The sequence below is a fragment of the Pseudomonas sp. GD04019 genome (genome assembly GCF_029837695.1).
Lineage (GTDB): Bacteria > Pseudomonadota > Gammaproteobacteria > Pseudomonadales > Pseudomonadaceae > Aquipseudomonas.
The window spans coordinates 505128-560123 of sequence record NZ_JAOEEA010000001.1; the positions used below are offsets into that span (position 1 = coordinate 505128).

A 54996-nucleotide genomic window follows, 5' to 3' on the forward strand; every position below is an offset into this window, starting at 1 on the left:
GCTCGCCGAGCAGCCAGTCGCGGAAGCCGCCGACAGTGAGATGGGCGACCGGGGCGAAGGCCGCCGCGTCATGCGTGTCGATGATCAGCCGGGTGATCTCGTCGTCTTCGTAGGGAATCAGTGCCTCGCTCAGGAAGTGCTTGAGCGGGATATTGGCCAGGGCCATCTGTGCGGCGACACGCTCGGCATCGCTGCTGGCGGCCACGCCGGCCAGGTAGTCGCCGGAGCGCGCCGGGCTGGCCTTGGCCATGACCTCGCGCAGGCTGTCGAAGCGCCAGGTGTGATGGCCGACGGTGTGGCTGAAACTGGCCATGGGTATCTCCTACGAACCTGCTCAAAGTCTGCTGCGCGTCGGGCCTGCTGCGTTAAAAGCCGGCCGGGACTCGGCGTCTCAGAATGCTCATTTACCACTCGTAAACTGCGCTTCCTCGCCGACTTTTGCCTTGCATGCCTCTAGCTCGCGAGCCTTTGAACAGGTTCTGAAAATGTCCCGCCGTTGCCGGCGGGCGTGGATCTATTACGGTTGCAGCAGAGCGTCGGCCGGCACGGCGTCGCGCTGGGCGCCGGTCAGCAGGAAGTACACCATGCCGATGCTCATCAGGCCGAGGAACAGCAGCGCGATGGTGCCGTTGAACCAGATCATCGCGGCCAGGCACACCAGCGCCAGGACCAGGGCGATGCCCGGCACCACCGGGTAGCCCGGTGCCTTGAAGGTGCGCTCCAGGTGCGGCTCGCTCTTCCGCAGCTTGAACAGGCTGAGCATGCTCATGATGTACATGACGATGGCGCCGAACACGCTCATGGTGATCATCGCGGCGGTCAGGCTCATGCCCTGCAGGGCGATCAGGCCGTCGCTGTAGATCGCCGCGATACCGACCAGGCCACCGGCGATGATGGCGCGGTGCGGGGTGTGGAAGCGCGACAGCTTGGCCAGGGCCGGCGGCAGGTAGCCTGCGCGAGCCAGGGCGAAGAACTGCCGCGAGTAGCCGAGGATGATGCCGTGGAAGCTGGCCACCAGGCCGAACAGGCCGATCCACACCAGCATGTGCAGCCAGCCGGAGTTCTCGCCGACCACGGTTTTCATCGCCTGCGGCAGCGGGTCGTTGATACCGGACAGGGCCTTCCAGTCGCCCACGCCACCGGCCATCACCATCACGCCCATGGCCAGGAACACCAGGGTCAGGATGCCGGCGATATAGGCGCGCGGGATGGTGCGTTTCGGGTCCTTGGCTTCCTCCGCGGCCATGGCTGCCCCCTCGATGGCGAGGAAGAACCAGATGGCGAACGGAATCGCGGCGAAGATGCCGGCGATGGCAGGCATGCCGAACACGTCGCTACCGGCCCAACCGTTGAGCACGAAGTTGCTGAAGCTGAAGCCCGGTGCGACCACGCCCATGAATACCAGCAGCTCGACTACCGCCAGCACGGTGACCACCAGTTCGAAGGTGGCGGCGATGCTGACGCCGAGGATGTTGAGGGTCATGAAGATGAGGTAGGCACCGACCGCCGCCAGCTTCGGGTCGAGCCCGGGGAACTGCACGTTGAGGTAGGCGCCGATGGCCATGGCGATGGCCGGCGGCGCGAAGACGAATTCGATCAGGGTGGCCATGCCGGCGATCATCCCGCCGGTGGGGCCGAAGGCACGGCGGCTGTAGGCGAAGGGTCCGCCGGCGTGCGGTATTGCAGTGGTCAGTTCGGTGAAGCTGAAGATGAAGCAGCTGTACATCGCCGCCACCATCAGCGTGGTGACCAGGAAGCCCAGCGTGCCCGCCACGCCCCAGCCATAGCTCCAGCCAAAATATTCCCCGGAAATCACCAGACCCACGGCGATGCCCCACAGATGCAGGGTGCCGAGCGTCGGTTTCAGTGTCGTTGTTGTCATTGCCCATTCCTCGATGTGAGAGCCACGTCAGACGTCGATCGCTTGGCGAGGATATCCAGCCGACCCCGGCCGAGACTTGACCTTGCAAAGTCCGCGCACGGCTGCAGAGTCAAGTCGCCAGATGGGCTACAAGCCGCTCTGCGCCGGGCCTTTGCGCCACATGAGTGCATTTCGCCGAACGCCCGCCCCAAGGCAATGCACAACCATTCTGATCAGGCGATCAACTTGCTCATCTAGAGCCTTCGCCGAGGGGGCATGAGTATTGCTAAACGTTACCTATCTCTCTGATGCGCACCGCCCATGTCGCTGAACATTCCTCATCCGCTGGCCATGACCGATGCCCCAAGCAATCTCGGCGTGCTGTCGGCCGCCGCCAGCGGACTGGATCGTTTCATCGGCCTGCAGGGCGGCGACGCCGAGCGGGTCTTCGGCGTCGCCGGCATCGATCCCGACCTGCTGCTGCACCCGACGCTGAGCCTGAGCCTGAGCAACTACTGCAAGGTGCTGGAGGAAGCGGCCACGCAATCGGGCTGCGACAACTTCGGCCTGCGCTACGGCCAGCAGTTCCAGCCCCGCGCCCTCGGCCTGCTCGGCTACGTCGGGCTGTGCTCGGACAGTCTGGAACAGGCGCTGCAGAACTTCGCCCGCGCCTTCCCCTATCACCAGCACGACACGCTGATCCGCCTGGTGGATATCGGCGAGTGCTACCGCTTCGACTATCAGGTGCGCCACCCGGCGATCCTCGACAAGCGCCAGGACGCCGAGCTGACCATGGGCATGGCGCTGAACCTGGTGCGCCATGTGCTGGGCCCGACGTGGGCACCGCGCGCGGTACTGTTCGAACACGGCAAACCGGAGGGCTGGCGCGAGCATCAGGCGGTGTTCGATGCGCCGATACTGTTCGACCAGCCGTGCAACGCCCTGCTGATCCCCAAGCGCGACCTGGCCGGCCAGTTGATGCCCGAGCGCGACCCGGTGCTGCTGATGCTGGTGCAGGACGCCATCGCCCGCCTCGGCGGCCAGCAGCACCAGCAGTGCCTGGTCGACCAGGCCCGCGGCCTGGTGCGCGATGCGCTGCCGCTGGGCGCGCCGGCGCTGGAACAGATTGCCGCGCACCTCGGCCTGACGCCCGCGGCGTTGCAGCGGCGCCTGCGCGAACGGAACCTGTGCTTTTCTGCGCTGATCGACCAGGTGCGCCGCGAACTGGCCCTGCACTACCTGCGCCGGCGCCTGCCGGTCAGCGAACTGGCGCCGCTGCTCGGCTATTCCGAGACCAGCGCCTTCTCCCGAGCCTTCCGCCGCTGGTTCGACACCAGCCCGCGGCAATGGCTGCAGGCATCCACGGCCTGAGCCTATGCAGCCACTCGTCAGCGCGCTATACACTGGCGCACCGCCCTCCCCGGCTGGATGCCTTCGATGAACGCCCCCGTTAGCCCGATCCTGTTTACCCCCGCCTGGCACGCCGAGCTGGAGCTGGCCTATGCCCGCCAACAGGACTGGACGCGCCCGGTGCTGCGCCGCCACCTGGGCCCGCTGCGCGTGCAAAAACACCTGCACGCCGAGGGCCCGCAGGTCTGCCAGCACATCATCGTGCACCCGCCCGGCGGCATCGCCGGCGGCGATACCCTGGACATATCGGTCGAGGTTGGCGAACGGGCCTGGGCCCAGCTGACCAGCCCCGGCGCGGCCAAGTGGTACCGCGCGGCCAGCAGCGCGAAGCAATCGCTGGCCCTGCGCGTGCGCCCCGGCGCGACCCTGGAGTGGCTGCCACAGGAAACCATCGTCTACGCCGGCGCCCGCGCCGAGCTGAGCACCCGCATCGAGCTGGAAGGCGACGCCCGCCTGTTCTACTGGGACATCGTCGCCCTCGGCCGTCCTGCCGCAGCCGAGCGCTTCGACGACGGCCACTTCCAGGCGCGCCTGGACGTGCTGCGTGACGGCCGCCCGCTGTGGCACGAGCGCCAGCGTATCGACGGCGATGACGGTCTGCTCGACTCGCCCATCGGCCTGGCCGGCCAACCGGTGTTCGCCACCCTGCTGGTCAGTGGCGAGATCGATGCCGAGCTGCTGGAGCGCTGCCGCGAGCTGGGCTGCCCGGCCGGCAACACCGTGCGCGGCGACCTGACTCAACTGCCGGGCCTGCTGGTGGCCCGCTGCCTGGCCAGCGAGGCGCTGCACGCGCGCGCCTGGCTGATCGAACTCTGGCGCCTGTTGCGCCCTGCCCTGCTCGACCGCGAGGCCGTGCCCCCGAGAATCTGGAGTACCTGATGGCTTTCACATCGTAGGGTGGAAAACCGCGCAGCGTTTTCCACCAACAACCGGCGGATGTAAAAAGCGACATCCACCCTACGCCGCACCTCAACGACTAGCGGCGTTGTCACGCATGACTGGAGCAATACGATGGATCTTTCGCCCCGCGAAAAGGACAAGCTGCTGATCTTCACTGCCGGCCTGGTCGCCGAGCGCCGCCTGGCGCGTGGCGTGAAGCTCAACTACCCGGAAGCCATGGCACTGATCTCCGCCGCCCTCTTGGAAGGCGCCCGCGACGGCCAGACCGTGGCCGAGCTGATGCACTTCGGCACCACCCTGCTGACCCGCGAGCAGGTGATGGAGGGCGTGCCGGAAATGATTCCGGAGATCCAGATCGAGGCCACCTTCCCCGATGGCACCAAGCTGGTCACCGTCCACCAACCTATTGCCTAAATAGCGTAGGGCGGGTGAACCCGCGTCACAGGTATGCGGGCTTACCCGCCCTACGTCAGGAAGCCACATGATCATTCGCGACGCCCTGGCAACCGATCTGCCGACCCTGCGCGACATCTTCAACGACGCGGTGCTCAACACCACGGCGATCTGGATGGACAACACCGTCGACCTGACCAACCGCCAGGCCTGGTTCAGCGCCCGCGCGCAGCAGGGCTACCCGATCCTGGTGGCCGAGAACGCCGCCGACGAGGTGGTCGGCTACGCCTCGTTCGGCGACTGGCGCCCCTTCGACGGCTTCTGCAACACGGTCGAACACTCGGTCTACGTGCGCGCCGACCAGCGCGGCAACGGCCTCGGCCCGCTGCTGATGACCGCACTGATCGCGCGCGCCAAGGTCTGCGGGAAGCACGTGATGGTCGCCGCCATCGAGAGCGGCAACGCCGCCTCGGTGCGCCTGCACGAACGCCTCGGCTTCGTCACCACCGGGCAGATGCCGCAGGTGGGCCGCAAGTTCGGCCGCTGGCTGGATCTGACCTTCATGCAACTGATCCTCACCCCGGAGCGCAGCGCACCATGACGCTGGCCATTCAGCGTCTCGCCGCGGCGGACTTCGAGCGTTACCGCGCGGGGCTGATCCGGCTATTGCTCGACGCCGTGGCGCATGACGCCTCGGTGGGCTTTCTCGCCGACCTCGATGCGGCCGAGGCTTCTGCCTATTTCGACCAGGTGCTGGTCGGCCTGCGCGATGGCTCGCAGCTGCTCTGGGTCGCCCAGGACAACTCACAGGTGCTGGGCAGCGTGCAGCTGGCCCTGTGCCAGAAACGCAACGGCCTCAACCGCGGCGAAGTGCAGAAGCTGCTGGTACACAGCAGTGCCCGCCGTCGCGGTATCGCCCGCGCGCTGATGCTGCATCTGGAGCGTGAGGCCGCGGCACTCAAGCGCGGCCTGCTCTACCTCGACACCGAGGCCGGCAGCGAAGCCGAACCCTTCTATCAGGCGCTGGGCTACACCGGCATCGGCGGCCTGCCCGACTACGCCTGCGGCCCGGACGGTACCTACCGGGCCAACGCCATCTACTACAAAACCCTGTCGAGACCCCAGCCATGATTCCCGGCGAATACCAGATTCAGGACGGCGAAATCGAACTCAATGTCGGCCGCCGCACCCTCAGCGTCACCGTGGCCAACAGCGGCGACCGGCCGATCCAGGTCGGCTCGCACTTCCACTTCTTCGAGACCAATGACGCACTGACCTTTGATCGCGGCCCCACGCGAGGTATGCGCCTGAACATTCCGGCCGGCACCGCAGTGCGCTTCGAGCCGGGCCAGTCGCGCGAGGTCGAGCTGGTCGAGCTGGCCGGCGGCCGCAGCGTCTACGGCTTCGCCGGGCGGGTGATGGGCAAGCTCTGAAACCTGATTTTCGTAGGGTGGAAAACGCCACTGGCTTTTCCACCATGGACTGATCGGTGGATGGCTGCGGCCATCCACCCTACGCGAGACGGAACGCATGAAGATTTCCCGCCAAGCCTACGCCGACATGTTCGGCCCCACCGTCGGCGACAAGGTGCGCCTGGCCGATACCAACCTGTGGGTCGAGGTGGAGCAGGACTTCACCACCTACGGCGACGAGGTGAAGTTCGGCGGCGGCAAGGTGATTCGCGACGGCATGGGCCAGAGCCAGCTGTGTGCCAAGGACGTGGTCGACACGGTGATCACCAACGCGCTGATCATCGACCACTGGGGCATCGTCAAGGCTGACGTCGGTTTGAAGGGCGGACGCATCGCCGCCATCGGCAAGGCCGGCAACCCGGACATCCAGCCCGACGTGACCATCGCCATCGGCGGCGCCACCGAAGTCATCGCCGGCGAGGGCATGATCCTCACCGCCGGCGGCATCGACACCCACATCCACTTCATCTGCCCGCAGCAGATCGAAGAGGCCCTGATGAGCGGCACTACCACCATGATCGGCGGCGGCACCGGGCCGGCCACCGGCACCTTTGCCACCACGGTCACGCCCGGCCCGTGGCACATGGCGATGATGCTCAAGGCCGCCGACGCCTTCCCGATGAACATCGGCTTCACCGGCAAGGGCAACGTCTCGCTGCCCGAGCCGCTGATCGAGCAGGTAAAAGCCGGCGCGATTGGTCTGAAGCTGCACGAGGACTGGGGCACCACGCCGGCGGCCATCGACAACTGCCTCGCCGTCGCCGACCAGTACGACATCCAGGTGGCGATCCACACCGACACCCTCAACGAATCCGGCTTCGTCGAGACCACCCTGGGCGCGTTCAAGAACCGCACCATCCACACCTATCACACCGAGGGTGCCGGCGGCGGCCACGCGCCGGACATCATCAAGGCCTGCGGCTTCCCCAACGTGCTGCCCAGCTCGACCAACCCAACGCGGCCGTTCACCCGCAACACCATCGACGAACACCTGGACATGCTGATGGTCTGCCATCACCTCGACCCGAGCATCGCCGAGGACGTGGCCTTTGCCGAAAGCCGCATCCGCCGCGAGACCATCGCCGCCGAAGACATCCTGCATGACCTCGGCGCGTTCTCCATGATCAGCTCCGACAGCCAGGCCATGGGCCGCGTCGGCGAGGTGATCACCCGCACCTGGCAGACTGCCGACAAGATGAAGCAGCAGCGCGGCGCCCTGCCTGGCGACGGCCCGGGCAACGACAACTTCCGGGTCAAGCGCTACATCGCCAAGTACACCATCAACCCGGCGATCACCCACGGCATCAGCCACGAAGTGGGCTCCATCGAAATGGGCAAGTTCGCCGACCTGGTGCTGTGGCGCCCGGCGTTCTTCGGCGTGAAGCCAACGCTGATCCTCAAAGGTGGGGCGATTGCCGCCAGCCTGATGGGCGACGCCAACGCCTCGATCCCGACGCCGCAGCCGGTGCACTACCGACCGATGTTCGGCAGCTACGCCGGCATGCTCCATGCCACCAGCCTGACCTTTATCAGCCAGGCGGCGATGGATGCCGGAGTACCGGAGAAACTCGGCCTGCAGAAGCAGATCGGCGTGGTCAAAGGCTGCCGCACGGTGACCAAGGCCGACCTGATCCACAACGACTACCTGCCAAGCATCGAGGTCGACCCGCAGAACTATCAGGTCAAGGCCGACGGCCAGCTGCTGTGGTGCGAGCCGGCCGAGGTGCTGCCGATGGCGCAGCGCTACTTCCTGTTCTGAGCCCTGCGATTCAGGAGCGCCGCTGGCTCCAGGCCAGCGCCGCGCCGCTGAGGATGATCACGGCCATGCCGAGCACGGCCCAGGCGTCGGGCAGGTGATCGAACACCAGTATGCCGATCAGCGCGGCGATCAGGATCTGCCCATAGGTGAAGGGCGCCAGGCTGGCGGCGCTGGCGAAGCGGTAGGCATGGGTCAGCAGCATGTGCCCGGTCATCGCCAGGCCACCGAGTGCCGCCATCAGCAGCACGTCCATGGGTGCCGGTGTCTGCCAGGTCCAGGGCAGCAGCAGGCCGGTTCCCAGGGTTCCCACCAGCGCGGTGAGGAAGTTGCTGGTGGCCGGGGCATCGGTAGCGCTGAGCCGGCGAGTGAGCAGCTGGTACAGACCGAAGCAGAACGCGGCGGCCAGGGGCAGCAGGCTCGCCGGAGTGAACAGCTCGCCGCCGGGCCGCACGATCAGCAGCACGCCGAGCAGGCCGCCGCCCACCGCCAGCCATACCCCGCGACTGACCGCCTCCTTCAGCCACAGTACCGACAGCACCACGACCACCAGCGGCGCCAGGAAGATCACCGCCGTTGCCTCGCCCAGCGGGATGTAGCGCAATCCGCAGTAGAACAGCAGCGTCACCCCGACCAGGCTCAGGCCACGCGCCAGCTGCAGCAGCGGCCGGCGGGTGCGCACCAGGTCCAGCCCCATGCGCGGGGCGAACACCACCAGCATCAGCAGGTTCTGCGCCAGGTAACGCAGGCACACCACCAGCAACAGCGGATAGGAGGCGGTGAGGGTCTTGGCCAGGGCGTCCTGGCTGGACAGCAGCAGGCCGGCAGCGAGGATCAGCGCAATGCCCAGACCGGGGCGGGAATGCTCGGGCAAGATCGGAACAACCTAATAATGAGCCGGCTAACTATTTTGCCAAAAACCATTTCCACCAACCAGCGCCGACCGTCCAGTGAACCGGCGCCGATAGGGGATGGGGCTAGAGTGAATACACCGCTGCGCTCGAGGAGGCCGCCATGCTCATTCCATCCCGCATAACCCTTTTCGCCGGCGCGCTGCTGCTGACCACGGCGGCCGGCGCCGAAACCCTGATCCCGCTCAATGGCCAGAGCCAGCAGCAGATCCAGAGCGATATCGCCTCGTGCCAGAGCCAATCCTCCAGCGCCCCCAGCAGTTCCAGCAGCAGTGGCGGCGGGCGCCTGCGCGGCGCCGCCGTGGGCGCGGCTGCGGGTGCGACGGCTGCCGAAGTACGCGGACGTCAGCACGACGAGGCCTACGACCGCATTGACGACGATGTGAAACAGGAATATCGGCAGAATCAGGCGCGCCAAGCAGCAGCCGCCGGCGTGGTGGTCGGCGGCTCCCGGCAGCGTCGGGAACGGCGTGAGGAGCGGCGCAACGACCAGGCCGCACAAAGCAGCTCCAGCCAGGCCTATATGAACTGCATGAGCGCCCGTGGTTACTCGATCAGCCCATGATCAGCGCAACTGACTGTCCTTGCTGCCGCGCCTGTTGTAGCCGCTGAACGCCGCCTGCTCCCGATCGTGCTCCGCCTGGCACTTCACGCACAGGCGCACGCCGGGCACCGCCTGGCGGCGGGCCTCGGGGATCGGGGCGTCGCACTCTTCGCAATGACGCAGGCTCTCGCCCCTGGGCAGCTGGCTACGCGCCCGGGCGACGGCGTCCTCGATGCTGCTGTCGATCTGTTCCTGCACCGCGCTATCGTTGGTCCATCCGCCGGCCATGAAGCACCTCCGGGCATCTGTCTTACAGGCAGATATGCGCCCACCACCGGCCGATTGCAAGCGCAGCGCCGGCCCCGCCGGCTGGCTATGCTTGCGGCAATCGAGAGGGAATTCTGCCGATGTCCTGTCTACGCCTGCTGACGACCCTGCTGCTCAGTTGCGCTGCCCTGCTGGCAAGGGCGGAGACGCTGGTGGCCATCGACAACGCCAACCCACCCTTCATGTATCAGCATGAGGAGCAGCCGCAGGGGCTATACCCGCAGCTGCTGCAGGCGATCTTCGCCCGCCTCGGCGAACCGCTGCTGATCCAGCCCATGCCATGGAAACGCGCGTTGCTCAGGGGCGCCGCGGGGGAAGTGGGCATCGCCGGCATCTATCGCAACGCCGAGCGGATCAAGCTGTTCGACTACTCCGAACCGATCTTCGAGGAGCGCCTGCTGCTCTATGTGCAGCGAGACAAGCCGTTCGCCTTCGACCAGATCACCGACCTGCATGGCAAACGCATCGGCGTGATTCGCGGCTGGAGCTATACCGAGGACTTCGACCAGGCGGTACGGGAAGGGCGAATCCTCGCCCAGGAAGGCAGTTCGGATGAATCCAACCTGCGCAAGCTGGCATCCGGCCGGCTGGATGCCGTGGTGGTGATCGAACTGGCGGGGCAGCGACTGCTGCAGCTGCCCGGCATGGAGCACCTGACCGCCCTGCCCCAGCCGCTGAGCATCAACCCCACCTTCCTGGTGTTCGCCAAGCAGGCCGACCAGCGCGAGCTGCTGCAGCGCTTCAACCAGGTACTGCGCGACATGCGCCAGGACGGTTCGCTGCAGCGCCTGGTGCAGCAGGCAACCGCTACTCCTTGACGTTCATGTACTCGCGCGCCCAGACGATGTAGTCCTCGGGCTGGGTGTACTTGTGCGTCAGCTCGGTGGCATTGAGGTCGCTGGCGGCGATGCCGCGCTGCTCGCGCAGGCAGTCGTAGGTGGCCTTGATCGCGGCGAAGTAGGCGGCGTGGCCGTCGACCACGATGCGCACGCCGAGGCTGGCCAGGCGGGCATCGTCGCGCAGCGACGGGTTGCCATAGCTGACCAGCATCAGCGGCACGCTGAGGTTCTCGGCGATTTGCTCCAGGTGTTCGAAATCGCGGATGCCGACCATGCAGATGCCGTCGGCACCGGCCTGCTGGTAGGCCTGGGTGCGGCGGATCACCTCGTCGATTTCGAGCACGCCGGCGTTGGTGCGGGCGATGATCGCCAGGTCCGGATCGACCCGCGCCTCCAGCGCCGCGCGAATCTTGCCAACGCCCTCGTCGACGCCGATCAGGTCGGTGGACTTGCGGCCGAACTGGGCCGGCAGCAGGGTGTCCTCGATGGTCAGTGCGGCAATGCCGGCGCGCTCCAGCTCGACCACCGTGCGCATCACATTGAGTGCGTTGCCGTAGCCGTGGTCGGCGTCGGCGATCACCGGCAGGCGGGCGACACGTCCGATGCGCGAGGCCTGCTCGACGAACTCGCTGAGTGTGATCAGGGCGAAGTCCGGCGCGGCCAGAACTTGTAGTGAAGCTACAGAGCCACCCAGGATGCCCACCTCGAAACCGAGATCGGCGGCGATCCGCGCGGACATGGGATCGAACACCGAAGCCGTGTGATAGCAGGCATTCGATTCGAGTAGTGCGCGGAACTGCGCGCGAAGGTCGTGGTGCGAGGTTCTGTGCATGGGAGGCGCTACTGCCGATTCGTGGTCGTAAGGGTCGGCCAATTATGTAGTAAAACTACAAAACCAGCCAAGTATCCCGCCAGCCGAAGCTGCCAGATCAGTCTTGCGCTCGCCTTTCAGCGGCGCAATCGCAGCCTTCAGATAGACCGAACCTTCCGACAAGGGGTGGATTCCTTCGAATCTATTTTGTTATGTTATTTCATCTATATAAGGAATCAGCATGTCAAACTTGCAGAAAATTGGACTGATAGGAATATCAACCACCCTGCTTAGCAGCGCGGCCTGGGCGAAAGAATCCGTCCAGCTGGAAAGCCTGACCATCACCGACAGCCACTACGAGCGCGCCACCAGCCCGGTCGAGGGTTATCGCGCCACCCGCTCCGCCACGGCCACTCGCAGCGATGTGGATATCCGCGACACGCCGCAGAGCATCGACGTGGTGCCGGCCCAGGTGCTGCAAGACCTCAACAGCACGCGCATCGACCGCGCTCTGGACTTTGCCGGCGGCGTGTCGCGGCAGAACAACTTCGGCGGCCTGACCTTCCTCAACTACAGCGTGCGCGGCTTTACCACCGGCGAGCTGTACCGCAACGGCTTCGCCATCAACCGCGGCAGCTACAGCTCGCCGGATGCTTCCGCCATCGAGCGCGTCGAGGTGCTCAAGGGGCCATCGGCCAGCCTGTATGGCCGTGGCGACCCGGGCGGCCTGGTCAATATCGTCAGCAAGCGCCCGCAGGCCGAGGCATTCAGCACTCTCAATCTGAGTGCCGGCAGTTGGGATCGCTACCGCAGCAGCATGGATGCCAACACGCCGCTGAGCGAGGACGGCAGCCTGCTGTCGCGCATCAACCTGGCGGTGGAGGACAACGGCAGCTTTCGCGATCACGTCGGCAACCGCCGTCAGGTGGTCACGCCTTCGCTGAGCTGGCAGCTGGACGCAGACACCCAGCTGCAGCTCGACGCCGAGTTATCCCGCACCGAGTCGGTGTTCGATCGCGGCATCCCGGCGGTGAATGGCGAGATGGGCTCGGTGCAGCGCTACACCTTCCTCGGCGAGCCCAACGACGGCGATATCCGCAACGACAACCAGACCCTCGACCTGGCGCTGGAGCGCTATCTCAACGAGGACTGGAAGCTGCGCCTGGCCAACCACTACACCCAGGGCACCCTGAACGGCGACAGCTCCGAGCCGCAGAAACTGGTTGGCGACACCATCACCCGCTTCCACCGCCAGCGCGACTTCGAGTGGAACGACAGCATCACCCAGGCCGAGCTGCACGGCAGCTTCGAGCTGGGCGGCTGGCAGCATCAGAGCCTTATCGGCCTGGAGTACGAGAACTACCGCAACAGCCAGAAGTACCCGCAGAGCGACACCCTGGCCAGCTATGGCCTGGATATCTACAACCCGGTGTATGGCAAGCCGAAGCCGCCGATCACCAAACCCAACGATTTCCACGAGCACACCGAGAGTTATGCCCTCAACCTGCAGGACCAGATCGCCTTCACCGAGCGTCTGCGCGGGTTGGTCGGCGTGCGCCTGGAGCGCGTGGAACAGACCTCGCTGAACCGCGCCACGGGCGTCAGCAACCAGCAGGAGAAGGATGTCGCCACCCCGCGCGTCGGCCTGCTCTATCAACTCATCCCGGAGGTGGGTGTATTCGCCAACGCCGGCACCTCGTTCAAGCCCAACGCCATCGGCAGCCAGGGCCAGGTGTACAAGCCGGAGAAGGGCCTGGGCTACGAGAGCGGCCTCAAGTTCGACCTGCTCGACGGCCGCCTGGGCGGCACCATCGCGCTGTTCCAGATCGACAAGGAAAACGTGGTCACCACCGATGCCCTCGGCGACAGCGTGGCCGCCGGCGAGGCGCGCAGCCGCGGGCTGGACCTGCAGTTCAGCGGCCAGCTCAGCGATGCCGTACGCCTGATCGGCGCCTACGCCTATATCGACGCCGAGGTGACCAAGGGCGACGCCGCCATCCCGGCCGGTAGCGACCTGCTCGGCATCCCGCGCCACGCCGGCAGCCTGCTGGCGGCGTACGAATTCCAGGACGGCGCCCTGCGCGGTTCGGATATCGGCGCGGCCCTCAACCATGTCGGTGAACGCTCCGGCCAGGCCGGCAGCGACTTCCGCCTGCCGGCGTACGAAACGCTGGACTTGCTCGCCCATTACAAGGCCAGTGAGGACCTGACCCTGGGCGTGAACCTCAACAACCTCTTCGACCGCAAGTACTACGAGCGCTCCTACAACAGCGTCTGGGTACTGCCCGGCGAGCCCCGCAACCTCAGCTTCAGCCTGAGCCTCACCCTCTGATCACAAGGACTCCACCGATGCGTATTTCTTACCCCCTACTGCTCGCCGGCCTGCTCGTCTGCGGCCAGGCCGCCGCCCACGGCCTGTGGACCGAACAGCGCCGCGGCAACCACGAAGTGATCTACGGCCACGGCGCCGAAGACGATGCCTTCAAGGCGCAGAAGATCAGCGGCGCCTGGGCCTATAACGGCACCGGCAAAATGATTCCGGTCGGCATCCAGCGCCAGGATGACCACGCCCGCCTGCAGCCGCTGCGCGCCCCGGCGGTGCTGGCCGTGGCGCTGGACAATGGCACCTGGTCGCAAACGCCGGACAAGCAGTGGCTCAACCAGGGCCGCAGCCAGGTACCGAACTCGACCCACTCGCTGCACACCTACAAGTACAGCCTGGCCATCTACCAGGCCGGGGCTCGCCTACCGGAGCTGAAACAGCTGCGCCTGGCCATCGTGCCGCAGGTCGATCCGCTCGGCGTCGGCCCGGGCAACCCGCTGCGCGTGCGGGTGCTGGTCGATGGCCAGCCGGCCAAGGACGTGAAGCTGATCGGCGACTACCGCGGCATGCCCCACGAAATCAGCGCCACCACCGATGCCGATGGCTATGCCGAGGTGAAAGTACGCAACGCAGGGCTGAACGTGATCGCCGCGTCGCTGTATCTGCCGGTCAAGGGCGACGCGGACATCGACGAGCTCGGCTTCTTCAGCTCGCTGACCTTCCTCGGCAGCGAGCATCACGAGTAGCACGCCTCAGGGCGTGGCGGCCTGAGGCAGCCAGCGCCGACGAATGGCATCCAGGCTGCCGTCCTGGCGCATGCCGTCGAGCTGGCGCTGCCACTGCATCACCAGCTCCGGCGAGGTGCGCGGCGAGAAGGCGATGTAGTAGTCGGACTTCATGAACGCCAGGTGGCCCTGCACTTCCTCGGGGGTCAGGCCGCCGGTGGCCAGCTCCTCGCGCAGGGTCAGGTCCTCGGTGGCGATCAGCTTGACCCGGCCGTGCTTGAGCATGGTCACCATCTGCTTGGAACTGGGCACGCCGTAGAGATTGGTAAAGCCCATGCGCTCCAGGCTCTCGTAGGTGTACCACTGCTTGGGCAGGGCCAGGGTGCCGGCATGGGCCGCCTGCTCCAGGCTGTCGATCTGCAGCTTGCTCGACTTCAGCGAATAGAAGCGCGTGGAGCCGCGCAAGATCGGGCCGACCCACTGGAACGATGACTCCCGTTCCACCGTGCGCACCACCGAGAACAGGCCGGTGTCCGCCTCGCTCTTGGCCAGGTGATAGGCGCGGGTCCAGGGCAGCAGCTCGACGCTGGCGCTGCTGCCGGTGCGGCGGATCAGCTCGTGCACCACTTCCACCGCATAGCCGTCGGGCTGGCCATCGCGCAGGAAGCTGGTTGGTGGAGCTTCCTCGGTCAGCAGGCGCAGCTCAGCCTCCGCCCAACCAGGCAGCAGGCCGAGAACCAGCCAGGCGAACAGCCACGCACGCATCTACGACTCCCTCCCCACCGCCTTCAGACTAGCCCAAGACGCACGCGTGATCAGGGTTTCAGCAGGCTCTGGACGCTGCTCTCGCTCAGGTTGTGACGATCGACATACACGGCCGCCAGCTTTACCTCGCGCGGTCCGTCACGCTCGCCACGCAGCAGGCGCTGGGCGCGCAGCACGCTCTGGTAGCCGATCTGCCGCGGTTGCTGGACCATCAGCGCGCTGAGCTCGCCCTGGCGCAGCGCCTCCACCAGCAGCGGGCTGGCATCGAAGCCGATATGTACCAGCTTGCCCGCCGACTTGAGCCGACGCAGGGCACCGAGCACTTCCTGGGTGGTGCCCTCGCTGGGCGTGAACAACCCGTCCAGCTCGCGCAGCTCGCGGGAAAGGCGCGCCAGCGCCGGCTCGTCGCCCAGCGGCAGATAGCGCTCCAGCGCAATCTCCAGGCCGCCCTCACGGGCTCCCTTCAGAAAACCACGCTCACGTTCGCTGGTGGACTGCACCTGGGCATTGAAGCGCAACAGCGCGACCCGCCCCTTGCCGCCCAGCAGACGCGCCATCTGTCGGCCGGCCTGCAACCCGGCGCTGAAATTGTCGGTGGCGATGGCGGCGACCACCGCATCGCCACCCAGATCGCGGTCGATGTACAGGCTGTCGATGCCCTTGCGCTTGAGCGCCTGCAGATGCTCGGCGATCTCCGGCCCGCTGGGCGCGACGATCAGCACCCGGCACGGGTTGCTAAGCACCTTGTCGATCAGGCGCAGCTGCACCTCGGCATCGGCGTCGCGGGCCGGCCCGCGAAAATGCAGGCGCACGCCCTGCTCGTCGGCCGCCTGCGCCGCGCCTTCGCGCACCTGCCGCCAGAACGACTGGCCGCCGGCGCTGGTGACCATGCCGATGCAGTCCGCCAGCGCCGGTGGTGACGACAGCAGGAACAGGCACGCCAGCAGGCTAAGACGGAGCACGACAGACATCGATGGCACTTCCACGGCAATTGGGTGCGGCGACGGGGCCGCCTCTGTGCAATCTAGCATCCCGCGGGACCGCCAGCCGACCTGCGGCATGCACGACACGCCGGGCTCGCATAGAATGCGCGGCCGTTTTTTTCCGGAACACCGCGCCATGAACCACGCCTCCCCCGCCAATGCCCTGGGCATCGACTTCGGCACCTCCAACTCCACCGTCGGCTGGTGGCGTCCCGGCGTGGAGCCCTTGCTGGAGCTGGAGGACGGCAAGATCACCCTGCCTTCGGTGATCTTCTTCAACACCGAAGAGCGCCGCCCGGTGTATGGCCGCCAGGCCCTCGACGAATACCTGGAAGGCTACGAAGGCCGCCTGATGCGCGCGCTGAAGAGCCTGCTCGGCTCCAAGCTGCTGAAGAGCGAGACCACCGTGCTCGGCAGCGCCCTACCGTTCCGCGACCTGCTCGGCTTCTTCATCGGCGAGCTGAAAAAGCGTGCCGAGGCCCAGGCCGGTCGCGAATTCGAGCAGGTGGTGCTGGGCCGCCCGGTATTCTTCGTCGACGACGATCCGCAGGCCGACGCCGAGGCCGCCAACACCCTGCTGGCGGTGGCGCACAAGCTCGGTTTCAAGGATGTGTCGTTCCAGTTCGAGCCGATCGCCGCGGCCTTCGACTACGAGCGCACTATTCAGCGCGAGGAGTTGGTGCTGATCGTCGACATCGGCGGCGGTACCTCGGACTTCTCCCTGGTGCGCCTGGCCCCCGAGCGACGCCACCTCGACCAGCGCCAGGACGACATCCTGGCCACTGGCGGCGTGCATATCGGCGGTACCGACTTCGACAAGCAGCTGAGCCTGGACGGCGTCATGCCGCTGTTCGGCTACGGCAGCCGGATGAAGAGCGACGCGCTGATGCCCACCAGCCACCACCTCAACCTGGCGACCTGGCACACCATCAACGCGGCGTACGCACAGAAGGCCCAGCTGGCGCTGAAGAGCATGCGCTACGACATCGTCGACCCGACCGGTATCGACCGCCTGCTGCGCCTCACCGAGCAACGCGCCGGGCACTGGCTGGCGATGCAGGTGGAAGAGGCGAAGATCACCCTGACCGAACAGCCCGAGTACCGCATCGACCTGGCGCGTATCGAGGCCGATCTGCAGGTGCTGCTCGACCGTCCGCTGTTCGACCAGGCCATCGACGGCCTGCTGGTACGCATCCGCGAGGGGGTCGACGAACTGCTGCTGCGCGCCGGCGTCGACCACGCGGCGGTCGACACCATCTTCTTCACCGGCGGTTCCAGCTCGGTGCCGGCCCTGCGCCAGAGCGTCGCCGCCCTGCTACCCAACGCCCGCGCCACCGAGGGCAACAGCTTCGGCAGCATCGGCAGCGGCCTGGCCATCGAGGCCGCGCGTCGCTACGGCTAGACCACTGGTGATAGCGGTCGCTGCAGGGCGACCGGCAAACCGCTAAGGTGGCTCATCTATCCGTCGGAGACCGCCATGCGCCACGCCCTGCTACTGCTCAGCCTGTTCACCCTCGCCGCCTGCGACGGCGGCGCGGCTACCGCCACCACCGCCAAGCTGCAGGCGGACAAGGCGCAACAGGCCCAGCAACAGATGGAACAGCTCAAGCAGCAGATCGATCAGGCCAACGCGCAGAACCAGCAGCGCCTGCAGGAAATGGAACAGGGCCAACAGTGAAAGACCGGGCTCGCCGATATGGGTGATGCCATTCACCTAAGCGAGGAGCCGGCCCTTTTCTATTCGATGGGAAAACTCGGCAGGTAGCCCGGATGCAATCCGGGGACGGAGCTACCCACGTCCCGGATTGCATCCGGCTACGATCAGCTCAACGAAAAAGGCCGGGCAAATGCCCGGCCTTTTCTTTACCGCCGCAAAATCAGGCGGCGCGGCGCAGCAGGAATACCCCGGCCACGGCGCAGATCGCCGCCGGCACCGCCACCGCCAGCAACGGCGAGAAGCCGAACACCAGGCTGGATGGGCCCAGCAGGTCCTGGCCGATGCGGAACACGAAGCCCACCAGCACGCCGGTGAACACACGCTGACCGAGGGTCACCGAACGCAGCGGGCCGAAGATGAAGGAGATCGCCATCAGCACCAGCGCGGCGGTCACCAGCGGCTGCAGCACCTTGGTCCAGAACGCCAGCCAGTAGCTGCCATTGTTCAGGCCTTGCTCGGCCAGGTAATGGATATAGCGCCACAGGCCGCTGACCGACAGGGCCTCGGGCTCCAGCACCACGGTGCCGAGCAGCTGCGGGTTGAGCTCGATGTCCCAGCGCTGGCTGTCGGCCTTCTGCACCTCGGTGCTTTTCTCGTGGAAGAGCGTGGTCTTCACATCCTCCAGCATCCAGTGGTCGCCCTGGTACTGGGCGCGACGGGCGAAGCTGGCGGACTGCAGCTTGCGCTGCTCGTCGAACTGGTAGCGGGTCACGCCGACCAGCTTGCCGTTGGGCTGCACGGCGTTGATGTGCACGTATTCCTGGCCCTGGCGGTGCCACAGGCCGTGCTTGGAGCTCTGCGCCTCGCCGCCACCCTGGGCCAGGGAGCGGTGGGCCTGGGCCAGATTCTCGCTCCAGGGCGCCAGGTACTCGCCGACCAGCACGCCGGCGAGCATCAGCACCAGCATGGGCTTCATCACCGCCCAGACGATGCGCCCGACCGACACGCCGGCGGCGCGCATGATGGTCAGCTCGCTGTTGCTGGCCAGGCTGCCGAGGCCGATCAGGCAGCCGATCAGCGCCGCCATCGGCAGCATCTCGTAGGCCCGGCGCGGCAGGGTCAGCAACACGTAGATCAGCGCTTCGAGAGTGCCGTAGCTGTCGCTGAGGTCGCCCAGCTCGTCGACGAAGGCGAACAGCAGGGCCAGGCCGACGATGATGCCGAGTACCGAAAGGATGGCGAAGAAGACGCTGGTGCCGATGTAGCGGTCGAGCTTATGCATGGGCCATCCCCTTCACTGCGCGGCGACTGGCCAGCTTGAGTTTCATCGGTTGCCAGAGGAACAGCGCCGCGCCGATCAGCAGGAACAGCGCGTGCACCCACCACAGGCCCAGCTCCATCGGAATCTTGCCCTTGTCCAGCTGGCCGCGGGCACCGATCAGCAGGGCCAGGTAGGCCATGTACAGCAGGATCGCCGGCAGCAGCTTGAGGAAGCGGCCCTGGCGCGGGTTGACCCGGGCCAGCGGCACCGCCAGCAGGGTGACGATGAATACCAGCAGCGGAATCGACAGGCGCCACTGCAGCTCGGCCTGGTGGCGCGGCTCGTCGCTGCCGATCAGCTCGCGGGTGGGAATCGCCTCGCGCTCGCCGATCTCGCTGCTGACGCTGGGCTTGGCCAGCAGCACGCCGTGGGTCTCGTACTTGGTGGCGCGGTAATCGGCCTGGCCAGGGTTGCCGTCGTAGCGGTAGCCGTTCTCCAGAATCAGATACCGGCTGCCATCGGCCTGAATCTCTTGGCGGCCCTTTTCGGCGACCAGCACGGTGATACCGCTTTCCTTCGGTTTATCGCCGTTGGCGGGAGCGGTCATGCGCTTCTCGGTAATGAACACGCCACTGAGCTGGCCGCGATCCTCGGACAGGCCCTCGGTGTAGGTCACCCGCGAGCCGTCCTTCATCGCCTGGAAGCGCCCGGGCACCAGGGTGTCGAACTCAGTCAGGGCATCCTGCTGGTTGAAGATGCGCGCCACCTCGCCGACGCCCTGGGGCGCCAGACCCAGGCTCAGCCAGGCGACCATCAGGGCGACCACGGTGGCCGGCGCCATGCTGTAGGCCAGCAGGCGGCGGTTGCTCATGCCGGTGGCCGAGAGCACGGTCATCTCGCTGTCCAGGTACAGGCGCCCGTAGGCCAGCAGAATGCCGAGGAACAGGCCCAGCGGCAGGATCAGCTGCAGGAAGCCGGGCATGCGGTAACCCATGATCAGGAACAGCACCCCGGGGTCCAGCACGCCCTGCGCCGCCTGGGCCAGGTACTTGATGAAGCGGCCGCTCATGATGATCACCAGCAGCACGGCACTCACCGCACCGAGGGTCGTCAGCACTTCACGGGACAGATAACGGAAGACGATCAAACCGGACGCTCCAGGGTTGTCAGGCGCAGGCAGGCACGCTCACACTAGCCGCACTCGGTAGCACGGCCCGCAATGGCGGACCTCGAAAAAATGACCGGCATTATCCGTCAAACCCGCTTCTTTGTCTTGGGGACAGCACATGGAATTCCTCGTCAAAAGCACCCGCCCGGAAACCCTGAAGACCGCGACCCTGGTGGTCGCGCTCGGTGAAGGCCACAAGCTCGGCATCGCGGCCAAGGCCGTGGACGACGCCAGCGGCGGCGCCATCTCCACCCTGCTCAAGCGCGGCGACATCGCCGGCAAGCAGGGCCAGACCCTGCTGCTGCACAGCCTGCCAGGCCTCAAGGCCGAGCGCGTGCTGCTGGTCGGCAGCGGCAAGGGCGAGCTGTCTGACCGCCAGTTCCGCAAATTGGTTGCAGCCGCCCATGGCGTGCTGAAGAACCTCGGCGGCGGCGATGCCGTGCTGGCCCTCGGCGAGCTCAAGGTCAAGGGCCGCGACGCCTACGCCAAGACCCGCCTGCTGGTGGAGACCCTGGCCGACGGCGGCTACGTGTTCGACCAGTTCAAGAGCAAGAAGGCCGAGCCGAAGGCGCTGAAGAAGATCACCCTGATCGCCGACAAGGCCGAGCAGGCCGAGGTCGAGCGCGGCAGCCTGCACGCCCAGGCCATCGCCACCGGTATGGCCTTCACCAAGGACCTCGGCAACCTGCCGCCGAACCTGTGCCACCCGAGCTACCTGGCCGAAGAGGCCAAGGCCCTGGCCAAGGCGCACAAGAACCTCAAGGTCGACATCCTCGACGAGAAGAAGCTCAAGGAGCTCGGCGCCGGCGCCTTCCTCGCCGTGGCCCAGGGCAGCGAGCAGCCGCCGCGGATGATCGTGCTCAACTACCAGGGCGGCAAGAAGGACGAGCAGCCCTTCGCCCTGGTCGGCAAGGGCATCACCTTCGACACCGGTGGCATCAGCATCAAGCCGGCCGCCGGCATGGACGAGATGAAGTACGACATGTGCGGCGCCGCCAGCGTGCTCGGCACCCTGCGCGCCGTACTGGAGCTGCAACTGCCGATCAACCTGGTGTGCCTGCTGGCCTGCGCCGAGAACATGCCCAGCGGCCGTGCCACCCGCCCCGGTGACATCGTCACCACCATGAGCGGGCAGACCGTCGAGATCCTCAACACCGACGCCGAAGGCCGCCTGGTGCTGTGCGACACCCTCACCTATGCCGAGCGCTTCAAGCCGCAGGCGGTGATCGACATCGCCACCCTCACCGGCGCCTGCATCGTCGCCCTGGGCAGCAATGCCTCCGGTCTGATGGGCAACAACGACACCCTGGTGAAGCAGATCCTCAAGGCCGGCGAGCATGCCGACGACCGCGCCTGGCAGCTGCCGCTGTACGACGAATACCAGGAGCAGCTGGACAGCCCGTTCGCCGACATCGCCAACATCGGCGGGCCGAAGGCCGGCACCATCACCGCCGGCTGCTTCCTCTCGCGCTTCGCCAAGAACTACCACTGGGCGCACCTGGATATCGCCGGCACCGCCTGGATAAGTGGCGGCAAGGACAAGGGCGCCACCGGCCGCCCGGTCCCGCTGCTGACCCAGTACCTGCTGGATCGCGCCAAGGCCTAACCTGACGTAGCCCGGATGCAACCCGGGGACTGCACGTCCCGGATTGCATCCGGGCTACCGAACCATTCACCGCGAGCAAGCGAATGCGCGTCGAGTTCTACGTCCTTTCCTCCGCCACTGCCGATGGCCGCCTGCGCGCGGCCTGCCAGCTGGCGAGCAAAGCCTGGAAGGCCGGTCTGCCGGTGTTCCTGCGCGGCGCCGACGAGGCCCAGTGCGCCGCCCTGGACCAGTTGCTGTGGAGCTTCCGCCCGGAGTCCTTCATCCCTCACGGCCTGCATGAGGAAGATCCGCAGGCGCCGGTGGTGATCGGCCTCCACCAGGCCCCGAGCCAGGCCGGCGGCGTATTGCTCAATCTGCATCCGCAGCTGTCGCCGCATCTGGCCCAGTTCAGCCGGGTGATCGAGATCGTCAACCAGGAACCGGCCCTGCTCGCCCAGTGCCGCGACAGCTTCCGCCAGTACCGTCAGCTGGGCCACGACCCGCAGCGCGTGGAACTCTGAAGGCTGCCGAGGTCGAAATAGGCCTAGACTCGGCGTAGAATCTGCCGCCCCGCCCATCTCTCCTTGCTCGCAACGCCCATGGACAGCTCCAAACCGCCCAAGTCCGATCTCCTGCTGGACGATCTGGAAGCCATCCGCCAGTTGCTGGAGAAGGAGCAGCTGGAGCCGCCGCTGCTGACCGAAACCCTGGACGACGACCTGCAGATCCCGCTGCTGTCGGAAATCATCGAGCCCAGCCCGAGCGCTCCCGCGCCGGTCCCTGCATCTGCAATACCTGCCACACCGATTGCCAGCGTGCCGCTGTCCTACCCGGTGCAACCGGCGGTCGCCCCGGCGCCCGCTGCCCCTGCCGCCACTCCCGCCCCCAGACCGGCCACGCCACAGCCCCAGGTCAGCGCCAGCGTGGTGCAGAGCGGCCTGATCCAGAACCGCCTGGACGCCGAGCTGCGCGCCGCCGCCCAGCTGATCCTGCAGGACGTGATCGACGATTTCGTGCCGCAGATCGAGGCCGAGCTCAAGCGCCGCCTGGATGCCCGCCTCGACCGCCTGATCAAGCAGCCCAAGCCCTGACCCCTGAAACCTCCCCGTAGGAGCGAGCTCTGCTCGCGAAATGCGTCGCCTGGTTCGCGAGCAAAGCTCGCTCCTACCGATCCGCCGCACACCAGCCGGCGGCCAGTGGCCCAGGGTGGGTGCCAGCCGTTATACTTCGCGGCTTTCCCGCCCAGTTGCCAATACGGTCCCGCCGCACCCATGGACAAGACCTACCAGCCCCACGCCATCGAAACTTCCTGGTACCAGACCTGGGAGAAGAACAACTATTTCGCCCCGCAAGGTTCCGGCGAGCCCTACACCATCATGATCCCGCCGCCGAACGTCACCGGCAGCCTGCACATGGGTCACGGCTTCAACAACTCGATCATGGACTGCCTGATCCGCTTCCGCCGCATGCAGGGCCGCAACACCCTGTGGCAGCCGGGCACCGACCACGCGGGCATCGCCACGCAGATGGTGGTCGAGCGCCAGCTGGCCGCCGACGGCATCGGCCGTCACGACCTGGGCCGCGAGCAGTTCCTGGAGAAGGTCTGGGAGTGGAAGGAACAGTCCGGCGGCACCATCACCCGGCAGATCCGTCGCCTGGGATCCTCGGTGGACTGGTCGCGCGAGCGCTTCACCATGGACGAAGGCCTGTCCGAGGCCGTTAAAGAAGCCTTCGTGCGCCTGCACAACGACGGCCTGATCTACCGCGGCAAGCGCCTGGTCAACTGGGACACCAAGTTCCACACCGCCATCTCCGACCTCGAAGTGGAAAACCACGACGAGAAAGGCCATCTGTGGAACCTGCGCTATCCGCTGGCCGACGGCAACAAGACCGCCGACGGCAAGGACCACCTGATCGTCGCCACCACCCGCCCGGAAACCATGCTCGGCGACAGCGCCGTGGCCGTGCACCCGGAAGACGAGCGCTATAAAGCCCTGATCGGCACCTTCGTCGAGCTGCCGCTGGTGGGCCGCCGCATCCCGATCATCGCCGACGACTACTGCGACCCCGAGTTCGGCACCGGCTGCGTGAAGATCACCCCGGCCCACGACTTCAACGACTACGAAGTCGGCAAGCGCCACAACCTGCCGCTGATCAACATCTTCGACAAGAACGCCGCCGTGCTGGCCCAGGCCCAGGTGTTCAACATCGACGGCAGCGTCAACGCCGAGATCGACGGCAGCCTGCCGGCCGAATACGCCGGCCTCGACCGCTTCGTCGCCCGTAAGCAGATCGTTGCCGCCTTCGAGGCCGCCGGCCTGCTGCAGAGTATCGACGATCACGCGCTGAAGGTGCCGAAAGGCGACCGCTCCGGCACCGTCATCGAGCCGTGGCTGACCGACCAGTGGTACGTCTCCACCAAGCCGCTGGCCGAGAAAGCCATCGCCGTGGTCGAGAGTGGCGAGATCCAGTTCGTGCCCAAGCAGTACGAGAACATGTACTTCAGCTGGATGCGCGACATCCAGGACTGGTGCATCAGCCGTCAGCTCTGGTGGGGCCACCGCATCCCGGCCTGGTACGACGACGCCGGCAACGTCTACGTCGGCCGTGACGAGGCGGAAGTTCGCGCCAAGCACAACCTCGCAGGCGTCAACCTGCGCCAGGACGAAGACGTGCTGGACACCTGGTTCAGCTCCGGCCTGTGGACCTTCTCTACCCTCGGCTGGCCGCAGCAGACCGACTTCCTCAAGACCTTCCACCCCACCGACGTGCTGGTCACCGGCTTCGACATCATCTTCTTCTGGGTCGCCCGGATGATCATGCTGTCCACCCACCTGACCGGGCAGATCCCGTTCAAGACCGTGTATGTGCACGGCCTGGTGCGCGACGGCCAGGGCCAGAAGATGTCCAAGTCCAAGGGCAACGTGCTCGACCCGCTGGACATCGTCGACGGTATCGAGCTGGACGCCCTGCTGGAAAAACGCACCAGCAGCATGATGCAGCCCAAGCTGGCCGAGAAGATCGCCAAGCAGACCCGCGCCGAGTTCCCCGAAGGCATCGCCGCCTACGGCACCGACGCCCTGCGCTTCACCAACTTGGCGCTGGCTTCCACCGGTCGTGACATCAAGTTCGACATGGGCCGCGTCGAGGGCTACCGCAACTTCTGCAACAAGCTGTGGAACGCCGCCAACTTCGTCATCGAGAACACCGACGACAAGGACACCGGAGTCAATGGCGAAGCCGTCGAGCTGTCGCCGGTGGACCGCTGGATCATCTCCGCCCTGCAGCGCTGCGAGCAGGACGTGACCCGCCATCTCGACGCCTTCCGCTTCGACATGGCTGCCCAGGCCCTCTACGAATTCATCTGGGACGAGTACTGCGCCTGGTATCTGGAGCTGGTGAAACCCGTTCTGTGGGACGAAAACGCGCCAGTAGAACGCCAGCGCGGCACCCGTCGCACCCTGGTGCGCGTGCTGGAAGTGATCCTGCGCCTGGCCCACCCGTTCATGCCCTTCATCACCGAAGAAATCTGGCAGCGCATCAAGGGCCAGGCCGGCATCAGCGGCGAGACCATCATGCTGCAGGCCTGGCCGGTGGCGAACGAGAGCCGTATCGACGCCGCCGCCGAAGGCGACATCGAGTGGGTCAAGCAACTGATGCTCGGCGTACGCCAGATCCGTGGCGAGATGAAGATCTCCATGGCCAAGCGCATCGACATCATCGTGCAGAACGCCAACGCCGAAGACCTGCGCCGCCTGGCCGACTTCGAGCCGCTGCTGAACAAGCTGGCCAAGCTGGAATCGGTCCGCGTGCTGTCCGCCGGCGAGGAAGCGCCGATGTCCGCCACCGCCCTGGTTGGCGAGATGCAGGTGCTGGTGCCGATGGCCGGGCTGATCGACAAGGACGCCGAGCTGGCGCGCCTGGACAAGGAAATCCAGCGCCTGCAAGGCGAAGTCCAGCGTGTTGGTGGCAAGCTCGCCAACGAAGGCTTCGTCGCCAAGGCCCCGGCCGAAGTGCTCGACAAGGAGCGCGCCAAACTGGCCGAAGCCGAACAGGCGCTGGCCAAGCTGGTCGAACAGCGCGAGAAGATCGCCAACCTGTAACGCCAAAAGGCCCGCACATGCGGGCCTTTTTCTGGCCAAGGAAAGCCGATGATCGAATTGCGCTTCGAATCGACCCTGCCGATCACACCGGAGAACGCCTGGCGCTGGATCACCGAGGTGCGCGGCCTGCGCCAGGAAATGCGCCCCTGGCTGTGGATGAGCGTGCCGCGACATATCCACAACCTGCGGGACGTGGCCGTCGAACCGGGCCGACCGCTGTTCACCAGTTGGCTGTGGCTGTTCGGCGTGCTGCCGCTCGGTGTGTCGCGCCTCACCCTGCTCTCGCTCACGCCCAACCAGGGCTTCGTCGAACAATCACCGATGACCGGCATGCGCCTTTGGCGCCATGAGCGCAGCCTGGCGCCGGTCGCGGGTGGCGTTCGGCTGGTTGATCAACTCACGGTCGATCCGCTACTGCCGGCGCCGCTGGTGCGCCTGTTCCTGCACCTGCTGTTCAATAGCCGCCATCGCACCCTGCGCCGCCGCGCCACTCGCTGAGGAGTATTCCCACTATGGAAGTCAGCAAGACCAAGACCAGCTTCTACCGTCGCCTCTACGTGGCCTGGCTGATCGACAGCGGCAGCGCCGCCAGCGTGCCGGCCCTTATGGAAGCCACCGGCATGCCCCGGCGCACCGCACAGGACACCCTGGCCGCGCTCGGCGAGCTGGATATCCTCTGCGACTTCGTCCAGCACGATGGCGAGCGCAACAACGCCGGCCACTACCTGATCCGCGAGTGGGGCCCGATCGACCGCACCTGGGTCGAAGCCCATCTGGCGCAGATCAAGACGCTGCTCGGCTACCCCTGAGACCTACCCGCCGCTAACCAAGAGCCGCGCTACCGCTTCCCTCAGCGCGCCGCTTGATTCGCCGAACCACGCATCCCCCATCTGGTTGGCCAGCGCTCCGCTGCCTTCCCGGCCTTTCTCGCACTCTCGTAAAAACTTGTACAAATCAATTTAATTGTACAACTCCACATTCCGGTGTTTACTTGTACAACAATTTTACCTTGTACAAGTTTATGAATGGGAGGTGCGCATGGGTGATCGTCTCAAGCTCGGCATCAGCGCCTGCCTGCTCGGCGAGCGGGTGCGCTACAACGGCGGCCACAAGCGCTCCGCCTTGTGCACCGAAGTCCTGGCCGAACACTTCGAGCTGCTGCCGGTCTGCCCGGAAACGGCCATCGGCCTGGGCACTCCGCGCCCGGCCATTCGCCTGGTGGACGATGCCGATGCACCGCGCGCGCTGGTCCCCCAGGAACACGACCGCGATTTGACCGCTGCGCTGCGCGCCCAGGGCGACCGCGTCGCCCGCGAGCTGGATGACATCAGCGGCTTCGTGCTGATGCACAAGTCGCCGTCCTGCGGCCTGCACCGGGTCAAGCTGTACCGCGACAACGGCCATCTGGCCGAGGCCTCTACCCGTGGTGTGTTCGCCGCCCGCCTGCACGAGCTGCGCCCGGAGCTGCCGCTGGAAGACGAGGGTCGCCTGCACGACCCGGTGCTGCGCGAGAACTTCCTCAACCGGGTGTTCGTCTACGGTCGCTGGCAGCGTCTGCTCGCCGGCGGTCTGAGCCAGCAGGGTCTGCTCGATTTCCATGCCCGCCACAAGTACCTGCTGATGGCGACTCACCCGCAGCAGCAGAAGGCCCTCGGCCGGCTGCTCAGCAACCTCGCCAACCAGGACCTGGCCGACCTGGCACCGCGCTATTTCCGCCAGTTGATGGCCGCGCTCAGCCGCCCGGCCACCCGCGGCACCCACAGCAATGTGCTGCAGCATCTGAGCGGTCATCTCAAGCAGCACCTCGGCAATGCCGAGCGCACCGAGCTGCAGCGGCTGATCGAGCAGTACCGCACCGGGGTCATCCCGCTGGTGGTGCCGCTGACCCTGCTGCGCCACCACTTCAACCGTCATCCGGATGCCTACGTGGCCAACCAGGACTACCTGCAGCCGTACCCGGACGATCTCAGCCTGAGGAATGCGATTTGAGCGACACACCCGTCGACTACCCCAGCGCCCTGGCCCTGGGCTACCTGCCGATCCGCGACGTGGCGCGCGCCACCGGGGTCAACCCGGTGACCCTGCGCGCCTGGGAGCGGCGCTACGGCCTGGTGGTACCCTTCCGCACGCCCAAGGGTCACCGCCTGTATGCGCCCGAGCAAGTGCAGCGCATCCAGCAGGTGCTGACCTGGCTCAACCGCGGCGTCGCCGTCGGCCAGGTCAAGGAGCTGCTGGAGCAGAGCCCCCCGCCGGAAACCCTCGGCAATGGCGTGTGGGACGAGCTGCGCCAGGCCATGCTGAACAGCGTGGCGCGTCAGGCGGAACGCAGCCTGGACGAGGCCTTCAACCGCGCCCAGTCGCTGTATCCGCCACAGATCCTATGCAGCCAGCTGCTCCTGCCGCTGCTGGCCGAGCTAGACCGGCGCTGGCGCGACCTGCCGTTCGGCGCACAGCTGGAGCAGGTGTTCTTCCACTCCTGGCTGCGCAGCAAGCTCGGCGCGCGCCTGTACCACGACAACCGCCAGTACAACGGCGCGCCGCTGCTGCTGGTCAGCCAGTCCGGCCTGTACCTGGAGCCCGGCCTGTGGCTGTGCGCCTGGCTGATCAACAGCGCCGGCTGCCCGGTACAGGTGCTGGACTGGGCGGTGCCGACCAGCGAACTGGTGCAGGCGGTGGACCATATCGCCCCGCGCGCCCTGCTTTTGTATTCCAGCCAGGCCCTGGCCGCGCCGCTACGGCACCAGCTGCCGCGCCTGCTCGAAGCCTGCGCCATCCCCGTGCTGCTGGCCGGCCCGGCCGCCACCATCCATGCCGAAGAGCTGCACGGCCTGCACCTGGCCGCCGACCCGCTGCTGGCCGAGCAGCGCCTGCGCGAGCTGGACCTGCTTGAGGACCCGTCGTGCGCCAGCTGATGTGGCTGCGCAGCGACCTGCGCGTAGCCGACAACAGCGCGCTGGCCGCCGCCATGGCCGCCGGCGCGACCCTGGCCGTGTACCTGATCAGCCCCGCGCAGTGGCGCGAGCATGACGACGCGCCGTGCAAGGTCGACTTCTGGCTGCGCAACCTGGCCGAACTGCAGCCGCGCCTGGCCGCACTCAACGTGCCGCTGCTGATCCGCGTGGCGCCGTACTGGCGCGATGCCCCACAGGTGCTGGCCGAGCTGTGTCGCGAGCACCACGTCGCCGGGGTGTGGGTCAACGAGGAATACGGCATCCACGAACAGGCCCGTGACCAGGCAGTGGAGCGCGAGCTGCAACGCCACGACGTAGCCTTCCACTCGCGTCTGGACCAGCTGTTCTTCCGTCCCGGCAGCGTGCTGACCAAATCGGGCAGCTATTTCCAGGTGTTCAGCCAGTTCCGCAGGGTCTGCTACCAGCGCCTGCACACCGCCCTGCCGGCACTGGTGCCAATGCCCACGCTGCAGCAACCGCTGGATATCGCCGGCGACACCATCCCGGCCGAGATCGACGGCTTTGCCACACCGGACGCGGCGCTGCGCGAGCACTGGCCGGCCGGCGAGGAAGCCGCCCGCGAGCGCCTGGCCCTGTTCGCCGACGAGCTACTGAGCTGGTACCAGCAGCGCCGCGACATCCCCGGCGTGGACGGCACCAGCCGCATGTCGCCCTACCTGGCCTGCGGCACGATCTCGCCGCGCCAGTGCCTGCATGCCGCCCTGCGCAGCAACCAGGGCGAGTTCGAAACCGGCAACCCCGGCGCCGTCACCTGGATCAACGAGCTGCTCTGGCGCGAGTTCTACAAGCACATCCTGGTCGGCTATCCGCGCGTGTCGCGCCATCGTGCCTTCCGCACGGAAACCGAGGCGCTGCGCTGGCGCCATGCGCCGGACGAGCTGGCCGCCTGGCAACAGGGCCGCACCGGCATCCCGCTGATCGACGCCGCCATGCGTCAGCTGCTGGCCACCGGCTGGATGCACAACCGCCTGCGCATGGTGGTGGCGATGTTCCTGACCAAGAACCTGCTGATCGACTGGAGAGAAGGGGAACGCTGGTTCATGCGCCACCTGATCGACGGCGACCTGGCCGCCAACAACGGCGGCTGGCAGTGGAGCGCCTCCACCGGCACCGACGCGGCGCCCTACTTCCGCCTCTTCAACCCGGTCAGCCAATCGCAGAAGTTCGACCCGGACGGCCGCTTCATCCGCCGCTGGCTGCCAGAGCTGGCGGACCTGGACAAGCGCGACATCCATGATCCGTCCGCCCGCGGCGGGCTGTTCGCCGTGCCCGGCTACCCGGCGCCGCTGATCGATCTCGGCGCCTCCCGCGACCGTGCCCTGGCGGCGTTCCGTGACCTGCCCAAGAAGGGGACCGACGATGAGTGATTTCCTGCGCGACTTCGCCCAGCGCTTCGCTGCCCTGGATGCCGGCAACCTGCAGCGGCTCGGCCAGCTGTACAGCGACGACATCCTGTTCCGCGACCCGCTGCACGAAGTGCGCGGCCTGCCCGCGCTGCGCGCCTACTTCGCCGAGCTGTACGCCAACGTGCAGGAGCTGCACTTCGAGTTCCACGGCTTCGATCAGGTCGCGGACGGCGAGGGCTACCTGCGCTGGACCATGACCTTCCGCCACCCGCGCCTGCGCGGCGGCGCGCCGATCGCCGTGGATGGCTGCTCGCACCTGCTGTGGTGGGACAAGGTCTACCAGCACCGCGACTATTTCGACGCCGGCGCGATGCTCTACGAACATCTGCCGCTCCTGGGCGGGATCATCGCCTGGCTCAAGCGGAGGCTGGCATGAGCCGGCGCATCTGGCTCACCGGCGCCAGCAGCGGCATCGGCGCGGCCCTGGCCGAACTGCTGCTGCAGCGCGGCGAACGCCTGGCCCTGAGCGCGCGCAACGCCGAGGCGCTGGCGGCCATCGCCCTGCGCTACCCGCAGCAGGTGCTGCTGGTGCCCGGCGACCTCGGCGACGCCGACCAGGTGCGCCTGATCGGGGAACGCATCGCCCAGCGCTGGGGTGCCCTGGACCAGGTGATACTCAATGCCGGCACCTGCGAATACATCGATGCCCGCCACTTCGACGCCGCCCTGGTGGAACGGGTAATGCGCGGCAACCTGCTGTCCGCCGCCTACTGCATCGAGGCCGCCCTGCCGCTGCTGCGCCTGGGCCAGGCGCCGCACCTGGTGCTGATGGGCAGCTCGGTGACGCACCTGGCCCTGCCGCGTGCCGGCGCCTACGGCGCGTCCAAGGCCGCGCTGCGCTACCTGGCCGAATCCCTGCGCCTGGACCTGCCGGAGATCGACATCACCCTGGCCAGCCCCGGCTTCGTCGACACCCCGCTGACCCGCCGCAACGACTTCCCCATGCCCATGCTGTGGCCGGTGGAACGGGCCGCCGGACACATCGTCTCGCGCCTCGACCGGCGCCCGCTGGAAATTGCCTTCCCCGGCCCGTTCATCGCCGTCCTGCGTCTGCTCGCCCATCTACCCGCCCGCCTGCGTCTGGCCCTGGGCCGCCGCCTAGCGCGCAAGGAATCCGTATGAAAGTCGCCATCGTCGGCAGTGGTATTTCCGGCCTCACCTGCGCCTACCTGCTGCAGCGCCAGCACCAGATCACCGTGTTCGAAGCGAGCGACTGGATCGGCGGCCACACCCACACGGTCGACGTGCAGCTGGAGGGGCGCAACTACGCCATCGACACCGGCTTCATCGTGTTCAACGACTGGACCTACCCCAACTTCATTCGCCTCATGGACAGGCTGGGGGTTGCCTCGCAACCCACCGAGATGAGCTTCTCGGTGCACGACCCGGTGAGCGGCGACGAGTACAACGGCAACAACCTCAACAGCCTGTTCGCCCGCCGCAGCAACCTGCTCAGCCCGCCGTTCTGGGGCATGTTGCGCGACATCCTGCGCTTCAATCGCGAGGCCCTGGCCGACCTGGCCGCGAGCCGCATCGCCGGCGACACCACGCTGGGCGAGTACCTGCGACAACATGGTTACGGCCAGCGCTTCATCCAGCACTACATCGTGCCGATGGGCGCGGCGATCTGGTCCATGTCGCTGCAGGACATGCTCGGTTTTCCCCTGCAGTTCTTCGTGCGTTTCTGCAAGAACCACGGCCTGCTGTCGGTCAGCCAGCGGCCGCAGTGGCGGGTCATCCAGGGCGGCTCGCGCAGCTACGTGGAGCCACTGACCCAAAGCTTTGCCGAGCACATCCGCCTGCACTGCCCGGTGCAGCGCGTGCAGCGCGACGCCGAGGGCGTCACCGTGCACAGCCCGGCCGGCGTGGAACGCTTCGATCGCATCGTGCTCGCCTGCCACAGCGACCAGGCCCTGGACCTGCTGGCGGCGCCGACCCTGGCCGAGCGCGCCATCCTCGGCGACCTGCGCTACGCCGACAACGAGGTGGTGCTGCACACCGACACCCGCCTGCTGCCGCGCCGCAAACTGGCCTGGGCCAGCTGGAACTACCGCCTGGGCGGCCCCGCCGAACAGCCGGCGGCGGTGACCTACAACATGAACATCCTGCAGGGCATCGAGGCGCCAAAGACCTTCTGCGTCAGCCTCAACCAGACCGCCGCCATCGACCCGGCGCAGATCCTCGGGCGCTACCGTTACGCCCATCCGCAATACAGCCTGGCCGGCCTGCGCGCCCAGGAACGCTGGCGCGAGCTGCACGGCACGCACCACACCTACTTCTGCGGCGCCTACTGGGCCAACGGTTTCCATGAAGACGGCGTGGTCAGCGCGTTGCGCGTGGCCGAAGCATTCGGTGAGCGCCTGTGAACAGCGCGCTCTACCAGGGCTGGGTCAGCCACCGCCGGCACCTGCCGCGCGGCCATGGCTTCCGCTATCGCATGGGCCTGCTCTATCTGGACCTGAGCGAACAGGACGAGGTGCTGGCGTTGTCCCCCCTGGCCGGCCGCTCGCGCTGGGCACCCTTGGCCTTCCGCGAGAGCGATTACCTGCCGCACCTCACCAGCGCCGGCCTGGTGCTGGAGCAGGCGGTCCGCCAGTGCGTCGAACAGGCTCTGGGCCATGCGCCGCAGGGGCGCATCTGCCTGCTCACCCAGCCACGCAGCTGGGGCCTGGCCTTCAACCCGGCCAGCTTCTTCTACTGCTTCGAGGCGGACGGTCGCCTGGCGGCGATCCTCTGCGAGGTCAGCAACACGCCCTGGCGCCAGCGCTATCACTACGTCCTGCCGGCCCATGCCGAGGGCGAGTCGCGGCAACGGGTGGCCAAGGCCTTCCACGTCTCGCCCTTCATGCCCCGCGACGTGGAATACCGCATGCGTTTCGCCCCGCCCGGCGCGCACCTGCGCATCCACATGGAGGACTGGCAAGGCGCGGATCGCCTGTTCGAGGCCGGCCTGGGCCTACGCCGCGTCGAGCTGAGCCGCGCCAGCCTGCACCGCCACCTGCTGAGTTTTCCCTGGATGACGGCCAGGACCCTGCTGGCCATCTATTGGCAGGCCCTGCGCCTGCTGCTCAAGCGCATGCCGCTGTTCGACCATCGCGCCGCGGATGACGAGCGCCCCACCGCCTTACTGGAGCCCCGCCATGAAAAGCCCTGACCTGATATCCGCCAAGAGCAACGTACGCAGCGGCAACGGCCCGGGCGCAGGCCTGCTGCGCCGCCTGGTGCTGCGCCAGCTCGGCCAGCTGCGCCACGGCCGGCTCAGCGTGCTGGAGAACGGCGAACGCCTGGAATTCGGCCAGGGCGGCGCCGGCCTGCACGCGGAGATCGAGGTGCTCGACCCGGCCCTGTGGGCGCTAGTGGCCGGCAATGGCTCGATCGGCTCGGGCGAGGCCTATATCCATGGCTACTGGAGCAGCCCGGACCTGACGGCGGTGATCCGCCTGTTCGTCGCCAACCTCGACGTGCTGGACAGCATGGAGCGTGGCCTGGCGCTGCTCTTCGGCCGCCCGCTGATGCAGGGCCTGCACTGGCTCAACCGCAACACCCGCGCGGGGTCGCGGCGCAACATCGCCGCCCACTACGACCTCGGCAACCAGCTGTTCGAGCAGATGCTCGACCCGACCATGATGTACTCGGCCGCCATGTTCGAGAGCACCGACGACAGCCTGGAACAGGCCCAGCTGAACAAGCTCGAACGCATCTGCCAAAAGCTCGCCCTGCGCCCCACGGATCACCTGCTGGAGATCGGCACCGGCTGGGGCAGCATGGCCATCTACGCCGCCACCCACTACGGCTGTCGGGTGACCACCACCACCCTGTCGCGCGAGCAGTACGACTACACCCGCCAGCGCATCGAGCAGCAGGGCCTGCAGCAGCGCATCACCCTGCTGCTCAAGGACTACCGCGACCTCGACGGCGAATACGACAAGCTGGTCTCCATCGAGATGGTCGAGGCGGTCGGCCACCGCTACCTGCCCGACTACTTCCGCCAGTGCAGCCGGCTGCTCAAGGCCGACGGGCTGATGCTGCTGCAGAGCATCACCATCCGTGACCAGCGCTACGCACAGGCGTGCCGCTCGGTGGACTTCATCCAGCGCTACATCTTCCCCGGCGGCGCCCTGCCCTCGGTGCACAAGCTGCTGCAGGTGGTGACCACCGAGACGGACATGAACCTGCACCACATGGAGGATTTCGGCCTGCATTACGCGCGCACCCTGCGCCTGTGGCACGACAACCTGCGCCGCGCCCGCCACCCGCTGGAGCAGCTGGGCTACGACCAGTACTTCTACCGCCTGTGGGAGTTCTACCTGTGCTACTGCGAGGGCGGTTTCCTCGAACGCAGCATCGGCACCGCCCAGCTGCTGCTGGCCAAGGAGGCCGCGCGCCCGGCGCCGCTGCTCGGTCGCCTGCGCGCTTGAACCGCGCCCTGCTGCTCAATGCCGGGCTGTTCCAGCTCGGCTGGTGGGCCTGCGTGCTCAGCCCACAGCGCCCCTGGCTGCTGGCGTTCGCCCTGCTCATCCTGGCCGCGCACCTGCGCTGGCTGGCGCAGCCCGGTGAATGGCGCGGCCTGCTCAGGGTGACCCTGTTCGGCGCGGCGCTGGACAGCGCACTCGCCGCCCTCGGCCTGTTCGACTTCAGCCTGCCGCCGCTCTGGCTGGTTCTGCTCTGGGCCCTGCTGGCCTGCACCCTGCGCCATAGCCTGGCCTGGAGCGCCCGCCCGCACTGGCGCGCCGCCCTGCTCGGCGCACTGGCCGCACCGCCCGCCTATATCGGCGGCGCCACGCTGGCCGGCGTCGGCCTGCCACTGGGCATTCCGCTTACCTGGCTGCTGCTCGCCCTGCTGTGGGCGGCCGCACTGCCCCTGAGTCATCGCCTGGCCGGCAACTGAACCTCGTTCAGCTGCGGTTCAGCCTGGGTTCAGGCGGCGTTCAGCACCCTCCCCCTAGTCTGTGTCCAGCGAAACTTCACCGAGGTACAGACCATGAAACGCTTCCCGACCTTGCTGCTCAGTGCCGCCCTGAGCTCGTCCCTGCTGCTCACCGGCTGCGCCTCCAACCTCAACGGCAGCACCTACTCGCGGGCCGACGCGCGCGCCGTACAGACAGTGCGCATGGGCATCATCGAGTCCCTGCGCCCAGTCCAGATCGAAGGTACCCGCACCCCGATCGGCGCCCTCGCCGGCACCGTGGTCGGTGGTGTCGCCGGCAGCGGTATCGGTGGCGGCCGTGGCAGCACCATCGCCACGGTACTCGGCGGCGTTGCCGGCGGCATGGCCGGTGCGGCGGTGGAGGAAGGCATCACCCGCAGCCAGGGTGTCGAGATCACCGTGCGCGAGGACGACGGCGGCATGCGTGCCTACGTGCAGGAGGTCGATCCGGCCCAGCAGTTCCGCGTCGGCGACCGCGTACGCATCAGCACGGTCAACGGCAGCAGCCGCGTGGTGCTCTGAGGAGGACAGGCTCATGAAGACCCTATGGCTTGCCGCGGCGCTGCTGGTGTGCGGCGCCGCCCTGGCGGACGACGGCGACTACTGGTACCTGCAGACCAGTGTGTACACCACGCACTGGTCGCATGACCCGATCCACAACAACAACCAGGACCTGATCGGCGTGGAGCGGCACAGGGCCGATGGCGATTTCGCCGGCATCGCCACCTTCCGCAACTCCTATCGCCAGCGTACCCAGTACGCCTATGTCGGCAGGCGCTTCGACGCCGAGCGCCTGCCGGCCTACCTGAAGGTCTCGGCCGGTGCCATCCAGGGCTATCGTGGCGAGTACCGCGACAAGATCCCGCTCAACCGCTACGGCGTGGCTCCGGCGCTCATCCCCTCGCTGGGCCTGCAGATAGGCCCGGTCAGCACCGAGGCAGTGTTCTTCGGCAATGCCGGCGCCATGCTCAACATCGGTACGCGCATCTGAACCCCGGGCGAGACCGCGCCGGCCAGGACGGCTACCGGTCAGCCTGCGCCCCGATCCACCCGCCGCTACCGTACACTGCGCGCCCTATGGCGAACCTCACCCATATCCCCCACGTCCAGATGCCCGTAGAGCCGGCCATCAGCTGCTCCAACTGCGCCGCCTGCTGCTGCCAGCTGGAAGTGATGCTGATCACCGATACCGGCGTGCCGCAGCGCTTCATCGAGACCGATGACTGGGGCGGCGAGGTGATGCGCCGCCTGGACGACGGCTGGTGCGCAGCGCTGGACCGCGACAGCATGCGCTGCACCATCTACGAAGTACGCCCGCTGATCTGCCGCGAGTTCGAAATGGGCTCGCCGGAATGTCGTGACGAGCGCGGCGGCCTGGACGGCATCTACCGCTAGCGAGCGGACATGAAAAAGCCGGGCACTAGGCCCGGCTTTGATGCAACCAATCCGATCAGAAACTGGTGCGGTAGTGCAGGGTGTACGCCTCCACCCCATCGTTCGGCTGCTTGATGCCGGCGTTGGAGTAGTGGAGCGCACGGATGCCGACTTCCTGGCCGGAGAAGCGCAGGCCGAGGCCGATGCGGTCTTCGAACTGGAAGGAGGAGCCCAGGTCGTTGTCTTCCAGCTCGGTATTGGCGAAAGCCGCCACGCCGATGCCGGCCTCGATGTAAGGCTTCACCGTCTCGCCGGCGAATTCGTAGACGAATACCGGAGCGAAGGACAGGCTGTGATTGCTGGAGGTCTCGTCACCTTCCCAGTAGGTGTAGCCGGCATCCCAGTAGCCGGTCAGGTGACCGACGCTGCTCTGCCACCAGCTTTTATCCCAATCCCACTGGGCGCCCAGGCGATAGACCATGGTGGAATCGCCGCTCTGGCCGATGGCGGCAGTGAAGTCGACGGCCTGTGCGGACAGGCTGCTCAGGCCGAGGGCTGCTGCTGCGGCCAGGGAAAGTATCTTCTGCATACACAACATCCTGTTAGCGATGGAGGTGGGAGAGTTCTTATCGTCTCGCAGTATAGGAAAAAATCTTATTAGAGAAAGGTAGAACCCACTCAAAAAGCATTGATCCCTCACACAGGGAGCAACTCTACCGCTGCGAGTTCCAACAATAATTTCGGCAACACCGCCTGCATCGCCGCGGCGTCGCCACTGCACCACAGGCGAATGCCCCGGGCCGGCCCGGAGGCGCGCAGGCCCCGCTGGTCGAGCAGCGATTGCAGGTGGCGCGCCACGGCCGCGCCAGTGTCCACCAGGCTGATCGATTCCGGCACCAGCTCGCGCAGCAGCGGCCTGATGAAAGGATAGTGGGTGCAGCCGAGAATCAGGGTGTCGCAGCCCTCGGCCAGCAACGGTGCGACCCAGCCCTGCAGCAGCTGGCGAGTGCGCGGCGCATCCAGCTCGCCGGTCTCGATCTGCTCGACCAGGCCCGGGCAAGGCTGGGTGATCACCCGCACGTCGCTGGCGAAGCGATCGAGCAGCGCGGCGAACTTGGCGCTCTTCAGGGTGCCTGTGGTGGCCAGCACGCCGACCACCCCGCTGCGGGTGGCGGCAGCCGCTGGCTTCACCGCCGGCTCCATGCCGACGATGGGCAACTCGGGATAGCGCTCACGCAGGTCGGCCACCGCGGCGGCAGTCGCCGTGTTGCAGGCCAGCACCAGCGCCTTGGCGCCCTGCCCCAGGAGGAATTCGGCAATCTTCTGGCTGCGTTCGCGGATAAATTCCGGGGTCTTCTCGCCGTAGGGCACATGGCCGCTGTCGGCCACATACAGCAGCGACTCGTCCGGCAGGCGCGCCTGAATCTCGCGCAGCACCGAGAGGCCGCCAACGCCGGAGTCGAACACGCCGATCGGCGCCTGGCTCACGCGCGCACTCCGCAGACCGAGCACTCGGGATCGCGCTTGACCCGCAGCTCGCGAAAGCGCGAACCGAGGGCGTCGACCAGCAGCAGGCGGCCCACCAGCGGCTCGCCGAAGCCGGCCAGCAACTTGAGCGCTTCCAGCGCCTGCAGGCTGCCGACCAGCCCGACCAGCGGACCGACCACGCCGGCCTCGCTGCAGGTCAGCTCCGCCTCGCTGCCGTGGCCATAAAGGCAGTGGTAGCAGGGGCTGGCCGCGTCGCGTGGGTCGAACACCGCGAGCTGACCTTCCAGGCGAATCGCCGCGCCCGAAACCAGTGGCTTACCGGCGGCCACGCAGGCGGCATTGACCGCCTCGCGGGTGGTGAAGTTGTCGCTGCAGTCCAGCACCAGGTCCACCGCGGCCACGGCGGCGGCCAGGTAATCGGCGTCCAGCGCCACACGATGCGGCACCAGCTTGATCTGCGCATTGATGGCAGCCAGACGGGCCATGGCCGAGTCGACCTTGGCCACGCCGACCTGCATGCTGTCGTGAATGATCTGGCGCTGCAGATTGGTCAGGTCGACCCTGTCGAAGTCGGCCAGGTGCAGCTCGCCGACACCGGCGGCGGCCAGGTACAGGGCCACCGGTGAGCCGAGGCCGCCGAGGCCGACTATCAGCACGCGGCTCTGTTTCAGCTTGAGCTGCCCGGCCACGTCGATCTGCGGCAGCAATATCTGCCGGCTGTAGCGCAGCAGCTCGTCGTCGTTCAGTTCCAGGCTCATGCCGACCATTGCCCCAGGGAAATACGTTCGTGCCCGCCCAGGTCGCGGCGGCTGTCCACGGCGGTGAAGCCCGCGACACTCAGCAGCCCGCGCACCGCCTCGGCCTGATCATAGCCGTGCTCCAGCAGCAGCCAAGCACCGGCCTCGAGGTGCTGTGGCGCCTGGGCGATGATCTGGCGGATATCGTCCAGGCCATCGGCGCCGGCCACCAGCGCGCTCATCGGCTCGAAGCGCACATCGCCCTCGCCCAGATGGCTATCCGTCACCGCAATGTAAGGCGGGTTGCTGAGGATCAGGTCGAAGCGTTCGCCGGCCAGGGCGTCGAACCAGCTGCTCAGGCGAAACTCGGCATTGCCCAGCTTGAGGCGCAGGCGATTGCGCTCGGCCAGCTCGACGGCCTCGGCGATACGGTCCACCCCGGTCACTTTCCAGCCGCCGCGCTCGCTGGCCAGGGCCAGGGCGATGGCGCCAGTGCCGGTGCCCAGGTCGAGCACCCGCAGCGGCGTGGCCGGTGCCAGCTGCAGGGCGGTCTCCACCAGCAGTTCGGTATCGGGGCGGGGAATCAGGGTGTGCGGCGCCACTTCCAGGTCCAGGCTCCAGAAGCCCTGGTGGCCAAGGATATAGGCCACCGGCTCGCCCGCGCGGCGGCGTTCGAGCATGGTGGTAAAGGCACTCCGCTGCTCGGCGCCCGGCTCTTGCTCGGGCCAGGTGCGCAGGTAGCTGCGCGGCTTGCCCAGGGCGGCGGCCAGCAGCAGCTCGGCATCCAGGCGCGCCGTCGGCGAGTCGGGTAGTTCGGCGCTGTCGAGCAGGATTTGGATGCTGTTCATGTTTCTCTCGTAGGGTGGATCGGGGCGCATAGCTCGCGCTTTACCGTTCCACCGAGCGATGCCTGTGGTGGATTAACAGAGCGTCATCCACCCTACACGGCTATGCCTGTAACTCCCTCTCCCTCTGGGAGAGGGCTGGGGTGAGGGAGTTGCAGGCCACTCGGCGTAACCTGAAAGCCCCTCACCCCCGGCCCCTCTCCCGGCGGGAGAGGGGTGAAATCAATCAATCGCCCAGAGCGGCCAGCTGGTCGGCCTGGTATTCCTGCAGCAGCGGCTCGATCACCTGCTCCACCGCGCCGCCGATCACTTCGTTCAGCGAATACAGGGTCAGGTTGATGCGATGGTCGGTCACGCGGCCCTGGGGAAAGTTGTAGGTACGGATGCGCTCGGAGCGATCACCGGAACCCACCAGCAGCTTGCGCGTGTCGGAGATCTCCTTGTGCGCGGCGGCGTCCTGCTGGTCCTGCAGCTTGGCCGCCAGCCAGGCCATGGCCTTGGCGCGGTTCTTGTGCTGCGAGCGCTCTTCCTGGCACTCCACCACCATGCCGGTGGGGATGTGGGTGATGCGGATGGCCGAGTCGGTCTTGTTCACATGCTGACCACCGGCGCCCGAGGCGCGGTAGGTGTCCACGCGCAGATCGGCCGGGTTGATCTCGATGGCCTGCTGTTCATCCGGCTCCGGCAGCACGGCGACGGTGCAGGCGGAGGTGTGAATGCGCCCCTGGGACTCGGTCTCCGGCACGCGCTGCACGCGGTGGGCGCCGGACTCGAACTTGAGCTTGGCGTAGACGTTGTCGCCTTCCACGCGGCTGATGACTTCTTTATAGCCACCGTGCTCGCCGATGTTCTCGGAGAGGATCTCGACTCGCCAGCCCTGGCGCTCGGCGTAGCGCGAGTACATGCGGAACAGGTCGCCGGAGAAGATCGCCGCCTCGTCGCCGCCGGTGCCGGCGCGGATTTCCAGGAACACGTTGCGGCCGTCGTTGGGGTCCTTGGGCAGCAGCATGCGCTGCAGGCGGTCTTCCAGCTCGACCAACGCCTCCTTCGCCTGGACCACTTCCTCCTCGGCCATCTCGCGCATTTCCGGGTCGCCGTCCTTGAGCAGTGCCTGGGCGCCCTCCAGGTCGTCCTGGGTCTTGCGCAGCTCGCGATAGGCGGCGGTCACCGGCTCCACCTCGGCGTACTCCTTGGAGTAAGCACGGAACTTGGTCTGATCGCTGATCACCTCGGCGTCGCCGAGCAGCGCGGTGAGCTCCTCGAAGCGGTCGTGGAGGATGTCGAGTTTCTTCAGCAGGGAGGCTTTCATGTCTTGCTCGGGCCCTCGTCGAGGGCAAACAGTTCCTGGGCCACGGCCAGCGCTTCGAAGCGACCGTCGGCGGAGATTTTCTTCAGCTGCACGCTAGGCGCATGCAGCAGCTTGTTGGTCAGGCCACGGGCCAGTTGAGCCAGCACGTCGTCGGCATTGCTGCCGTTGGCCAGCAGGCGCTGGGCCTTGGCCAGCTCCTCGTCGCGCAGGCGCTCGGCCTGCTGGCGATAGGCGCGCAGCACGTCCACCGCAGCCAGCTCGCGCAGGCGCTGCATGAACTCCTCGGCGCCGCTGGAGACCAGTTCCTCGGCGGCCTGGGCCGCGCCCTGGCGGCTCTTGAGGTTTTCCTCGATGACCTCGTGCAGGTCGTCGACGGTATAGAGGTAGACGTCGTCCAGCTCGCCCACTTCCGGCTCGATATCGCGCGGTACGGCGATGTCGACCATGAACATGGGCTTGTGCTTGCGCTGCTTGAGCGCGCGCTCCACCGCGCCTTTACCCAGGATGGGCAGTTGACTCGCAGTGGAGCTGATAACGATGTCGCTGTTGGCCAACTCCTGGGGAATATCGGCCAGTAGCACGGCATGCGCGCCAAACTGCTCGGCCAGCTGGCTGGCGCGCTCCAGGGTGCGGTTGGCGACCACGATGCGCCGCACGCCCTGGTCATGCAGGTGGCGAGCGACCAGGCTGATGGTCTCGCCGGCGCCGATCAGCAGGGCCTGGCTGCGGTGCAGGTCGGCGAAGATCTGCTTGGCCAGGCTGACGGCGGCGAAGGCCACCGATACCGGGTTCTCGCCGATGGCGGTGTCGGTGCGTACGGTCTTGGCGGTGCTGAAGGTGGCCTGGAACAGGCGGCCGAGCAGCGGGCCGACGGTACCGGCCTCGCGCGCCACGGCGTAGGCCGACTTCATCTGGCCGAGAATCTGCGGCTCACCGAGGACCATGGAGTCCAGCCCGGAGGCCACGCGCATCATGTGCCGCACCGCGTCGTTGTCCTGGTGCACGTAGGCGCAGGCGCGCAGCTCGTCGAGGCTCAGGCGGTGGTATTCGGCCAGCCAGCGCAGCACCTCATCGGCGGACAGCTGGTCCTGCTCCAGATACAGCTCGCTGCGGTTGCAGGTGGAGAGGATTGCCGCCTCGCGACTGGGCGTGACGCGACACAGCTGCTGCAACGCCTCGACCAGCTGCTCGGGAGTGAAGGCCACGCGTTCGCGGACGTCCACCGAGGCGGTCTTGTGGTTGATGCCGAGGGCGAGGAAGGCCATGCAGGGTCGCTAAGGGAATTCTGGATAGCGGGCGATTGTCCTACGTCGCCCATGGGAGAACAACTGGCGCGACAAATTGACCCGATAGGCAAACCCGCGCGGCGCGGTGGGCTTGCCGCCGTCGCTTGTGTCATGATGCAGCCACGCCACGGACCGCAGCTTTATCTATGAACAAATCCCTCGCGTTGCTCACCGCCTCCCTCCTGCTCGCTGGCTGCCAGACCCTGGCACCCACGCCGGACGGCACCCCGTCGGTTGAGGACGCAGCGGCCAGCAAGGCCCCAGCCGAGCCCAAGCAGTACGCCTCGTTCAGCGAGGAGACGCTGTACGCGCTGCTCTCCGCCGAACTGGCTGGCCAGCGCAACCGCTTCGACATCGCCCTCGGCAACTATGTGCAGCAGGCCAACGCTACCCAGGACCCGGGCGTGGCCGAGCGCTCCTTCCGCATCGCCGAATATCTGGGCGCCGAGCAGGCCGCGCTGGACAGCGCGCTGATCTGGTCAAAGTCCGCCCCGAACAGCCTCGACGCCCAGCGCGCCGCCGCCGTGCAACTGGCCCGCGCCGGTCGCTACGACGACGCCATGCAATATATGGAGAAGGTCCTGCAGGGCCAGGGCGACACCCACTTCGACTTCCTCGCCCTGTCCGCCGCCGAGACCGACCCGGACACCCGCGCCGGCCTGCTGCAGAGCTTCGACCGCCTGCTGCAGAAATACCCGGAGAATGGCCAACTGCTGTTCGGCAAGGCCCTTTTGCTGCACCAGGACGGCCGCGCCGAGGAAGCCCTGAAGCTGCTCGAAGGCCATGCCGCCAGCGAGAAAGAAATTCCTCCGCTGCTGCTGCGCGCCCGCCTGCTGCAGGGTCTGGACCGTGGCGAGGAAGCGCTGCCGCTGCTGGAGAACGGCATCGAACGCCACCCGGACGACAAGCGCCTGCGTCTGGCCTATGCCCGCCAACTGGTCGAACTGCAGCGCCTGGACGAAGCCAAGAGCGAGTTCTCCGGCCTGGTCCAGCGCTTCCCCGATGACGACGACCTGCGCTACTCGCTGGCGCTGGTCTGCCTGGAAGCCGAAGCCTGGGACGAGGCCTCCGTCTACCTGGAAGAACTGGTGGCGCGCAACGCTCATGTCGATGCCGCCCACTTCAACCTGGGGCGCATCTACGAACAGCGCGGCGACAAGGAAAGCGCGCTGATCGAATATGGCCTGGTCGGCCCCGGCGACGACTTCCTGCCGGCCCAGGTGCGCCAGACCGAAATCCTCTTCGACAGCCAGCGCGCCGCCGAAGCCAGCAGCCGCCTGGCGCGCAGCCGCGAATCCCAGCCGGACTACGCCATCCAGCTGTACCTGATCGAGTCCGAAGCCCTGGCCAACCGCCAGCGCCTGGAAGAGTCGTGGAAAGTGATCGGCCAGGCCCTGGAGCAGTTCCCCGGCGACACCAACCTGCTCTATACCCGCGCCATGCTCGCCGAGAAACGCGGCGACCTGCCCGGCCTGGAGCGCGACCTGCGCAACATCATCGAGCGCGAGCCGGACAACGCCACGGCACTGAATGCCCTCGGCTACACCCTGGCCGACCGCACCACCCGCTACGACGAGGCCCGCGCCCTGATCGAGCAGGCGCACAAGCTCAACCCGGAAGACCCCGCCACCCTCGACAGTCTGGGCTGGATCAACTACCGCATGGGCAACCTGGAAGAAGCCGAGCGCTACCTGCGCGCCGCCCTGGCCAAGTTCCCCGACCACGAAGTCGCCGCCCACCTGGGCGAAGTGCTGTGGGCCCAAGGCAAGCAGCGCGAGGCCCGCAAGATCTGGGCCGGCGCCCTCGAAGCCCAGCCCGACAGCCCCATCCTGCGCTCCACCATCCAGCGCCTGACCGGTTCCGAGAAGCTCTGACCCATGTTTCGCCACGCCCTCGTTTTCAGCCTGATCACCCTGCTCGCCGGCTGCGCCGGCCTCACCAGCCGCGAGTCCGTCGAGGGCCAGGGCGACCCGCAGCAGTGGCAAGCGCACAAGGCCAAGGTCGCCGCCCTGGATGGCTGGCAGATCAGCGGCAAGGTCGGCATCCGCGCGCCCAAGGATTCCGGCAGCGGCACCCTGTTCTGGCTGCAGCGCCAGGACTACTACGACATTCGCCTGTCCGGCCCGCTCGGCCGCGGCGCCGCGCGCCTGACCGGCCGCGACGGCGACGTGCTGCTGGAAGTGGCCAACCAAGGCCGCTACCAGGCCGAATCGCCCGAGGCCCTGCTGGAAGAACAGCTGGGCTGGCGCCTGCCGGTCTCCCACCTGTTCTGGTGGGTGCGCGGCCTGCCCGCGCCGGACAGCAAAAGCCGCGTCACCCTCGACAGCGATAGCCACCTGGCGCGCCTGGAGCAGGACGGCTGGCAGCTGCAATACCTGAGCTACGTCGAACAGAACGGCTATCGCCTGCCCGAGCGCATCAAACTGCACGGCACCGACCTCGATATCACCCTGGTGATCAAGGACTGGCAGCCGCGCCAGCTCGGCCAGTAAGCGCCAGGCTCGCACCGATTATTCCCTCTCCCCTCGGGGAGAGGGCCAGGGAGAGGGGGCTACCCCAAGAACCCTCTCCCCCACCCCTCTCCCGTAAACGGGAGAGGGGACATACCCACTCGGCATTCCAGCTCTGCATATGACAACCCAAGCTATCCCCGCCCACGCCGAACTGATCCTGCCCGCCCCGGCCAAGCTCAATCTGATGTTGCATATCCTCGGCCGCCGCGCCGACGGCTATCACCTGCTGCAGACCCTGTTCCAGTTCCTCGACCACGGCGACGAGCTGGGCTTCGCCCTGCGCCAGGACGGCGAGATCCGCCTGCATACCGAAGTCGCTGGCGTGCCGCATGACAGCAATCTGATCGTGCGCGCCGCACGCAAGCTGCAAGCCGAGAGCGGCACCACGCTGGGCGCCGATATCTGGCTGGACAAGCGCCTGCCCATGGGCGGCGGTATCGGCGGCGGCAGCTCGGATGCCGCCACCACCCTGCTCGGCCTCGATCACCTGTGGCAGCTGGGCTGGGACGAAGATCGCCTGGCTGCTCTGGGACTGAGCCTGGGCGCCGACGTACCGGTGTTCGTGCGTGGTCGCGCGGCCTTCGCCGAGGGCGTTGGCGAGCAGCTGCAACCGGTGGAGCTGGAAGAGCCGTGGTTCCTGGTCGCCATCCCCCAGGTGAGCATCAGCACGGCCGAGGTTTTTGCCGACTCCGAGTTGACACGTGATACCCCCGCCATTACAGTTCGCAGCCTTCCCGAGGGGGGCGGTCGTAACGACTGCCAACCGGTTGTCGAGAAGCGTTACCCCGAAGTACGTAACGCCCTGAAAAAGCTCAACAAATTTGTTGCTGCGAAGATGACCGGAACCGGAGCTTGCGTGTTTGGGAGCTTCCCAAACCAGGCCGATGCTGATAAAGTCTCGCGCCAACTTCCGGCCACCCTGCCGAGCTTTGTTGCTCGCGGCTGCAATCGGTCTCCGTTGCATCGCAAGCTCGAAACGGCAACTCGGAAGTGAATGCGGGACAGTCGGTTATCCGATACAGGGGCGTCGCCAAGCGGTAAGGCAGCAGGTTTTGATCCTGCCATGCGTTGGTTCGAATCCAGCCGCCCCTGCCATAACCACCCAGCATTCGATAAACACTTTAGGGGCGTCGCCAAGCGGTAAGGCAGCAGGTTTTGATCCTGCCATGCGTTGGTTCGAATCCAGCCGCCCCTGCCATACTCTCGAAAGCTGTTCAGAAAGCCGGTCTTTTTGAACAGCTTTTTTCATCGGAACCACAGGCAGGTACTGCGCGTGTCCAAGATGATGGTCTTCACGGGGAACTCCAACCCCGATCTGGCTCGTCGCATCGTGCGTCAGCTGCATATCCCCCTGGGCGATGCATCCGTAGGCAAGTTCTCTGACGGCGAAATCAGCGCCGAGATCAACGAGAACGTGCGCGGCAAGGATGTCTTCATCATCCAGCCGACTTGCGCGCCGACCAACGACAACCTGATGGAACTGGTAGTGATGGCTGACGCCTTCCGCCGTTCCTCGGCGACTCGTATCACTGCCGTGATCCCCTACTTCGGCTATGCCCGCCAGGACCGCCGTCCGCGCTCCGCCCGCGTGGCAATCAGCGCCAAAGTCGTGGCCGACATGCTGACCGTAGTCGGCATCGACCGCGTTCTGACCGTCGACCTGCACGCCGACCAGATTCAGGGCTTCTTCGACATCCCCGTGGACAACATCTACGGCTCGCCAGTCCTGACCGACGACATCCAGGATCAGCGCTTCGAGAACCTGATGATCGTCTCCCCGGACATCGGCGGCGTCGTCCGCGCTCGCGCCGTGGCCAAGAGCCTGGGCGTCGACCTGGCCATCATCGACAAGCGTCGTGAGAAGGCCAACCAGTCCGAAGTCATGCACATCATCGGCGATGTCGAAGGCCGCACCTGCGTGCTGGTCGACGACATGGTCGACACCGCCGGCACCCTCTGCCACGCCGCCAAGGCGCTGAAAGAGCACGGCGCCTCGAAGGTCTACGCCTACGCCACCCACCCGGTGCTGTCGGGCCGCGCCATCGAGAATCTGGAAAACTCCGTGCTGGACGCACTGGTGGTGACCAACACCATCCCGCTGTCCGCCGCGGCTCAGGCCTGCCCACGCATCCGTCAGCTGGACATGGCCCCGGTTATCGCCGAAGCGGTTCGCCGCATCAGCAACGAAGAATCGATCAGCGCGATGTTCCGCTAAGCGGAACCTCCCTGGCGACAAGTGCCCCGCCGCGTGCGGGGCTTTTTGCCCAACCGTCCGCACGCTGGTCGCAAGCGCTTCGGACGGTTTGGTTTATTTGGAGAACTGCAATGACTGAATTTGCCCTGAATGCCAACGTGCGTTCCGACCTGGGGAAAGGTGCGAGCCGCCGCCTGCGTCGTAACGAAAGCCTGGTTCCTGCCGTGATCTACGGTGGCGAGAAGCCGGCCCAATCCATCAGCATCCTCGCCAAAGAACTGGCCAAGCTGCTGGAAAACGAAGCTGCCTTTAGCCACGTGCTGGCCCTGTCCGTTGACGGCACCGCCGAAAACGTCGTGATCAAGGCCCTGCAGCGTCACCCGGCCAAAGGCTACGTAATGCACGCTGACTTCGTTCGCGTCGTTGCCGGCCAGAAGCTGAGCGCCCACGTTCCCCTGCACTTCGTCAACGAAGCCAGCTCGGTTGGCGTGAAGCAGCAAGGCGGCGAAGTGTCCCACACCATCTCCGAAGTCGAAGTTTCCTGCCAGCCGCAAGACCTGCCGGAATTCATCGAAGTCGACCTGGCTAAAGTGGAAGTCGGTCAGATCGTTCACCTGTCCGACATCAAACTGCCGAAAGGCGTCGAGCTGGTGGCCCTGGCCCACGGCAACGACCTGGCAGTTGCCAACATCCACGCCTCCCGCGTGAAGGACGACAGCGCCGAGTAATCACTCACGCTGCTCCTCCTGTAAAAGGGCCCCTGACGTGACTGCCATTCAACTGATCGTCGGCCTGGGTAATCCAGGCCCCGAATACGACCAGACCCGGCATAACGCAGGGGCCCTTTTCGTTGAGCGCCTGGCCAACAAGCAACGCGTCAGCCTGAGCCTCGACAAGAAGTACTTCGGCCTGGTGGGCAAATTCAGCCATCAGGGTCGCGACGTTCGTCTGCTCATCCCCACCACCTTCATGAACCGCAGCGGCCAGTCCGTGGCGGCGTTGGCGAATTTCTTCCGGATCAGCCCGGACGCCATCCTGGTGGCCCACGACGAACTCGACATGCCTCCCGGCGTCGCCAAACTCAAACTCGGTGGCGGCCACGGTGGGCACAACGGCCTGCGCGACATCATCGCCCAGCTCGGCAATCAGAACGGCTTCTACCGCCTGCGCCTCGGCATCGGCCATCCTGGCCACGCCAGCCTGGTCTCCGGCTTCGTCCTCGGCCGCGCGCCGCGTAGCGAGCAGGAGCTGCTGGACAAGAGCGTCGACTTCGCCCTCGACGTGCTGCCAGAAATGCTCGCCGGCGACTGGACCAAGGCCATGCAGAAACTGCACAGCCAGAAAGCCTGACCCTTTTCACGACTTCATCTCCGCGAGGGATACACCATGGGATTCAACTGCGGCATCGTCGGCCTGCCCAACGTCGGCAAGTCCACCCTGTTCAACGCCCTCACCAAATCCGGTATTGCCGCGGAGAACTTCCCCTTCTGCACCATCGAGCCGAACAGCGGCATCGTGCCCATGCCTGACAGCCGCCTGGACGCCCTGGCCGCCATCGTCAAACCGGAGCGCGTGATCCCCACCACCATGGAGTTCGTCGACATCGCCGGCCTGGTCGCGGGCGCCTCAAAGGGTGAAGGCCTGGGCAACAAGTTCCTCGCCAACATCCGCGAGACCGACGCCATCGCCCACGTGGTGCGCTGCTTCGAGGATGAAAATGTCATCCACGTCGCCAACAGCGTCGATCCCAAGCGCGATATCGAGATCATCGACCTCGAACTGATCTTCGCCGACCTCGACAGCTGCGAGAAACAACTGCAGAAGGTCGCCCGCAACGCCAAGGGCGGCGACAAGGAAGCCCTGGCGCAGAAAGCCATCCTCGAGAAGCTCATCCCCCACTTCAGCGAAGGCAAACCCGCGCGCAGCCTGATGAAGAACATGAGCGCCGACGAGAAGCTGGTCATCCGCGGCTTCCACCTGCTCACCAGCAAGCCGGTGATGTACATCGCCAACGTCGCCGAAGACGGCTTCGACAACAACCCGCACCTCGACGTGGTTCGCGCCATCGCCGAGGAAGAAGGCGCCGTCGTGGTACCGGTGTGCAACAAGATCGAAGCCGAGATCGCCGAGCTGGACGAAGACGAGGAGAAGCAGATGTTCCTCGAGTCCATGGGCATGGAAGAGCCGGGCCTGAACCGCGTGATCCGCGCCGGCTACGACCTGCTCAACCTGCAGACCTACTTCACCGCCGGCGTGAAGGAAGTCCGCGCCTGGACCGTACGCATCGGCGCCACCGCCCCGCAGGCCGCCGCCGTGATCCACACCGACTTCGAGAAAGGCTTCATCCGCGCCGAAGTGGTTGCCTACGACGACTTCATCCAGTTCAAGGGTGAGGGCGGTGCCAAGGAAGCCGGCAAATGGCGCCTGGAAGGCAAGGAATATATCGTCAAGGACGGCGACGTGATGCACTTCCGCTTCAACGTCTAAGCCCCTGCAAAAGCCCCGCAATCGCGGGGCTTTTCATATCCACCAAGCGCCCTCCCCCGCCGAGCCTAAGCGCTTGATAACGAATCAATTTGTCCGCCAAACGGGGTTGACAGCCCAGGCCGACAAGAGAATAATGCGCGCCACTCGGCTACATAGCTCAGTCGGTTAGAGCGCAGCATTCATAATGCTGATGTCCCAGGTTCAAGTCCCGGTGTAGCCACCATATCTCGGAAGGGGTTAGCGCAAGCTAACCCCTTTTCTTTTGCGCCCAATAAACCCCCTCGGCATAAACTGGCAATCTTCATGCGGCCTTTAACGACAAACGCCTAAGCCAATACGCCTAATCGGAGCGCCCCATCTAAGATACGAATACCTTGCCGGACTCCGAGCAAAAGCATTCCGGCGCCGCAACAGAACCGGAGCAGGACATGAAAGACAATTTCGAGAGTATTCGAGCAGAACGCGACGTGCCGAGCTACCGCCAGACTGCTATTCAAAGCAACTACACAGGGTTGTGGAGGCAGATCGCCCTCGGCATTGTGGTCGGCTATTCCGTATTGGGAGTTTTGAGCGCTGTAGGCTGGGTGATTTTTTTGAAGCTTGCGGTGGGAACCCTACAGATTAATATTCCCTAGAAGCAAACCTGATAGACGAACATCCTAGAACCGTTGTATCAATAGCGGCCTATGAAGCGTTGTCTAGGAAAGACAAATGCCTCGATCAAAAGATAAACGCGCCAACTGTAGCGATGGTAAATTAGCAAGCTAATTTGCGCAGAATTTCAGCACATGCAGCGCACATATGCTCCAACTATGCGACCTAGAGACCCATACCCAGCTCAGGTGAAGCACCAGAAGCACAAACGGAATCTTAAAGAAGGGATAGCACCAATGCTAACAAAGCTAGAAGCACATGGATTCAAGAATCTTTTGAATTTCAGCGTTCATCTAGGGCCTTTCAACTGCATTGCCGGCTTAAATGGCGTAGGAAAATCAAATATATTTGATGTAATAAAATTCCTATCCTTGCTAAGCGACAAATCTATTGTCGAAGCCGCCCTCGCAGTTCGAGACTCAGACTCGAGCGACCCTTTAGATATATTCTGGACCAACGGCGAATTCCGAATAGATCGCATCAAACTAGCTGCCGAAATGATCGTCCCCTTTGACATAATCGATGATTTCGGGAGAAAGTCACAAGCGACATCAACCTTCTTACGGTATGAAGTCGAACTAGCTTGGGATAAAAACACAGACTCATCTAGTATGCTAGGGCTGTATCTAGCTAAAGAAACTTTGGTTCATATCAACAAAAGCCAAGCCACAAATCTTCTCAACTTCCCGCTAAGCGCCGCAAAATTCAGAGATAAGATAGTTATAAACAACCGAAAAGGCGCCGGCTTTATTTCAACACAAGTCACAGAAGACAACATTACAGAAATACATCTACACCAAGATGGCAACGGCGGCCAACCACAAAAAATACCAGCAAGACATATTCCAAAGACTGTAATAGCAAACACAAACAGCGCTGTTTGGCCCACAATTCTTGCTGCGCGTAGAGAAATGCAATCTTGGCGCTTCCTATCTCTTGAGCCAAGCGCCATGCGACGCTCAAACAAAATGCATGAAGAGGGCAATGTTGGCTCCGATGGCGGCCGACTGGCGGCCGCACTCTATAAGCTCTACAGAAAAGACCAGAATATCTTCTCTAGAATAGCAAGCCGACTCTCTCAAATAATCCCAACTTCGGATGCCAGGGTCGATCTTGACCAAGTGAGACAATTACTGACTATTGAGGTAAAAGAAAGATCAGGGGCGTTCCTACCTGCGCGCGCCTTATCGGATGGAACTCTACGTTTTCTCTGCCTTTGCATCATTGCAGAAGACCCAGACTTCAAAGGACTTCTCTGTTTTGAGGAGCCCGAGAATGGCATTCATCCAGCCAAAATGGGCGCTATGCTTGAATTATTAAAAGAGCTCGCAGTGGACACCAACGAGCAAGTAGATGACGAAAATCCTATGAGGCAAATCCTGATTGCGACTCACTCACCTGTTCTAGTAAAACTAGAAAACCTCAACGACTTAATTTATGCAGATGTAGTGAAAGTAAAAGGACCGGACGGCAAGCCAGCTTCAACCATAAGATGTAAAAGCTTAAAAGACAGCTGGCGCAGCGGAGACAAAGACGAAAGCATTAATAAGGGATCAATCATCTCATACCTTACACTGCCACCATCTACTCAAATCAGTCTAGGATTAGAAGAAGAACTATAAGGATATAAAATGAAGATAAACTTCATCTTAACGGGCGAGGGCAGCTCCGACCTACGTCTTGTAGAGCACATTGAGAACATTTTGATCCAGAATGGATTCGACGAGGCCAGTGGTGAAGCGCCAGACCTTGGCAGGCTTGTAAATCCTCCGGGTCGTACCGTAAGAGAAAAACTAATTGCCATACTTCAATACTATCCAGATATAGATGCAATATTTGTTCACAGAGATGCTGACGGGACAGGTACAGCGGCAAGAGAGCAGGAGATCGCTCTAGCTTGCGGAGGAATAGCTGGACTTCCCACAGTCATCCCTATCATACCAGTCACTATGCTAGAAACATGGCTATTAGCAGATCAAGACGCTATAAAAAGAGTGTCCGGAAATCAGAACAACCAAGGCCAGATCACCTGCATACCCGGCCTTAATAGGCTTGAATCCACCAGAGATACTAAAACACTGCTTCTTGAGGCTCTTTGTGAGGCGAGTGCAGCGCAAGGGGGGGCGATTGGCAAAATTCAAAAAGCGCTTCTCTGATATGAGAGCGCGCTTAACCTATGACTTAGATCCTGACGGGCCAGTATCCCAGCTACCGTCATACCAAAGCTTCCGTAATCGGCTACAGCAATTCTCGCAAGAGCGAATCGGAAATATTTAGTTGAATCAGAGCGCTATATTGCACTCTCCCAGATATAGAGTGGGTCAATGCCCACTCTTACCAAACTGCCAGCTCAGGGCTCATGCCTAGCACCCCGCCCGGCCAGCAGCAGGCCGCTGACGATCAGCGCGCCGCCTACCCAGTGGTAGGTCTGCAGGCTTTCACCCAGCAATATCCAACCGAGGATGGCGGTGAATACCGGCATCAGGTAGTTGCTCATGGCCGTGCGCGCGGCGCCCAGTTCGCGCAGGCCGATGTTCCATAGCTGGTAGGCCAGTACCGAGGCGAACAGCGCGGTGTAGCCGATGGCGGCGAGGTTGGGCAGGCTGGGTTCGAAGCGCGCGCCCTGCCAGAGTTCCCAGGCGTAGAGCGGCGCCAGCATCAGCAGACCGATCAGCACCAGGGCGCCGAGCAGGGTGAAAGGCGGCAGCTGGAAGTGCGCGCTCCAGCGGCGCAGCAACAGCGAGTACAACGCCCAGTCAAGGGTGGCCAGCACCATCAGCAGGTCGCCCTTGGCGAAGGACAGGCTGGCCAGCACCTGCCAGTTGCCCTGGGCGATCAGCCACAGCAGGCCGATCAGCGCCACCCCCAGGCCGCCCCAAGCGCGCCGCGCCGGCCATTCCCCCAGCAGCAGACCCGCGCCGATAAAGGTGGCCAGCGGCAGGCAGGTGCTGACCAGGCTCAGGTTGATCGCCGCGGTGCTCAGCGCCGCCGTGTAGAGCAGAACATTGTACAGGGTGATGGCCAGCAGCGCGGCGAACCACAGGCGCCAGCCAGCGCTGCGCAACGTGTGGCGATGCTGCCAGAGGGAGGGGCCGACCAGCGGCAGAAGGATCATCAGGGCCACGGCCCAGCGCCAGAACGCCAGGGAGAATGGCGGGATGGCGCCGGTGAAGGCGCGCGCTACCAGCGAGTTGCCGGCCCAGAACAGGCTGGCTAGGGCCAAGCCGAGCCAGGCCAGCAGTTGCGCGCGAGGCACCTCAGGACTGGCCGAACGGGCGCAGGCGGTACTGCGGCGGCAGCTGTTCCAGGCCGCTGACGGTGACATTGAGGTTCTTCCAGCGGCCATCCTTGATGCCGTAGATGCAGCCGTGCACCGACAGCTCCTGGCCGCGATGCCAGGCGTTCTGCACGATGGTGGTGTGGCTGACGTTGGCCACCTGGTGGATGACGTTGAGTTCGCAGAGGCGGTCGACCTTGTCTTCCTCGTTCTCGATCGTGGCGAAGTGCTCGCGCTGCTCGTAGTAGAGGTCGCGGATCGAGCGCAGCCAGCCGTCGATCAGGCCGAACTGGCGGTCCTGCATGGCCGCGCGCACGCCGCCGCAGCCGTAGTGGCCGGTGACCAGGATGTGTTTGACCCGCAGCACGTCGACCGCGTACTGGATCACCGAGAGGCAGTTGAGGTCGGTGTGCAGCACCACGTTGGCCACGTTGCGGTGGACGAAGATATCGCCCGGCAGCAAGCCGACGATCTCGTTGGCCGGCACCCGCGCGTCCGAGCAACCGATCCAGAGGAACTCAGGCGTCTGCTGCTTGGCCAGCTTGGCGAAGAACTCAGGGTCCTTCTCGTTGACCGCTTCGGCCCAGCGCGCGTTGTTGTCGAACAGGTGCTGCAGGTCGCTCATGTGGTGGTCCTTGTCGCCCGCCGCAGCAAGCGCTAGTCGATCAGGGTGCAGGCCATTACCAGCGCGTCTTCGCGGCCACCGGCGGCCGGGTAGTAGTCGCGGCGCCGGCCGACCTCGTTGAAGCCGTAGCGCTCATACAGGCGGTAGGCGCCCTGGTTGCTGGCGCGCACTTCGAGGAAGCATTCGCCGGCCTTGAGCTCCATCGCCCGACGCATCAGGTGTTCCAGCAGCAGCAGGCCGAGGCCCCGGCCCTGGCTTTGCGGGCGCACGGTGATGTTGAGCAGGTGCGCCTCGTCGATGATCACCTGGATGATGCCGTGGCCGACCTGTTCGTCGCCGTCGAACATCACCCAGCAGTCGTAGGACTTCAGGCCGTCGGCGAACAGGTTGCGGTTCCACGGGTGGCTGAAGGCGGCGTTCTCGATCTGCACCACGCGGTCCAGGTCCGCCTCGGTCATCGGGCGGAAACTGATGGCGCCGCTCATGCCTCGGCTTTCCAGCGCGGCATCAGCCGGCGCATGGCGCGCCACAGCTCGGCCTTGCGCTGCGGCTCGTCCATCAGCAGCTCCAGGCTCGGTAGCGCCCAGGCGGCGCCCAGGCCCTCGACCTGCAGCTCGCGGTTGTAGGCCTCCTCGTCCGCCTCACCGGCGAAGCGCACGGCCGGCAGGCCGATCAGCCACAGGCAGCTGCAGGGCTGGCTTTCCAACTGGCCTGCGAGCACGCCCTGGACATAATCGCGAGCGGCCTCGGGGCCCTGGTCGAGGTTGCCGCGCGACAGCAGTGGCCAGCGGATCGGCGAGCCGTCGCCGACCTGCTGCGGGGCGTCCGGCAGGCCGGCGGCGCGCAGCAGGTCCTTGAGCAACAGATAGGAAGGGTCGCGGCTCTGGAAGGACTCGCCAGTGGCCAATTCGACCAGCAGGGCGCAGTCGCCGGCGCGCAGCAGCTGCAGGGCGAAGCGTGGTGGCGGCACCACCGGCTTGACCTCAGTCACCGGCACCTCTTCCGGCTCGGCCTTGGCCTCCGGCTTGGCGAATACCTTGGACGCGGCCGAGGGGCGCGGCACTTCGATGACCGGGCGCTGTGGCTGCTCTACCGGCGCCTTGGCCTC

60 protein-coding genes and 3 tRNA genes (2 of these 63 running past the window's edge) are annotated in these 54996 nt (G+C 65.6%); 44 read left to right on the forward strand and 19 right to left on the reverse strand.

Annotated features, from left to right (window positions below; translation table 11 throughout):
* Together N7607_RS02325 and eat are read right to left on the reverse strand one after the other, a co-directional pair.
* A protein-coding gene (locus tag N7607_RS02325; RefSeq protein WP_279924012.1) for an ethanolamine ammonia-lyase subunit EutB crosses the window boundary here: on the reverse strand, positions 1-313 show its beginning. It extends 1082 nt beyond the left edge of the window; the window shows 313 of its 1395 coding nt (coding positions 1-313); it begins with the start codon at positions 311-313; the stop codon falls past the left edge of the window.
* Between the two features lie 204 nt (positions 314-517).
* Positions 518-1882 carry an ethanolamine permease gene (gene eat / locus N7607_RS02330; protein ID WP_279869029.1) on the reverse strand — a complete coding sequence of 455 codons (1365 nt, stop codon included), beginning with the start codon at positions 1880-1882 and terminating at the stop codon, positions 518-520.
* 300 nt (positions 1883-2182) lie between these two features.
* Here eat and N7607_RS02335 point away from each other — a divergent pair, with 300 nt between their 5' ends.
* The 7 genes from N7607_RS02335 (at position 2183) to ureC (ending at position 7795) form a co-directional block, all read left to right on the forward strand.
* A complete protein-coding gene (locus N7607_RS02335) occupies positions 2183-3232 on the forward strand; it encodes an AraC family transcriptional regulator (RefSeq protein WP_279869027.1) in 1050 nt (349 codons plus the stop codon).
* Positions 3233-3298: 66 nt separating this feature from the next.
* Positions 3299-4150 (forward strand): urease accessory protein UreD, encoded by an 852-nt coding sequence (locus N7607_RS02340; RefSeq protein ID WP_279869026.1) that lies wholly within the window; start codon positions 3299-3301, stop codon positions 4148-4150.
* Between the two features lie 132 nt (positions 4151-4282).
* A complete protein-coding gene (gene ureA / locus N7607_RS02345) occupies positions 4283-4585 on the forward strand; it encodes an urease subunit gamma (RefSeq protein ID WP_279869024.1) in 303 nt (100 codons plus the stop codon).
* A gap of 67 nt (positions 4586-4652) precedes the next feature.
* Positions 4653-5165, forward strand: coding sequence for a GNAT family N-acetyltransferase (locus N7607_RS02350; RefSeq protein WP_279869022.1), 513 nt, complete (start codon positions 4653-4655; stop codon positions 5163-5165).
* Entirely contained in the window at positions 5162-5695 is a 534-nt protein-coding gene (locus N7607_RS02355) for a GNAT family N-acetyltransferase (protein WP_279869020.1), read from the forward strand. The genes N7607_RS02350 and N7607_RS02355 overlap by 4 nt, the downstream gene beginning before the upstream one ends.
* Positions 5692-5997, forward strand: a complete 306-nt coding sequence (locus N7607_RS02360; protein WP_279869018.1) for an urease subunit beta — start codon at positions 5692-5694, stop codon at positions 5995-5997. Before N7607_RS02355 ends, N7607_RS02360 begins: the two co-directional genes overlap by 4 nt.
* 97 nt (positions 5998-6094) lie before the next feature.
* Positions 6095-7795 (forward strand): urease subunit alpha, encoded by a 1701-nt coding sequence (gene ureC, locus N7607_RS02365; protein WP_279869017.1) that lies wholly within the window; start codon positions 6095-6097, stop codon positions 7793-7795.
* 10 nt (positions 7796-7805) lie between these two features.
* Here the strand turns inward: ureC and N7607_RS02370 are convergent, their stop codons facing one another.
* Positions 7806-8666, reverse strand: a complete 861-nt coding sequence (locus tag N7607_RS02370; protein ID WP_279869016.1) for a DMT family transporter — start codon at positions 8664-8666, stop codon at positions 7806-7808.
* Positions 8667-8806: 140 nt separating this feature from the next.
* Between N7607_RS02370 and N7607_RS02375 the strand changes: the two genes are divergently transcribed.
* On the forward strand, positions 8807-9268 hold the full coding sequence (locus N7607_RS02375) for a YMGG-like glycine zipper-containing protein (protein ID WP_279869014.1): 462 nt from the start codon (positions 8807-8809) through the stop codon (positions 9266-9268).
* Here N7607_RS02375 and N7607_RS02380 read toward each other — a convergent pair whose 3' ends face one another.
* On the reverse strand, positions 9269-9535 hold the full coding sequence (locus tag N7607_RS02380) for a DksA/TraR family C4-type zinc finger protein (protein WP_279869013.1): 267 nt from the start codon (positions 9533-9535) through the stop codon (positions 9269-9271).
* A 119-nt stretch (positions 9536-9654) separates the two neighbouring features.
* Here N7607_RS02380 and N7607_RS02385 point away from each other — a divergent pair, with 119 nt between their 5' ends.
* Positions 9655-10392, forward strand: coding sequence for a transporter substrate-binding domain-containing protein (locus N7607_RS02385; RefSeq protein WP_279869012.1), 738 nt, complete (start codon positions 9655-9657; stop codon positions 10390-10392).
* Here N7607_RS02385 and N7607_RS02390 read toward each other — a convergent pair.
* Positions 10382-11245, reverse strand: a complete 864-nt coding sequence (locus N7607_RS02390; protein WP_279869010.1) for an oxaloacetate decarboxylase — start codon at positions 11243-11245, stop codon at positions 10382-10384. The genes N7607_RS02385 and N7607_RS02390 overlap by 11 nt on opposite strands.
* A gap of 220 nt (positions 11246-11465) precedes the next feature.
* On the opposite strand from N7607_RS02390, the gene N7607_RS02395 reads away from it, so the two are divergent.
* The gene (locus tag N7607_RS02395; RefSeq protein ID WP_279869009.1) at positions 11466-13556 is read left to right on the forward strand and encodes a TonB-dependent siderophore receptor; all 2091 of its coding nucleotides are present in this window, start codon (positions 11466-11468) and stop codon (positions 13554-13556) included.
* 17 nt (positions 13557-13573) lie between these two features.
* Positions 13574-14293 carry a DUF4198 domain-containing protein gene (locus tag N7607_RS02400; RefSeq protein WP_279869008.1) on the forward strand — a complete coding sequence of 240 codons (720 nt, stop codon included), beginning with the start codon at positions 13574-13576 and terminating at the stop codon, positions 14291-14293.
* Between the two features lie 6 nt (positions 14294-14299).
* Here the strand turns inward: N7607_RS02400 and N7607_RS02405 are convergent, their stop codons facing one another.
* Positions 14300-15037: a transporter substrate-binding domain-containing protein gene (locus N7607_RS02405; RefSeq protein WP_279869007.1), complete on the reverse strand. Its 738-nt coding sequence runs from the start codon at positions 15035-15037 to the stop codon at positions 14300-14302.
* Positions 15038-15087: 50 nt separating this feature from the next.
* The gene (locus tag N7607_RS02410; protein WP_279869006.1) at positions 15088-16008 is read right to left on the reverse strand and encodes a substrate-binding domain-containing protein; all 921 of its coding nucleotides are present in this window, start codon (positions 16006-16008) and stop codon (positions 15088-15090) included.
* Between the two features lie 148 nt (positions 16009-16156).
* On the opposite strand from N7607_RS02410, the gene N7607_RS02415 reads away from it, so the two are divergent.
* Together N7607_RS02415 and N7607_RS02420 are read left to right on the forward strand one after the other, a co-directional pair.
* On the forward strand, positions 16157-17422 hold the full coding sequence (locus N7607_RS02415) for an Hsp70 family protein (protein WP_279869004.1): 1266 nt from the start codon (positions 16157-16159) through the stop codon (positions 17420-17422).
* Positions 17423-17497: 75 nt separating this feature from the next.
* Positions 17498-17698 (forward strand): hypothetical protein, encoded by a 201-nt coding sequence (locus N7607_RS02420; protein ID WP_279869003.1) that lies wholly within the window; start codon positions 17498-17500, stop codon positions 17696-17698.
* A gap of 199 nt (positions 17699-17897) precedes the next feature.
* On the opposite strand, the gene lptG is transcribed toward N7607_RS02420, so the two are convergent.
* Positions 17898-18959 carry an LPS export ABC transporter permease LptG gene (lptG, locus tag N7607_RS02425; RefSeq protein WP_279869000.1) on the reverse strand — a complete coding sequence of 354 codons (1062 nt, stop codon included), beginning with the start codon at positions 18957-18959 and terminating at the stop codon, positions 17898-17900.
* A complete protein-coding gene (gene lptF / locus N7607_RS02430; RefSeq protein WP_279868999.1) occupies positions 18952-20085 on the reverse strand; it encodes an LPS export ABC transporter permease LptF in 1134 nt (377 codons plus the stop codon). The genes lptG and lptF overlap by 8 nt, the downstream gene beginning before the upstream one ends.
* Positions 20086-20224: 139 nt before the next feature.
* Between lptF and N7607_RS02435 the strand changes: the two genes are divergently transcribed.
* The 18 genes from N7607_RS02435 (at position 20225) to N7607_RS02520 (ending at position 36494) form a co-directional block, all read left to right on the forward strand.
* Complete coding sequence (locus N7607_RS02435; protein WP_279868998.1) at positions 20225-21712, forward strand: leucyl aminopeptidase; 1488 nt, start codon at positions 20225-20227, stop codon at positions 21710-21712.
* 83 nt (positions 21713-21795) lie between these two features.
* Positions 21796-22212 carry a DNA polymerase III subunit chi gene (locus tag N7607_RS02440; RefSeq protein ID WP_279868996.1) on the forward strand — a complete coding sequence of 139 codons (417 nt, stop codon included), beginning with the start codon at positions 21796-21798 and terminating at the stop codon, positions 22210-22212.
* Positions 22213-22290: 78 nt separating this feature from the next.
* Entirely contained in the window at positions 22291-22782 is a 492-nt protein-coding gene (locus tag N7607_RS02445; protein ID WP_279868995.1) for a DNA polymerase III subunit chi, read from the forward strand.
* Between the two features lie 180 nt (positions 22783-22962).
* A complete protein-coding gene (locus N7607_RS02450; RefSeq protein ID WP_279868994.1) occupies positions 22963-25794 on the forward strand; it encodes a valine--tRNA ligase in 2832 nt (943 codons plus the stop codon).
* 48 nt (positions 25795-25842) lie between these two features.
* Positions 25843-26292 (forward strand): hypothetical protein, encoded by a 450-nt coding sequence (locus tag N7607_RS02455; protein ID WP_279868993.1) that lies wholly within the window; start codon positions 25843-25845, stop codon positions 26290-26292.
* A gap of 14 nt (positions 26293-26306) precedes the next feature.
* On the forward strand, positions 26307-26603 hold the full coding sequence (locus N7607_RS02460; RefSeq protein WP_279868992.1) for a winged helix-turn-helix domain-containing protein: 297 nt from the start codon (positions 26307-26309) through the stop codon (positions 26601-26603).
* Between the two features lie 229 nt (positions 26604-26832).
* Positions 26833-27783, forward strand: a complete 951-nt coding sequence (locus N7607_RS02465; protein WP_279868991.1) for a DUF523 and DUF1722 domain-containing protein — start codon at positions 26833-26835, stop codon at positions 27781-27783.
* On the forward strand, positions 27780-28706 hold the full coding sequence (locus tag N7607_RS02470) for a MerR family transcriptional regulator (protein ID WP_279868990.1): 927 nt from the start codon (positions 27780-27782) through the stop codon (positions 28704-28706). The genes N7607_RS02465 and N7607_RS02470 overlap by 4 nt, the downstream gene beginning before the upstream one ends.
* A complete protein-coding gene (gene phrB / locus N7607_RS02475) occupies positions 28694-30133 on the forward strand; it encodes a deoxyribodipyrimidine photo-lyase (protein WP_279868988.1) in 1440 nt (479 codons plus the stop codon). Before N7607_RS02470 ends, phrB begins: the two co-directional genes overlap by 13 nt.
* The gene (locus tag N7607_RS02480) at positions 30126-30548 is read left to right on the forward strand and encodes a nuclear transport factor 2 family protein (protein WP_279868986.1); all 423 of its coding nucleotides are present in this window, start codon (positions 30126-30128) and stop codon (positions 30546-30548) included. The genes phrB and N7607_RS02480 overlap by 8 nt, the downstream gene beginning before the upstream one ends.
* The gene (locus tag N7607_RS02485; RefSeq protein WP_279868985.1) at positions 30545-31294 is read left to right on the forward strand and encodes an SDR family NAD(P)-dependent oxidoreductase; all 750 of its coding nucleotides are present in this window, start codon (positions 30545-30547) and stop codon (positions 31292-31294) included. Before N7607_RS02480 ends, N7607_RS02485 begins: the two co-directional genes overlap by 4 nt.
* Positions 31291-32538 carry an FAD-dependent oxidoreductase gene (locus tag N7607_RS02490; RefSeq protein WP_279868983.1) on the forward strand — a complete coding sequence of 416 codons (1248 nt, stop codon included), beginning with the start codon at positions 31291-31293 and terminating at the stop codon, positions 32536-32538. The genes N7607_RS02485 and N7607_RS02490 overlap by 4 nt, the downstream gene beginning before the upstream one ends.
* Positions 32535-33326: a DUF1365 domain-containing protein gene (locus N7607_RS02495; protein ID WP_279868981.1), complete on the forward strand. Its 792-nt coding sequence runs from the start codon at positions 32535-32537 to the stop codon at positions 33324-33326. Before N7607_RS02490 ends, N7607_RS02495 begins: the two co-directional genes overlap by 4 nt.
* The gene (locus N7607_RS02500; protein ID WP_279868980.1) at positions 33313-34590 is read left to right on the forward strand and encodes a cyclopropane-fatty-acyl-phospholipid synthase; all 1278 of its coding nucleotides are present in this window, start codon (positions 33313-33315) and stop codon (positions 34588-34590) included. The genes N7607_RS02495 and N7607_RS02500 overlap by 14 nt, the downstream gene beginning before the upstream one ends.
* The gene (locus N7607_RS02505; RefSeq protein WP_279868978.1) at positions 34587-35060 is read left to right on the forward strand and encodes a DUF2878 family protein; all 474 of its coding nucleotides are present in this window, start codon (positions 34587-34589) and stop codon (positions 35058-35060) included. Before N7607_RS02500 ends, N7607_RS02505 begins: the two co-directional genes overlap by 4 nt.
* A gap of 93 nt (positions 35061-35153) precedes the next feature.
* Entirely contained in the window at positions 35154-35621 is a 468-nt protein-coding gene (locus tag N7607_RS02510) for a glycine zipper 2TM domain-containing protein (RefSeq protein ID WP_279868976.1), read from the forward strand.
* 13 nt (positions 35622-35634) lie between these two features.
* Positions 35635-36090, forward strand: a complete 456-nt coding sequence (locus N7607_RS02515; RefSeq protein ID WP_279868974.1) for a sn-glycerol-3-phosphate transporter — start codon at positions 35635-35637, stop codon at positions 36088-36090.
* Positions 36091-36176: 86 nt separating this feature from the next.
* Positions 36177-36494 (forward strand): YkgJ family cysteine cluster protein, encoded by a 318-nt coding sequence (locus tag N7607_RS02520; RefSeq protein ID WP_279868973.1) that lies wholly within the window; start codon positions 36177-36179, stop codon positions 36492-36494.
* A 55-nt stretch (positions 36495-36549) separates the two neighbouring features.
* On the opposite strand, the gene N7607_RS02525 is transcribed toward N7607_RS02520, so the two are convergent.
* The 6 genes from N7607_RS02525 to hemA all read right to left on the reverse strand — a co-directional run bounded on the left by N7607_RS02525 (position 36550) and on the right by hemA (position 42117).
* Entirely contained in the window at positions 36550-37062 is a 513-nt protein-coding gene (locus tag N7607_RS02525; RefSeq protein ID WP_279868972.1) for an acyloxyacyl hydrolase, read from the reverse strand.
* A gap of 107 nt (positions 37063-37169) precedes the next feature.
* Positions 37170-37961: a glutamate racemase gene (murI, locus tag N7607_RS02530; protein WP_279868971.1), complete on the reverse strand. Its 792-nt coding sequence runs from the start codon at positions 37959-37961 to the stop codon at positions 37170-37172.
* Positions 37958-38719: a molybdopterin-synthase adenylyltransferase MoeB gene (locus tag N7607_RS02535; RefSeq protein ID WP_279868970.1), complete on the reverse strand. Its 762-nt coding sequence runs from the start codon at positions 38717-38719 to the stop codon at positions 37958-37960. Before N7607_RS02535 ends, murI begins: the two co-directional genes overlap by 4 nt.
* Positions 38716-39546: a peptide chain release factor N(5)-glutamine methyltransferase gene (prmC, locus tag N7607_RS02540; RefSeq protein ID WP_279868969.1), complete on the reverse strand. Its 831-nt coding sequence runs from the start codon at positions 39544-39546 to the stop codon at positions 38716-38718. The genes N7607_RS02535 and prmC overlap by 4 nt, the downstream gene beginning before the upstream one ends.
* Before the next feature lie 223 nt (positions 39547-39769).
* Entirely contained in the window at positions 39770-40852 is a 1083-nt protein-coding gene (gene prfA, locus N7607_RS02545; protein WP_279868968.1) for a peptide chain release factor 1, read from the reverse strand.
* Complete coding sequence (gene hemA, locus N7607_RS02550; RefSeq protein ID WP_279868966.1) at positions 40849-42117, reverse strand: glutamyl-tRNA reductase; 1269 nt, start codon at positions 42115-42117, stop codon at positions 40849-40851. The genes prfA and hemA overlap by 4 nt, the downstream gene beginning before the upstream one ends.
* A gap of 167 nt (positions 42118-42284) precedes the next feature.
* On the opposite strand from hemA, the gene N7607_RS02555 reads away from it, so the two are divergent.
* The 13 genes from N7607_RS02555 to N7607_RS02615 all read left to right on the forward strand — a co-directional run bounded on the left by N7607_RS02555 (position 42285) and on the right by N7607_RS02615 (position 52142).
* The gene (locus N7607_RS02555; RefSeq protein ID WP_279868965.1) at positions 42285-44012 is read left to right on the forward strand and encodes a tetratricopeptide repeat protein; all 1728 of its coding nucleotides are present in this window, start codon (positions 42285-42287) and stop codon (positions 44010-44012) included.
* Positions 44013-44015: 3 nt separating this feature from the next.
* A complete protein-coding gene (gene lolB, locus N7607_RS02560) occupies positions 44016-44630 on the forward strand; it encodes a lipoprotein insertase outer membrane protein LolB (protein ID WP_279868963.1) in 615 nt (204 codons plus the stop codon).
* Between the two features lie 139 nt (positions 44631-44769).
* Positions 44770-45645 (forward strand): 4-(cytidine 5'-diphospho)-2-C-methyl-D-erythritol kinase, encoded by an 876-nt coding sequence (ispE, locus tag N7607_RS02565; RefSeq protein ID WP_279868961.1) that lies wholly within the window; start codon positions 44770-44772, stop codon positions 45643-45645.
* A 26-nt stretch (positions 45646-45671) separates the two neighbouring features.
* Positions 45672-45746: transfer RNA gene (locus N7607_RS02570), tRNA-Gln, on the forward strand.
* Between the two features lie 28 nt (positions 45747-45774).
* A tRNA-Gln gene (locus N7607_RS02575) sits at positions 45775-45849 on the forward strand.
* Between the two features lie 75 nt (positions 45850-45924).
* On the forward strand, positions 45925-46866 hold the full coding sequence (locus N7607_RS02580) for a ribose-phosphate pyrophosphokinase (RefSeq protein WP_110681408.1): 942 nt from the start codon (positions 45925-45927) through the stop codon (positions 46864-46866).
* A 110-nt stretch (positions 46867-46976) separates the two neighbouring features.
* The gene (locus N7607_RS02585; protein ID WP_279868959.1) at positions 46977-47573 is read left to right on the forward strand and encodes a 50S ribosomal protein L25/general stress protein Ctc; all 597 of its coding nucleotides are present in this window, start codon (positions 46977-46979) and stop codon (positions 47571-47573) included.
* A gap of 37 nt (positions 47574-47610) precedes the next feature.
* Complete coding sequence (pth, locus tag N7607_RS02590; protein WP_279868958.1) at positions 47611-48195, forward strand: aminoacyl-tRNA hydrolase; 585 nt, start codon at positions 47611-47613, stop codon at positions 48193-48195.
* A 36-nt stretch (positions 48196-48231) separates the two neighbouring features.
* Positions 48232-49332, forward strand: coding sequence for a redox-regulated ATPase YchF (gene ychF, locus N7607_RS02595; protein WP_192396540.1), 1101 nt, complete (start codon positions 48232-48234; stop codon positions 49330-49332).
* Between the two features lie 146 nt (positions 49333-49478).
* Positions 49479-49555 (forward strand) — tRNA-Met (locus N7607_RS02600).
* Positions 49556-49760: 205 nt separating this feature from the next.
* On the forward strand, positions 49761-49967 hold the full coding sequence (locus N7607_RS02605) for a hypothetical protein (protein ID WP_279868957.1): 207 nt from the start codon (positions 49761-49763) through the stop codon (positions 49965-49967).
* Between the two features lie 207 nt (positions 49968-50174).
* On the forward strand, positions 50175-51608 hold the full coding sequence (locus N7607_RS02610; protein WP_279868956.1) for an AAA family ATPase: 1434 nt from the start codon (positions 50175-50177) through the stop codon (positions 51606-51608).
* A gap of 9 nt (positions 51609-51617) precedes the next feature.
* Positions 51618-52142, forward strand: coding sequence for a hypothetical protein (locus N7607_RS02615; RefSeq protein ID WP_279868955.1), 525 nt, complete (start codon positions 51618-51620; stop codon positions 52140-52142).
* Between the two features lie 194 nt (positions 52143-52336).
* On the opposite strand, the gene N7607_RS02620 is transcribed toward N7607_RS02615, so the two are convergent.
* The 4 genes in view from N7607_RS02620 to N7607_RS02635 are tightly spaced (at most 32 nt apart) and all read right to left on the reverse strand, a layout consistent with a single transcriptional unit that may run on beyond the window.
* Positions 52337-53311, reverse strand: a complete 975-nt coding sequence (locus N7607_RS02620) for a DMT family transporter (RefSeq protein WP_279868954.1) — start codon at positions 53309-53311, stop codon at positions 52337-52339.
* A complete protein-coding gene (gene can / locus N7607_RS02625) occupies positions 53244-53888 on the reverse strand; it encodes a carbonate dehydratase (protein ID WP_192396535.1) in 645 nt (214 codons plus the stop codon). The genes N7607_RS02620 and can overlap by 68 nt, the downstream gene beginning before the upstream one ends.
* Before the next feature lie 32 nt (positions 53889-53920).
* Positions 53921-54373, reverse strand: a complete 453-nt coding sequence (gene rimI, locus N7607_RS02630) for a ribosomal protein S18-alanine N-acetyltransferase (protein WP_279868953.1) — start codon at positions 54371-54373, stop codon at positions 53921-53923.
* Positions 54370-54996 carry the 3' portion of an energy transducer TonB gene (locus N7607_RS02635; protein WP_279868952.1) on the reverse strand. 174 nt of this gene lie beyond the right edge of the window, so only the last 627 of its 801 coding nucleotides appear in the window; its start codon lies beyond the right edge, outside the window — the gene reads right to left on this strand; the stop codon is at positions 54370-54372. Before N7607_RS02635 ends, rimI begins: the two co-directional genes overlap by 4 nt.

Bases quoted from the DNA above. Each gene is read 5' to 3' on its own strand.
- eat (WP_279869029.1), bottom strand. From the start codon at position 1,882: ATGACAACAACGACACTGAAACCGACGCTCGGCACCCTGCATCTGTGG.
- N7607_RS02335 (WP_279869027.1), top strand. From the start codon at position 2,183: ATGTCGCTGAACATTCCTCATCCGCTGGCCATGACCGATGCCCCAAGC.
- N7607_RS02340 (WP_279869026.1), top strand. From the start codon at position 3,299: ATGAACGCCCCCGTTAGCCCGATCCTGTTTACCCCCGCCTGGCACGCC.
- ureA (WP_279869024.1), top strand. From the start codon at position 4,283: ATGGATCTTTCGCCCCGCGAAAAGGACAAGCTGCTGATCTTCACTGCC.
- N7607_RS02350 (WP_279869022.1), top strand. From the start codon at position 4,653: ATGATCATTCGCGACGCCCTGGCAACCGATCTGCCGACCCTGCGCGAC.
- N7607_RS02355 (WP_279869020.1), top strand. From the start codon at position 5,162: ATGACGCTGGCCATTCAGCGTCTCGCCGCGGCGGACTTCGAGCGTTAC.
- N7607_RS02360 (WP_279869018.1), top strand. From the start codon at position 5,692: ATGATTCCCGGCGAATACCAGATTCAGGACGGCGAAATCGAACTCAAT.
- ureC (WP_279869017.1), top strand. From the start codon at position 6,095: ATGAAGATTTCCCGCCAAGCCTACGCCGACATGTTCGGCCCCACCGTC.
- N7607_RS02375 (WP_279869014.1), top strand. From the start codon at position 8,807: ATGCTCATTCCATCCCGCATAACCCTTTTCGCCGGCGCGCTGCTGCTG.
- N7607_RS02380 (WP_279869013.1), bottom strand. From the start codon at position 9,535: ATGGCCGGCGGATGGACCAACGATAGCGCGGTGCAGGAACAGATCGAC.
- N7607_RS02385 (WP_279869012.1), top strand. From the start codon at position 9,655: ATGTCCTGTCTACGCCTGCTGACGACCCTGCTGCTCAGTTGCGCTGCC.
- N7607_RS02390 (WP_279869010.1), bottom strand. From the start codon at position 11,245: ATGCACAGAACCTCGCACCACGACCTTCGCGCGCAGTTCCGCGCACTA.
- N7607_RS02395 (WP_279869009.1), top strand. From the start codon at position 11,466: ATGTCAAACTTGCAGAAAATTGGACTGATAGGAATATCAACCACCCTG.
- N7607_RS02400 (WP_279869008.1), top strand. From the start codon at position 13,574: ATGCGTATTTCTTACCCCCTACTGCTCGCCGGCCTGCTCGTCTGCGGC.
- N7607_RS02405 (WP_279869007.1), bottom strand. From the start codon at position 15,037: ATGCGTGCGTGGCTGTTCGCCTGGCTGGTTCTCGGCCTGCTGCCTGGT.
- N7607_RS02410 (WP_279869006.1), bottom strand. From the start codon at position 16,008: ATGTCTGTCGTGCTCCGTCTTAGCCTGCTGGCGTGCCTGTTCCTGCTG.
- N7607_RS02415 (WP_279869004.1), top strand. From the start codon at position 16,157: ATGAACCACGCCTCCCCCGCCAATGCCCTGGGCATCGACTTCGGCACC.
- N7607_RS02420 (WP_279869003.1), top strand. From the start codon at position 17,498: ATGCGCCACGCCCTGCTACTGCTCAGCCTGTTCACCCTCGCCGCCTGC.
- lptG (WP_279869000.1), bottom strand. From the start codon at position 18,959: ATGCATAAGCTCGACCGCTACATCGGCACCAGCGTCTTCTTCGCCATC.
- N7607_RS02435 (WP_279868998.1), top strand. From the start codon at position 20,225: ATGGAATTCCTCGTCAAAAGCACCCGCCCGGAAACCCTGAAGACCGCG.
- N7607_RS02440 (WP_279868996.1), top strand. From the start codon at position 21,796: ATGCGCGTCGAGTTCTACGTCCTTTCCTCCGCCACTGCCGATGGCCGC.
- N7607_RS02445 (WP_279868995.1), top strand. From the start codon at position 22,291: ATGGACAGCTCCAAACCGCCCAAGTCCGATCTCCTGCTGGACGATCTG.
- N7607_RS02450 (WP_279868994.1), top strand. From the start codon at position 22,963: ATGGACAAGACCTACCAGCCCCACGCCATCGAAACTTCCTGGTACCAG.
- N7607_RS02455 (WP_279868993.1), top strand. From the start codon at position 25,843: ATGATCGAATTGCGCTTCGAATCGACCCTGCCGATCACACCGGAGAAC.
- N7607_RS02460 (WP_279868992.1), top strand. From the start codon at position 26,307: ATGGAAGTCAGCAAGACCAAGACCAGCTTCTACCGTCGCCTCTACGTG.
- N7607_RS02465 (WP_279868991.1), top strand. From the start codon at position 26,833: ATGGGTGATCGTCTCAAGCTCGGCATCAGCGCCTGCCTGCTCGGCGAG.
- N7607_RS02480 (WP_279868986.1), top strand. From the start codon at position 30,126: ATGAGTGATTTCCTGCGCGACTTCGCCCAGCGCTTCGCTGCCCTGGAT.
- N7607_RS02485 (WP_279868985.1), top strand. From the start codon at position 30,545: ATGAGCCGGCGCATCTGGCTCACCGGCGCCAGCAGCGGCATCGGCGCG.
- N7607_RS02490 (WP_279868983.1), top strand. From the start codon at position 31,291: ATGAAAGTCGCCATCGTCGGCAGTGGTATTTCCGGCCTCACCTGCGCC.
- N7607_RS02500 (WP_279868980.1), top strand. From the start codon at position 33,313: ATGAAAAGCCCTGACCTGATATCCGCCAAGAGCAACGTACGCAGCGGC.
- N7607_RS02510 (WP_279868976.1), top strand. From the start codon at position 35,154: ATGAAACGCTTCCCGACCTTGCTGCTCAGTGCCGCCCTGAGCTCGTCC.
- N7607_RS02515 (WP_279868974.1), top strand. From the start codon at position 35,635: ATGAAGACCCTATGGCTTGCCGCGGCGCTGCTGGTGTGCGGCGCCGCC.
- N7607_RS02520 (WP_279868973.1), top strand. From the start codon at position 36,177: ATGGCGAACCTCACCCATATCCCCCACGTCCAGATGCCCGTAGAGCCG.
- N7607_RS02525 (WP_279868972.1), bottom strand. From the start codon at position 37,062: ATGCAGAAGATACTTTCCCTGGCCGCAGCAGCAGCCCTCGGCCTGAGC.
- N7607_RS02535 (WP_279868970.1), bottom strand. From the start codon at position 38,719: ATGAGCCTGGAACTGAACGACGACGAGCTGCTGCGCTACAGCCGGCAG.
- prmC (WP_279868969.1), bottom strand. From the start codon at position 39,546: ATGAACAGCATCCAAATCCTGCTCGACAGCGCCGAACTACCCGACTCG.
- prfA (WP_279868968.1), bottom strand. From the start codon at position 40,852: ATGAAAGCCTCCCTGCTGAAGAAACTCGACATCCTCCACGACCGCTTC.
- hemA (WP_279868966.1), bottom strand. From the start codon at position 42,117: ATGGCCTTCCTCGCCCTCGGCATCAACCACAAGACCGCCTCGGTGGAC.
- N7607_RS02555 (WP_279868965.1), top strand. From the start codon at position 42,285: ATGAACAAATCCCTCGCGTTGCTCACCGCCTCCCTCCTGCTCGCTGGC.
- lolB (WP_279868963.1), top strand. From the start codon at position 44,016: ATGTTTCGCCACGCCCTCGTTTTCAGCCTGATCACCCTGCTCGCCGGC.
- ispE (WP_279868961.1), top strand. From the start codon at position 44,770: ATGACAACCCAAGCTATCCCCGCCCACGCCGAACTGATCCTGCCCGCC.
- N7607_RS02585 (WP_279868959.1), top strand. From the start codon at position 46,977: ATGACTGAATTTGCCCTGAATGCCAACGTGCGTTCCGACCTGGGGAAA.
- ychF (WP_192396540.1), top strand. From the start codon at position 48,232: ATGGGATTCAACTGCGGCATCGTCGGCCTGCCCAACGTCGGCAAGTCC.
- N7607_RS02605 (WP_279868957.1), top strand. From the start codon at position 49,761: ATGAAAGACAATTTCGAGAGTATTCGAGCAGAACGCGACGTGCCGAGC.
- N7607_RS02615 (WP_279868955.1), top strand. From the start codon at position 51,618: ATGAAGATAAACTTCATCTTAACGGGCGAGGGCAGCTCCGACCTACGT.
- N7607_RS02620 (WP_279868954.1), bottom strand. From the start codon at position 53,311: ATGTCACCGTCAGCGGCCTGGAACAGCTGCCGCCGCAGTACCGCCTGC.
- can (WP_192396535.1), bottom strand. From the start codon at position 53,888: ATGAGCGACCTGCAGCACCTGTTCGACAACAACGCGCGCTGGGCCGAA.
- rimI (WP_279868953.1), bottom strand. From the start codon at position 54,373: ATGAGCGGCGCCATCAGTTTCCGCCCGATGACCGAGGCGGACCTGGAC.